This is a genomic window from Pseudoalteromonas sp. SG44-1, from assembly GCF_014164315.1.
Lineage (GTDB): Bacteria > Pseudomonadota > Gammaproteobacteria > Enterobacterales > Alteromonadaceae > Pseudoalteromonas > Pseudoalteromonas rhizosphaerae.
Map to the genome: position 1 here is coordinate 57,672 of NZ_JACJEW010000004.1, position 57,671 is coordinate 115,342.

General features: G+C 41.0%; 52 protein-coding genes (2 of these 52 cut by a window edge). 34 read left to right on the top strand and 18 right to left on the bottom strand.

Annotated features, from left to right (window positions below):
* Positions 1 to 424, bottom strand: partial view of a methyl-accepting chemotaxis protein gene (locus tag H5187_RS02880; RefSeq protein ID WP_182797525.1) — the 5' portion only. The gene continues 1,607 nt to the left of window position 1, outside the view; 424 of the gene's 2,031 nt are visible here — the first part of the coding sequence; its start codon is at positions 422 to 424; its stop codon lies beyond the left edge, outside the window.
* Between the two features lie 126 nt (positions 425 to 550).
* Here H5187_RS02880 and H5187_RS02885 point away from each other — a divergent pair, with 126 nt between their 5' ends.
* The gene (locus H5187_RS02885; protein WP_182760688.1) at positions 551 to 1,324 is read left to right on the top strand and encodes an NADP-binding protein; all 774 of its coding nucleotides are present in this window, start codon (positions 551 to 553) and stop codon (positions 1,322 to 1,324) included.
* On the opposite strand, the gene hutH is transcribed toward H5187_RS02885, so the two are convergent.
* The 3 genes from hutH to hutC form a co-directional block, all read right to left on the bottom strand.
* Entirely contained in the window at positions 1,321 to 2,853 is a 1,533-nt protein-coding gene (hutH, locus tag H5187_RS02890; RefSeq protein WP_145238455.1) for a histidine ammonia-lyase, read from the bottom strand. The genes H5187_RS02885 and hutH overlap by 4 nt on opposite strands.
* 2 nt (positions 2,854 to 2,855) lie before the next feature.
* Complete coding sequence (hutU, locus tag H5187_RS02895) at positions 2,856 to 4,529, bottom strand: urocanate hydratase (RefSeq protein WP_145238458.1); 1,674 nt, start codon at positions 4,527 to 4,529, stop codon at positions 2,856 to 2,858.
* 102 nt (positions 4,530 to 4,631) lie between these two features.
* Entirely contained in the window at positions 4,632 to 5,339 is a 708-nt protein-coding gene (gene hutC, locus H5187_RS02900) for a histidine utilization repressor (protein WP_149982615.1), read from the bottom strand.
* 108 nt (positions 5,340 to 5,447) lie between these two features.
* Here hutC and hutI point away from each other — a divergent pair, with 108 nt between their 5' ends.
* Both hutI and H5187_RS02910 read left to right on the top strand, forming a co-directional pair.
* Positions 5,448 to 6,695 (top strand): imidazolonepropionase, encoded by a 1,248-nt coding sequence (hutI, locus tag H5187_RS02905; protein ID WP_182717687.1) that lies wholly within the window; start codon positions 5,448 to 5,450, stop codon positions 6,693 to 6,695.
* Positions 6,696 to 6,825: 130 nt separating this feature from the next.
* Complete coding sequence (locus tag H5187_RS02910; RefSeq protein ID WP_179959215.1) at positions 6,826 to 8,481, top strand: GGDEF domain-containing phosphodiesterase; 1,656 nt, start codon at positions 6,826 to 6,828, stop codon at positions 8,479 to 8,481.
* 7 nt (positions 8,482 to 8,488) lie between these two features.
* On the opposite strand, the gene H5187_RS02915 is transcribed toward H5187_RS02910, so the two are convergent.
* Positions 8,489 to 9,535: a formimidoylglutamase gene (locus tag H5187_RS02915; RefSeq protein ID WP_182740287.1), complete on the bottom strand. Its 1,047-nt coding sequence runs from the start codon at positions 9,533 to 9,535 to the stop codon at positions 8,489 to 8,491.
* A gap of 3 nt (positions 9,536 to 9,538) precedes the next feature.
* Positions 9,539 to 10,036, bottom strand: coding sequence for a ribonuclease E activity regulator RraA (gene rraA / locus H5187_RS02920; protein ID WP_145238473.1), 498 nt, complete (start codon positions 10,034 to 10,036; stop codon positions 9,539 to 9,541).
* 218 nt (positions 10,037 to 10,254) lie between these two features.
* Between rraA and H5187_RS02925 the strand changes: the two genes are divergently transcribed.
* From H5187_RS02925 to H5187_RS02940, 4 genes are all read left to right on the top strand, one after another.
* On the top strand, positions 10,255 to 10,794 hold the full coding sequence (locus tag H5187_RS02925) for a phosphatase PAP2 family protein (protein ID WP_145238476.1): 540 nt from the start codon (positions 10,255 to 10,257) through the stop codon (positions 10,792 to 10,794).
* A complete protein-coding gene (locus tag H5187_RS02930; protein WP_149982619.1) occupies positions 10,791 to 11,819 on the top strand; it encodes an MJ1255/VC2487 family glycosyltransferase in 1,029 nt (342 codons plus the stop codon). Before H5187_RS02925 ends, H5187_RS02930 begins: the two co-directional genes overlap by 4 nt.
* A 116-nt stretch (positions 11,820 to 11,935) precedes the next feature.
* On the top strand, positions 11,936 to 13,816 hold the full coding sequence (locus H5187_RS02935) for a methyl-accepting chemotaxis protein (protein ID WP_182717689.1): 1,881 nt from the start codon (positions 11,936 to 11,938) through the stop codon (positions 13,814 to 13,816).
* A gap of 584 nt (positions 13,817 to 14,400) precedes the next feature.
* Complete coding sequence (locus H5187_RS02940; protein WP_149982621.1) at positions 14,401 to 14,661, top strand: hypothetical protein; 261 nt, start codon at positions 14,401 to 14,403, stop codon at positions 14,659 to 14,661.
* Between the two features lie 280 nt (positions 14,662 to 14,941).
* Here H5187_RS02940 and H5187_RS02945 read toward each other — a convergent pair whose 3' ends face one another.
* The 5 genes from H5187_RS02945 to priA all read right to left on the bottom strand — a co-directional run bounded on the left by H5187_RS02945 (position 14,942) and on the right by priA (position 20,062).
* A complete protein-coding gene (locus H5187_RS02945; RefSeq protein ID WP_182717690.1) occupies positions 14,942 to 15,316 on the bottom strand; it encodes a gamma-butyrobetaine hydroxylase-like domain-containing protein in 375 nt (124 codons plus the stop codon).
* A 68-nt stretch (positions 15,317 to 15,384) separates the two neighbouring features.
* Entirely contained in the window at positions 15,385 to 16,713 is a 1,329-nt protein-coding gene (gene hslU, locus H5187_RS02950) for an HslU--HslV peptidase ATPase subunit (RefSeq protein WP_182717691.1), read from the bottom strand.
* 11 nt (positions 16,714 to 16,724) lie between these two features.
* Entirely contained in the window at positions 16,725 to 17,243 is a 519-nt protein-coding gene (gene hslV, locus H5187_RS02955; protein ID WP_145238496.1) for an ATP-dependent protease subunit HslV, read from the bottom strand.
* A gap of 80 nt (positions 17,244 to 17,323) precedes the next feature.
* Positions 17,324 to 17,854 (bottom strand): SPOR domain-containing protein, encoded by a 531-nt coding sequence (locus H5187_RS02960; protein WP_182717692.1) that lies wholly within the window; start codon positions 17,852 to 17,854, stop codon positions 17,324 to 17,326.
* Positions 17,855 to 17,875: 21 nt separating this feature from the next.
* A complete protein-coding gene (priA, locus tag H5187_RS02965) occupies positions 17,876 to 20,062 on the bottom strand; it encodes a primosomal protein N' (protein ID WP_149982625.1) in 2,187 nt (728 codons plus the stop codon).
* Between the two features lie 233 nt (positions 20,063 to 20,295).
* Between priA and rpmE the strand changes: the two genes are divergently transcribed.
* Complete coding sequence (rpmE, locus tag H5187_RS02970; RefSeq protein ID WP_145238505.1) at positions 20,296 to 20,508, top strand: 50S ribosomal protein L31; 213 nt, start codon at positions 20,296 to 20,298, stop codon at positions 20,506 to 20,508.
* A gap of 564 nt (positions 20,509 to 21,072) precedes the next feature.
* A complete protein-coding gene (locus H5187_RS02975) occupies positions 21,073 to 22,314 on the top strand; it encodes a malic enzyme-like NAD(P)-binding protein (protein ID WP_182760696.1) in 1,242 nt (413 codons plus the stop codon).
* 109 nt (positions 22,315 to 22,423) lie between these two features.
* On the opposite strand, the gene metJ is transcribed toward H5187_RS02975, so the two are convergent.
* Positions 22,424 to 22,744, bottom strand: a complete 321-nt coding sequence (metJ, locus tag H5187_RS02980; protein ID WP_016709540.1) for a met regulon transcriptional regulator MetJ — start codon at positions 22,742 to 22,744, stop codon at positions 22,424 to 22,426.
* Between the two features lie 235 nt (positions 22,745 to 22,979).
* Here metJ and metB point away from each other — a divergent pair, with 235 nt between their 5' ends.
* Both metB and metL read left to right on the top strand, forming a co-directional pair.
* Positions 22,980 to 24,242: a cystathionine gamma-synthase gene (gene metB / locus H5187_RS02985; protein ID WP_182717694.1), complete on the top strand. Its 1,263-nt coding sequence runs from the start codon at positions 22,980 to 22,982 to the stop codon at positions 24,240 to 24,242.
* A gap of 6 nt (positions 24,243 to 24,248) precedes the next feature.
* On the top strand, positions 24,249 to 26,594 hold the full coding sequence (gene metL, locus H5187_RS02990; protein WP_182717695.1) for a bifunctional aspartate kinase/homoserine dehydrogenase II: 2,346 nt from the start codon (positions 24,249 to 24,251) through the stop codon (positions 26,592 to 26,594).
* A gap of 81 nt (positions 26,595 to 26,675) precedes the next feature.
* Here metL and H5187_RS02995 read toward each other — a convergent pair whose 3' ends face one another.
* Positions 26,676 to 29,171 (bottom strand): penicillin-binding protein 1A, encoded by a 2,496-nt coding sequence (locus H5187_RS02995; RefSeq protein WP_182797526.1) that lies wholly within the window; start codon positions 29,169 to 29,171, stop codon positions 26,676 to 26,678.
* A 132-nt stretch (positions 29,172 to 29,303) separates the two neighbouring features.
* On the opposite strand from H5187_RS02995, the gene H5187_RS03000 reads away from it, so the two are divergent.
* From H5187_RS03000 to H5187_RS03040, 9 genes are all read left to right on the top strand, one after another.
* On the top strand, positions 29,304 to 30,383 hold the full coding sequence (locus tag H5187_RS03000) for a pilus assembly protein PilM (protein WP_182797527.1): 1,080 nt from the start codon (positions 29,304 to 29,306) through the stop codon (positions 30,381 to 30,383).
* The gene (locus H5187_RS03005; RefSeq protein ID WP_149982630.1) at positions 30,371 to 30,934 is read left to right on the top strand and encodes a PilN domain-containing protein; all 564 of its coding nucleotides are present in this window, start codon (positions 30,371 to 30,373) and stop codon (positions 30,932 to 30,934) included. Before H5187_RS03000 ends, H5187_RS03005 begins: the two co-directional genes overlap by 13 nt.
* Positions 30,934 to 31,554, top strand: a complete 621-nt coding sequence (locus H5187_RS03010) for a type 4a pilus biogenesis protein PilO (RefSeq protein ID WP_149982631.1) — start codon at positions 30,934 to 30,936, stop codon at positions 31,552 to 31,554. Before H5187_RS03005 ends, H5187_RS03010 begins: the two co-directional genes overlap by 1 nt.
* Positions 31,551 to 32,087 carry a pilus assembly protein PilP gene (locus H5187_RS03015; protein ID WP_182717697.1) on the top strand — a complete coding sequence of 179 codons (537 nt, stop codon included), beginning with the start codon at positions 31,551 to 31,553 and terminating at the stop codon, positions 32,085 to 32,087. The genes H5187_RS03010 and H5187_RS03015 overlap by 4 nt, the downstream gene beginning before the upstream one ends.
* Complete coding sequence (locus H5187_RS03020) at positions 32,074 to 34,158, top strand: type IV pilus secretin PilQ (protein WP_182797528.1); 2,085 nt, start codon at positions 32,074 to 32,076, stop codon at positions 34,156 to 34,158. The genes H5187_RS03015 and H5187_RS03020 overlap by 14 nt, the downstream gene beginning before the upstream one ends.
* A 184-nt stretch (positions 34,159 to 34,342) precedes the next feature.
* On the top strand, positions 34,343 to 34,861 hold the full coding sequence (aroK, locus tag H5187_RS03025; protein WP_008466255.1) for a shikimate kinase AroK: 519 nt from the start codon (positions 34,343 to 34,345) through the stop codon (positions 34,859 to 34,861).
* Between the two features lie 25 nt (positions 34,862 to 34,886).
* Entirely contained in the window at positions 34,887 to 35,957 is a 1,071-nt protein-coding gene (aroB, locus tag H5187_RS03030; protein WP_182740294.1) for a 3-dehydroquinate synthase, read from the top strand.
* Positions 35,957 to 37,297 (top strand): AAA family ATPase, encoded by a 1,341-nt coding sequence (locus H5187_RS03035; RefSeq protein ID WP_182760700.1) that lies wholly within the window; start codon positions 35,957 to 35,959, stop codon positions 37,295 to 37,297. Before aroB ends, H5187_RS03035 begins: the two co-directional genes overlap by 1 nt.
* Positions 37,298 to 37,350: 53 nt before the next feature.
* Complete coding sequence (locus tag H5187_RS03040) at positions 37,351 to 38,202, top strand: Dam family site-specific DNA-(adenine-N6)-methyltransferase (protein WP_149982636.1); 852 nt, start codon at positions 37,351 to 37,353, stop codon at positions 38,200 to 38,202.
* On the opposite strand, the gene H5187_RS03045 is transcribed toward H5187_RS03040, so the two are convergent.
* On the bottom strand, positions 38,165 to 38,350 hold the full coding sequence (locus tag H5187_RS03045; RefSeq protein WP_182717699.1) for a DUF2970 domain-containing protein: 186 nt from the start codon (positions 38,348 to 38,350) through the stop codon (positions 38,165 to 38,167). The two genes, H5187_RS03040 and H5187_RS03045, sit on opposite strands and share 38 nt — an antisense overlap.
* A gap of 4 nt (positions 38,351 to 38,354) precedes the next feature.
* On the bottom strand, positions 38,355 to 38,648 hold the full coding sequence (locus H5187_RS03050; RefSeq protein ID WP_145238548.1) for a hypothetical protein: 294 nt from the start codon (positions 38,646 to 38,648) through the stop codon (positions 38,355 to 38,357).
* 284 nt (positions 38,649 to 38,932) lie between these two features.
* Between H5187_RS03050 and rpe the strand changes: the two genes are divergently transcribed.
* The 4 genes from rpe (at position 38,933) to H5187_RS03070 (ending at position 41,802) form a co-directional block, all read left to right on the top strand.
* Complete coding sequence (gene rpe / locus H5187_RS03055) at positions 38,933 to 39,616, top strand: ribulose-phosphate 3-epimerase (RefSeq protein ID WP_182717700.1); 684 nt, start codon at positions 38,933 to 38,935, stop codon at positions 39,614 to 39,616.
* The gene (locus H5187_RS03060; protein ID WP_182717701.1) at positions 39,616 to 40,281 is read left to right on the top strand and encodes an HAD-IA family hydrolase; all 666 of its coding nucleotides are present in this window, start codon (positions 39,616 to 39,618) and stop codon (positions 40,279 to 40,281) included. The genes rpe and H5187_RS03060 overlap by 1 nt, the downstream gene beginning before the upstream one ends.
* A 50-nt stretch (positions 40,282 to 40,331) precedes the next feature.
* Complete coding sequence (trpS, locus tag H5187_RS03065) at positions 40,332 to 41,336, top strand: tryptophan--tRNA ligase (RefSeq protein WP_145238557.1); 1,005 nt, start codon at positions 40,332 to 40,334, stop codon at positions 41,334 to 41,336.
* A gap of 157 nt (positions 41,337 to 41,493) precedes the next feature.
* Positions 41,494 to 41,802, top strand: a complete 309-nt coding sequence (locus tag H5187_RS03070) for a hypothetical protein (RefSeq protein ID WP_145238560.1) — start codon at positions 41,494 to 41,496, stop codon at positions 41,800 to 41,802.
* Positions 41,803 to 41,958: 156 nt separating this feature from the next.
* Here H5187_RS03070 and H5187_RS03075 read toward each other — a convergent pair whose 3' ends face one another.
* Both H5187_RS03075 and uvrA read right to left on the bottom strand, forming a co-directional pair.
* Positions 41,959 to 43,017 carry a hypothetical protein gene (locus H5187_RS03075; protein ID WP_182740298.1) on the bottom strand — a complete coding sequence of 353 codons (1,059 nt, stop codon included), beginning with the start codon at positions 43,015 to 43,017 and terminating at the stop codon, positions 41,959 to 41,961.
* 30 nt (positions 43,018 to 43,047) lie between these two features.
* Positions 43,048 to 45,873, bottom strand: coding sequence for an excinuclease ABC subunit UvrA (gene uvrA / locus H5187_RS03080; RefSeq protein WP_182767496.1), 2,826 nt, complete (start codon positions 45,871 to 45,873; stop codon positions 43,048 to 43,050).
* Positions 45,874 to 46,037: 164 nt separating this feature from the next.
* Here uvrA and H5187_RS03085 point away from each other — a divergent pair, with 164 nt between their 5' ends.
* From H5187_RS03085 to H5187_RS03110, 6 genes are all read left to right on the top strand, one after another.
* Complete coding sequence (locus H5187_RS03085; protein ID WP_145238569.1) at positions 46,038 to 47,405, top strand: MFS transporter; 1,368 nt, start codon at positions 46,038 to 46,040, stop codon at positions 47,403 to 47,405.
* A 20-nt stretch (positions 47,406 to 47,425) separates the two neighbouring features.
* A complete protein-coding gene (gene ssb / locus H5187_RS03090) occupies positions 47,426 to 48,154 on the top strand; it encodes a single-stranded DNA-binding protein (RefSeq protein ID WP_149982642.1) in 729 nt (242 codons plus the stop codon).
* 419 nt (positions 48,155 to 48,573) lie between these two features.
* Positions 48,574 to 49,269 carry a response regulator transcription factor gene (locus tag H5187_RS03095; protein ID WP_182797529.1) on the top strand — a complete coding sequence of 232 codons (696 nt, stop codon included), beginning with the start codon at positions 48,574 to 48,576 and terminating at the stop codon, positions 49,267 to 49,269.
* Positions 49,260 to 50,519, top strand: coding sequence for an ATP-binding protein (locus tag H5187_RS03100; RefSeq protein ID WP_182740300.1), 1,260 nt, complete (start codon positions 49,260 to 49,262; stop codon positions 50,517 to 50,519). The genes H5187_RS03095 and H5187_RS03100 overlap by 10 nt, the downstream gene beginning before the upstream one ends.
* A gap of 88 nt (positions 50,520 to 50,607) precedes the next feature.
* Positions 50,608 to 52,056, top strand: coding sequence for a S41 family peptidase (locus tag H5187_RS03105; protein ID WP_182797530.1), 1,449 nt, complete (start codon positions 50,608 to 50,610; stop codon positions 52,054 to 52,056).
* Between the two features lie 571 nt (positions 52,057 to 52,627).
* Positions 52,628 to 54,283: an EAL domain-containing protein gene (locus H5187_RS03110; protein WP_182760713.1), complete on the top strand. Its 1,656-nt coding sequence runs from the start codon at positions 52,628 to 52,630 to the stop codon at positions 54,281 to 54,283.
* 25 nt (positions 54,284 to 54,308) lie between these two features.
* On the opposite strand, the gene H5187_RS03115 is transcribed toward H5187_RS03110, so the two are convergent.
* Complete coding sequence (locus H5187_RS03115) at positions 54,309 to 55,220, bottom strand: 1-aminocyclopropane-1-carboxylate deaminase/D-cysteine desulfhydrase (RefSeq protein ID WP_182717708.1); 912 nt, start codon at positions 55,218 to 55,220, stop codon at positions 54,309 to 54,311.
* Between the two features lie 87 nt (positions 55,221 to 55,307).
* Here H5187_RS03115 and H5187_RS03120 point away from each other — a divergent pair, with 87 nt between their 5' ends.
* The 4 genes in view from H5187_RS03120 to H5187_RS03135 are tightly spaced (each overlapping or abutting the next) and all read left to right on the top strand, a layout consistent with a single transcriptional unit that may run on beyond the window.
* Entirely contained in the window at positions 55,308 to 56,249 is a 942-nt protein-coding gene (locus tag H5187_RS03120; protein WP_182740304.1) for an MSHA biogenesis protein MshI, read from the top strand.
* Positions 56,239 to 56,844 (top strand): PilN domain-containing protein, encoded by a 606-nt coding sequence (locus H5187_RS03125; RefSeq protein ID WP_182717710.1) that lies wholly within the window; start codon positions 56,239 to 56,241, stop codon positions 56,842 to 56,844. The genes H5187_RS03120 and H5187_RS03125 overlap by 11 nt, the downstream gene beginning before the upstream one ends.
* Complete coding sequence (gene gspM / locus H5187_RS03130) at positions 56,834 to 57,514, top strand: type II secretion system protein GspM (protein ID WP_182717711.1); 681 nt, start codon at positions 56,834 to 56,836, stop codon at positions 57,512 to 57,514. The genes H5187_RS03125 and gspM overlap by 11 nt, the downstream gene beginning before the upstream one ends.
* Positions 57,492 to 57,671, top strand: the 5' portion of a protein-coding gene (locus H5187_RS03135) for an agglutinin biogenesis protein MshK (protein WP_182717712.1). It continues 141 nt past the right edge of the window; only the first 180 of its 321 coding nucleotides appear in the window; the start codon lies at positions 57,492 to 57,494; its stop codon lies beyond the right edge, outside the window. The genes gspM and H5187_RS03135 overlap by 23 nt, the downstream gene beginning before the upstream one ends.

The window sequence follows — 57,671 nt, forward strand, 5'->3', positions numbered from 1 at the left end:
ACGGCTGGCCATTATAGTGGGTAGTACGTTCATGCTCTTTAAAATATTCACCGGTTTTGGCGGAGGCAAAAAATGCCGAGAGAATATTTTCATCATTGCTACTAATGCGTATAAAGTCTTGATTTACTTCGTCGTAGCCTAGCGCACCTTGGAGTGTTTGGTCGCGTTTATCCCATGCGTCAAACCAGTTAACGAGATGAGGATTATTCACAAAAGTTTCTACAACTTTGCCATATTGAGCAAAATAGCTCTGCATTGACAGCTGTTCACTTTGTAAGTAGCTGTATGCTTCGCGTTCAATACTTTGACGAGACAAGGCGGCTATATGGTTCACAAAGTAAGCCGAGGCAATAAGTAACAGCACACTGATAGTGCCACCAATTAATAACAGGATTTTTTTTCGTAATGATAGATTTCGTAACATAAGTGCACACATTCTTATTATTTAGTAGAGTAAGCACTCTTATCTAATCATATCTTTATCTTAATCGCTATTGTGTGCGATGAGAGAAGTGAACAAATTTCTATTTAATTGTAAGAGGAATGTTGCGTGGCGGGTACAAATAAAGACCAATTAATAGTATTGGGCGCAGGTTGGTTGGGTCAGCCATTGTGCTTACAACAGCTTGCAAAAGGCTGGGATGTTCAAGGCACTCATCGTAGCGCTGAGCATCAACATGCTTTTCAGCGCCAGTTAGTATTTGCAGATCAGCAATTAGTTCATCAACTAGATTTATATAATGCGTGGTGGGTGTGTGCTATACCACCACGTAGTCGCCACGCTGATAGCCATTATTTAGCCACGTTAAAATTAGCCATTGAACTGGCAGGCACCATGAATGCAAAAGGTTTTTTGTTGTGTTCATCAACGGCTGTTTATGATCAAGATAATCTAACCTATACAGAGCAAAGTGAGATTAAAGTAAGTACTGCACGCCAACAGCCATTAATTGATGCTGAGCAACTGGTATTAAATGCGGGTGGAAAAGTACTTAGACTCGGTGGTTTAATTGGGCCAGAGCGAGAGCCAGGGCGTTTTGTGGCAGGCAAAGAACTACAAAGTTCGAGCAACCAAACCGTTAATATGGTGCAGCAACAAGATGTTATTAATGCGATTGTTAGTGTGTTGGAGAATTGGCAAGTTGCAGCGCCAATTTACAATGTCGTCAATCCAGCTCATCCAAGCAAAGCAGATTACTATCAGCAAAAATGCCAGCAATACGGAACAACCCCTCCTACATTTACGAGTGACGAAAGCGCCGAACGCATCATTGATGGTTCGGCTATTGAATCACTTGGTTTTAACTATCAGTTTGCTATTTAAAACGACGGTAATACGCCTTTAGGTAATAAATTACACAACTCACCTTGCTGTAATAATAAATTAGCTGCTTCGATATCTGGGCCAAAATAACGGTCTTTATCGTAGTAGCTCACTTTTGTACGCAGTGTTGCTTTAGCTTGTTCAACTTTGGCTGATGCCTGCAATGGCTTTCTAAATTCTAACCCTTGTGCAGATGCCAACCATTCAATTGCCAGTACGCCTTGCGTGTTATCAGCCATTTCTTGCAGACGACGTGCTGCAAAAGTTGCCATAGAAACATGGTCTTCTTGGTTCGCTGAAGTTGGTAAGCTATCCACAGAAGCAGGGTGCGCCAATGATTTATTTTCAGACGCTAATGCTGCTGCGGTTACTTGTGCAATCATAAAGCCTGAATTAACGCCGCCGTTTTCAACTAAGAAAGGTGGCAACTTTGATAAGTTTGAATCAATGAGTAACGCAATACGACGCTCAGCTAGTGCACCAATTTCGGCAATCGCTAATGCTAAATTGTCGGCTGCCATAGCCACAGGCTCGGCGTGGAAGTTACCTCCCGAAATAATATCGCCTACATCAGCAAATACTAATGGGTTGTCGGTTACACCATTAGATTCACACAACAACACTTCGGCTGCTTGGCGAATTTGCGTTAAACACGCACCAAGTACTTGTGGCTGACAGCGTAGGCAATACGGGTCTTGTACTTTTTCACAATCCACATGAGCTTCGCTGATCTGTGAATGTTCACCGAGCATATCGCGAAACATTGCCGCGGTATCGATTTGACCAAGTTGGCCACGAATTTCATGAATACGTGCATCAAATGGCGAACGACTTCCCATTGCAGCTTCAATACTAATTGAGCCAATCGCGCAGCTTTGTGCATATAAATCCTCGGCCCGAAATAGCCCTTGAAGCGCAAATGCGGTAGAGGCTTGAGTGCCATTTAACAAAGCCAAGCCTTCTTTAGCGGCCAGTGTTAATGGCTCAAGACCGGCTATTTTAAGACCGTCAGCAGCGCTAATGAGTTTACCTTGATAGCGCATTTCGCCTTCGCCGAGCAGTGGTAAACACATATGTGAAAGTGGCGCTAAATCGCCAGATGCACCTACCGAGCCTTTTTTTGGCACGCATGGATAGACTTGTGCAGCAAGTAACTGCATAAAGAATTCGATCACTTTTAGGCGAATGCCAGAAAAGCCACGTGATAATGAATTAATTTTCAATACCATCATCAATCGTACTGTGCTGTCATCCATATAAGCACCGATGCCCGCAGCATGGGAAAGTACAATGGATCGCTGGAGTAACTCTAATTCATGTTCAGCAATTTTAGTATTGGCGAGTAAGCCAAAACCGGTATTAATGCCATATACCGTTCTGTGTTGATCAATCACGTCTTGCACGGTTTGTGCACTGGCTGCTATTTTTATCTCGCTATCTTTGGCGAGCGTTAACGTCACTGGTGATAAATTAATTTGACGCAGTGTTGCTAAATCGAGCTTTCCAGGTGTTAGGGTGAGTTTAAACATGATTATTCCTTATTTAACATTGGCAGGTCGAGGCCTTGCTCGGTCGCACAATTAATTGCAATATCGTAACCTGCATCCGCGTGGCGCATAACGCCCGTTGCAGGATCATTCCATAATACGCGGCCAACCCGCGCAGCTGCTTCGTCGGTGCCATCAGCAACAATGACTACGCCAGAATGTTGGCTAAAGCCCATACCTACACCACCACCATGATGAAGTGACACCCATGTTGCACCTCCTGCGGTATTCAGTAATGCATTAAGTAATGGCCAATCTGATACTGCATCTGAGCCGTCTTTCATTGCTTCGGTTTCACGGTTTGGACTCGCAACTGAGCCTGAGTCTAAATGGTCACGGCCGATCACAATCGGTGCTTTAAGCTCACCATTTTTGACCATCTCATTAAACGCCAGCGCTAAACGAGCGCGGTCTTTTAAGCCAACCCAGCAAATACGAGCAGGTAAGCCCTGGAATTGAATACGTTCACGAGCCATATCAAGCCAGTTATGTAAGTGTTTGTCGTCAGGAATAAGCTCTTTCACTTTTGCGTCGGTTTTATAAATATCTTCAGGATCGCCTGATAATGCCACCCAACGGAATGGACCAATTCCTTCGCAAAATAATGGACGAATATAAGCTGGCACAAAACCTGGGAAATCAAAGGCATTTGTTACGCCTTCGTCAAATGCCATTTGACGAATGTTATTGCCGTAGTCAGTTGTTGCAGCACCAGCTTGTTGTAGTGCTAACATTGCGTTGACTTGCACAGCCATAGATTGCTTAGCTGCTTTGACAACCGCTTGTGGATCTTGTTCACGCATTTTAGCCGCGTGTTGCATGCTCCAACCTTGCGGTAAATAGCCATTCAACGGGTCGTGAGCAGAGGTTTGATCGGTCACTACATCGGGAGTAATAGCTCGGTTAACAAGCTCACTAAATACATCAGCGGCATTACCAAGTAAGCCGACTGACAGCGCTTCGCCTTTGCCACACGCCTCGTTGATAAGCTCCAGTGCATGATCTAAATCGGTTGCTTTAACATCCACATAGCGGGTTTTGATCCGAAAATCGATACGCGTTTCATCGCATTCAACTACGAGTGCGCTAAATCCCGCCATGGTTGCCGCAAGTGGCTGCGCGCCGCCCATACCGCCTAAGCCACCGGTTAGCACCCACTTTCCAGCAGCGTCACCATTAAAATGTTGTTTTGCCATTGCTACAAAGGTTTCGTAGGTACCTTGTACTATGCCTTGTGATCCAATGTAGATCCATGATCCCGCAGTCATTTGCCCATACATCATCAAACCAAGTTTATCGAGCTCGTTAAAATGCTCCCAATTAGCCCAGTGAGGTACTAAGTTTGAGTTGGCAATTAATACTCGCGGTGCATTACTGTGAGTTTTAAATACCCCAACAGGTTTGCCTGATTGTACGAGTAGCGTTTCGTCGTCTTCGAGTCTGTCGAGAGTTTCGATGATTTTATCAAAGCAAGGCCAATCACGCGCTGCACGACCAATCCCACCGTACACAACTAAAGCATGTGGATGTTCGGCTACTTCAGGATCTAAATTATTCATTAACATGCGCTTAGCTGCTTCGGTGAGCCAGCTCTTAGCGCTGATTTTATCGCCGTGTGGGGCGCGGATAACGCGAGATTCATCAAGTCTGTTGTTCATAGATTACTCCTGTTGTATATACAAGCTTATTGGTTTCAAAAAATACGCTGTGAAGCGCATCATTTTGATTTTTATATTCTTTCTAATGTTATTTTTTACATATTACTTTTTAAAAGTTAAATGTCCGCCTAAGCGATACTTACTACCCGGTGATACTAAACGGGCAAAACTAACAATCCCAGATGATGACCAAGTACGCCTAATCACCTGTAAGCATGGCTCTTCATGGTATAAATTAAGCCATTGGCACATTTCGCTGTTAGGCATTATTGCTTCTACCGTATGGCGCGCTTCAGTTAATGGTGCGACGCTCGATAAATATTCGTGCGGAGTTAACGCAGTAAAATCTTGTTGAAGGTAGCTTGTTGCTAGGGCCGGGTTAACAAAGCGCTCCTCAACTTGCAGTGGCTGTTCGTTTTCGTTATGCACTAATACACTGCGATACACCACGCTATCTACTTCAACACCCAGTGCAATCGCAATTGGCGCAATGGCGCTGATAGATTCAAGCACTAATACTGTACAGCTGTAATTGCCGTTACGGGCTTTGACTTCATCTGCTATATTTTTAATTTCAAGCAATGATGATTGTGATTTAAAACTGGCAACAAACGTGCCTAAACCTTGGCTACGAGTAAGAATACCTGCTTCGGTTAATTCGCTTAACGCTCGGCGCGCAGTCATTCGACTAACACTAAATTGTTCGGCCAATTCATTTTCAGAAGCCACACGTTGGTTTTCAAGCCATGCGCCGCTGCGGATATTATCAACAATAAATTGCTTTATTTGTGCGAACTTAGGTGTCGTCATTAAATTATTATGGTCTTTTAAATTTACTATTAACTATAAGATGGCATATTTACCTTGTATATACAAGATGACTTGTTAGACTGAGAAAAAATAATTTTCGGAGTTAATATGACAACAATCACTGCAAATGATCCGGCTAATGACTGGGATTTATTGATCACCGATGCCAATATCGCAACTATGGATTGCAGTATTGCAGCACCTTATGGCGCCATCGAAAATGCAGCGCTGGCAATCCGTAAAGGTGTCATTGTGTGGTTGGGTAAACAGGCCGATTTACCTAAATTCGACGTATTAGCAACGCCGATGCTTTCAGCAAAAGGGCAGTGGCTAACACCTGGTTTAATTGATTGTCATACCCACTTAGTGTTTGCCGGCTCAAGAGCTGAAGAGTTTGAACAGCGTTTACAAGGTGTTAGTTACGAGCAAATAGCAGCGCAAGGTGGGGGGATCGCTAGTACGGTAGCAGCCACACGAGCTGCGGATCATGAGGCTTTATTTGTGCTCGCGAAGGATCGTCTCAATGCCCTCTATGCCGAGGGAGTGAGTACCGTTGAGATCAAATCTGGTTACGGACTTGATTGCGAAAATGAAGTTAAAATCCTCGAAGTGGCACGTTTGTTAGGTGAAAATCACCCAATTGATGTAAAAACGACATTTTTGGGGGCACATGCCCTACCTTTGGAATATAAAGGTCGCAGTGATGAGTATATCGATCTGGTTTGTAATGAGATGCTTGAGCAAGTGGTCACTGCAAATTTAGCCGATGCTGTCGATGTGTTTTGCGAAAATGTTGGTTTTAGTAATGAGCAAACTCGCCGAGTTTTTAATGCCGCAAAAAAACATAATTTGCCAGTGAAATGTCATGCTGAACAGCTTTCAAATCAGCAAGGAGCACAATTAGTCGCTGAATTTAATGGGTTATCTGCTGATCATATTGAACATTTAGATGAAGCTGGAGTAAAGGCCATGGCTGCAGCAGGCGCTGTGGCGGTATTATTACCCGGGGCATTTTATTTTTTACGCGAAACCAAACAGCCGCCAATTGAGCTATTAAAACAGTATCAAGTACCAATAGCGATTTCGACAGACTTTAATCCAGGTACATCACCCTTGTGTTCTTTGCAATTAATGATGAATATGGGGTGTACTTTATTTCGCTTAACTCCTGAAGAAACTCTCGCCGGAGTTACGCGTAATGCCGCCAAAGCATTGGGTTTAACTGATCGCGGAGTGTTAAAAGTCGGCATGCGTGCCGATATAGCTCATTGGCAAATATCCCACCCAGCACAATTAAGTTATCAATTTGGCGTGAATAAACTGTTAAATCTGTGGATTTTGGGTAGACTAAATTAGTCTGTTGTAATGTTGTACTCAAAAAATGATTTTAATCGCGCTATTAACAAATACGGGACTTGAATATTCTGCAGGGAGCGCTTTTTTAAACAATATATTGACGCCTACTTTTTTAGCCGGCGCTATTTTTATGGCGATGATCTGTGCCTTGTGCGTGGTTAAAAAGCCATTACTGCGCTTTAGCTATCTCAGCAATGGGGTACTTGGGCTGGCAGTATTAAGCGGCGGCTTTAACTTTTTGGAGTTACTATTTGCACTGAGTATTGGTTTGCATTTATGGCTGGCATTTTCGCAAAATAAATGGACTATGCTCACTTTGAGCTGTTGCTCAGCACTTGTATTTACGGTGTGCTTAGCGGCTCATTTACTACTTGAGTTACCTCTTTATTTAATTGTACTGGCGAGCATTGTACTGGCTATGTCTGGCTATTTTGATGATGAAGAGCTTGTTGCTGAGGCTGATGACGCAGCGCATATAAATCACTTTATGGAGCCTGCGCCGTTATTAAATCTTCCCGATATTAAGCAGTTACGACAAGGTTATTACGACTGGCGTAAAAACAATCAACAACGAGCTGCGTTGGTGGTTATCCGGTTGGAGGGGTTTGCTCAGGTTAATCAGCATATTGGCCGAGACTTTGGGGATTTACTATTAGCGCAGTCTGCAAACCGTATTAAGCAACTACTGCTTATTGAAGAAGTGATTAATTTAGCTGGGGAACAAAAATTAGCTCACCTTGGTGGCCTTAATTTTGCATTTATATGTAATTTAGCGCAGCAAAAACATCTACATGAGCAATTAATCAATCAAATACTAGGGGCCACCTTGAAGCCGTTTAATGTGGCTAATTGCACTATTAAAGTCAATGCACGGGCCAGTTTCGTTGATTGCGATGAACAAGAAAATAGCTTTGATAATTTAATTTCGTTTGCTTACCTCGCTTTAGATAGCCACCCAAAACAACAAGTGGTGGTGTACCATCAACAAATGAGAATAGAGCAACTAGAACAGCAAGCGCGTTTGCAAGAATTAGCAAATATCGATTTTTCTAGCGAACTTGAACTGTACTTCCAACCCATCATTTGCAATCACGATGAAAAAATTGAATTTTTAGAGTTGTTACTGCGTTGGCAACATCCCAGACAAGGGATTTTATCGGCTAATCGATTTATTGATGATATACGTGTTGCAGGGCTTGCTTATCCATTAGCCACATTTGTTATTGAACGCGCCGCAGAGCTTGCAATGGCACTGCGCATGGAAGGCATAACGATGCCTTTGAGTATCAATTTATTTGGCTCTGAAATGCTAAATGAAGAATTTATCGAATTCCTTGATCACATTTTTATCGAACATCAACTACAAACTGGCGATTTAATTGTCGAGTGTCCACTTAATCTGTTTATGAGTTTAGATGAGCAAGGTAAAGCAATGGTCGCACGCATCAATAGCATTGGTATTAAAGTCTGTGTGGATGGCCTTGGTGATAGCCCTATTTGGCTTGCTAAGTTACCAAATTTAGCCGTTGCATATGTGAAAATAGCGCCTTCATTAACAGCTGATTTCAGTCATCAAAGCCATGTTCGTAGTTTGATAAGTGGTATGGTTGATATGCATAACCAACAAAATGCGAAGGTAATTTGCGAAGGGGTAGAAACACTGGAGCAGCTTAATTTTGTAAAAAGTTTAAACGCCTATGCTGCGCAGGGTTATTACTACAGTCATCCACTGAGCAGTGTTGGCATGATCTCTTGGTTAAAACAATGGCAAATAGAGCATCCGTAATCGTTTTTTAGTTTGCTTTGGCTTGTAAATAAGCATTCACGAGAGCTGTGATTATTTGCCCTGCATCGCTCATTCCGGCCTGTATACCACTAGGATGTTGGTTGGGGGCTGCTTCACATAAATGCAAGTATTGGCTGTTTACTTGACTGGCAGCTAAATGCACAAAGTGCTCGGCATCGCTAACACTAAAACCACAATTGGTATACGCACTGACGGGCATTAATGAAATGCTATCAAGATCCACTTCAACCCCAAGTGGTGCATCAATTAGATTATATAGTGCCTGCTGGCATGCTTCAGTTAAGGTTTTTTCGCGCCTCACTTGCAGCGCTTGGTAGCTATCATAACTAAATTGGGCAGCAGCTAAAGCATCAATAATTGCTTGATTGTTTTTCAGCTCGTGCATGCCAATAACATGATAATTATTTAAGTGTTGCTCGTTATATGCATAGCGAAAACCATTACCACTATGGCGGCCTTCACAGTCACGGAAATCGGCATGAGGGTCAAAGTTGATCGCGTTTATTGGGCGCTGTTTATGCTTGCTTAATGCGCGAATAATACCAAGGCAGTTATTATGGCCACCGCCAATAACGATTGGCTCTAACCCCGCAGCAAAAATTAAGCTCAGCACTTGCTCAACACGTTGATCAAGCTGGGCGCATAACTGGCGTAATTGTGTTAGTTGCTGAGGATTTTGGTTTGATAAATCGCGCGCCGCAAGAGTCAAATCGCTGATCGCGACTTCGCCTAATAACAAAACTTTTTCGTTCGCTAAAAATTGGTTATCAGGTTGATTTAAAAAGCGCTTAAGAAATGCTTGCCAGCCATCTTCGGCACCACCATTGCCTAAGTTGGCGCGTGGCCCGATATCTTCGCAAATACCTAGTAATACATACTTAATACCAAATTGCGCGGCATCGCGCATGGCTTGTAAAGGATCAACACCAGTGTCAAGTAGGGCTATTGACTGCCATGCTTTTCTTTCATTAGCGCGACTGCTACACCAAGCTTTTACAGTCGCTTCATCATAGATATGTAGGTGGTTTGACACTCGTTATTCTTCTACGATTTCCAGTTCAAGTTCTTCACCAGATAATACAATACCGGTGCTATCTGCATAGATAAAGTCGTCATCAAAAAATGATACACCAGCGAAGTTAACGCCAATGCCGTCTTCACCAGCACCGGTGCTGTCTGCTGCAACAGGGATTGAAGCAATTGCTTGAATACCTAAATCAAGCTCTTCAAGTTCATCAACATGACGTACTGCACCGTATACCACAATGCCTTGCCAGTTATTTTCTACAGCTAGTTCAGCAAGCTCGATATCGATTAATGCGCGACGAGTTGAACCACCCCCATCAATTAATAATACACATTCTTCGCCGTCTTGAGAGAGTATGTCGCGGATCAGTTCATTATTTTCAAAACATTTGACGGTTTTAATACGGCCACTAAAATTGTGGCGACCACCAAAGTTAATAAACATAGGTTCGAGCACATCGACCACATCGGCAAAGTGATCGCATAAATCTGAAGTGCTGTAATCCATTTTTCTATCCTTTCTAAAGATACGTGAGCTGATGTTCAGTATACCTTTCTTAAATGCAATAACAACGACTTAATAACAGTAAATTGCGCTCTTTTTAAACAATTATTGCGCTAAAACAGGAAAAGCAATATTAGTGTCTTAAAAGCGTCACTCAATTGTTATTTTCACCGCCTAAGCTGAAATTGTGTACAGAGTTTGCACAATTAAAGGAGCAAGTAATGAGTGAGAACAACATGCTAAAAAAAGTTGTCCAACTGGACCAAAGTTTGTTTTTGATGCTATTTAATGGCAATGCCCCAAAATGGTTAAAAAATTCAGCTTTAGGTTTCTCAAAAACAGGCAATGGAGGGCTTTATGTATTAATCGCTGTTGGTTTTGGCTGGCTTAGCAGTGAAGCTGAATTACGGCTTATGGCGATGACTCTATTGCTGGGCTTTTTAATTGAGCGACCCATTTATTACGTGGCTAAAAATAGTTTTGCCAGAATTCGGCCATGTGATTGTTTAGTAAAAGGCGCATACATTACGCCCAGCGATAAATTTAGTTTACCGTCAGGGCACAGTGCTGGCGCATTTTTAGTTGCCGTTATCTTAGCGCAGTATTTCCCGCAATTCGCAGAGTTATGTTTTTTGTGGGCAACGGGGGTCGCAGCATCGCGGGTGTTACTTGGGGTACATTTTCCTGTTGATGTAGTGCTTGGTGCATTGATGGGGGGAAGCTGTGGTTTATTGGCAATCTTGATAGTGGCTACCTTATGAAAATACTTTATGGCATTCAAGGGACCGGTAATGGTCATATAACCCGAGCAAGGGTGATGGCGAATGCGTTTAAGCAAATGGGGATTGCTGTAGATTATGTGTTTTCAGGGCGAGCCCAGCAGAATTACTTTGATATGGACGAGTTTACTAATTATCGCAGCTTTCGGGGGTTATCTTTTACTACTCAAAATGGTCAAGTCAATAGTTACCAAACAGTGAAAAATAGCCGTATATGTAGATTACTAAAAGACATAAAGCAGTTAGATGTATCGGGTTATGATTTTGTGTTTAATGACTTTGAACCGATCACTGCATGGGCAGCAAAACGCCAAGCAGTGCCAGTAATAGGCATGAGTCATCAAGCTGCATTTTTATCACCCAAAGTACCAATGTTTGGCCATAGTTTACTGCGCCGCTCATTAATAAAATATTATGCTCCTGCTGATACCTATTTAGGCGTGCATTGGCAGCCATTCGCACAAAATATCATCCCTCCTTTTATTGCTCATCATCGACATGATAATCCGGTCAATGTTGACAATAAAGTATTGGTATATTTACCTTTTGAAGAACTGCGAAGTGTGATTGATTACTTACAAGATTTTCCTGAAAAAGAATTTTATTGTTACCACCCGCAAGCTCAGGATAGTTCATCCGCTAATATTCATCTACGAGCCCCTTCACGTGGTGGCTTTTTAAATGATTTAGCCAATGCCAGTGGCGTGATCGCAAATGCGGGTTTTGAGCTCTCTAGCGAAGCACTAAAATTAGGTAAAAAACTGTTATTGAAACCATTGTCAGGGCAGTTTGAACAAGACGCCAATGCACAAACATTATTAGCAATGAAAGCCGCGCACGTAATGAATTACTTAAACCCCAATGCGTTGGATGACTGGCTCAATAGTACATCACAAAAACAGATTAATTTTCCAAGTGATCCACAGCCATTAGTTGAGTGGTTAGCAGCTAAACAGTGGCATAACACACAGGAATTACATCAAAATTTGTGGGCTTCGGTAGGTTAAATTCAAAATCAACGGATTTTTTAAAGCACTGTAGTAAAAAACAATAATAATGTAAGCCAATTGTTAGTTATTTAACTATACTATCTTGCAGTGATTTATTTTATAGGCTGTTGTTAATGAGTTTACTCCAAAATTTGACTATTAAACGTCGTTTACAAGTCAATGCATTAGTTGTTGGTCTCGCTATGGTCGTTATGTTGTGCGTCATTATCTATGAGGCACGCATTATGCTGAAACTAAATGAAACGATTCAGTATGCTGAAGAGCTTGATATACACGAACTGTCAATGCGTAAGTACGAAAAAGACTTTTTGTTTTATAAGCAAGAAGGCAGCTTAGAGTTATTCGATCAAGAATATGAGCAGCTACAGGTTAAAATAAAAATGTTGGCTCAGTTATCAGCCGAGCTTGATATTGCCACTGCGCAAGTCGAGCAATTTGTAGCACTTGCTAAGCAGTATAATGACGACTTTCAAAAAGTTGTAAAATTACAAAAGAAAATTGGTTTGCACCCTAAAGATGCGCTTTATGGCGAACTACGAGATGCTGTACATCAAATGGAAACGCTGTTAAATAAGCAAGATAACTATCATTTACTCACTTTGATGTTGCAGCTTAGACGCTCTGAAAAAGATTTTATGCTGCGTTTTGACCTAAAATATTTAACTCGTTTTGAAGACGGCGTATCGCAGCTAGAACGTCAAATTCGCAACGAAAACTTGGCTTCAAGTGACCAGTCTGAGCTGTTACGTTTACTTGCAATTTATAAAAGTAAGTTTAAGTCGTTAGTTGATGCGCAAGTTGCATTAGGTCTGGATTTAGGTTCAGGTGCACTTGGTAAAATGAGAGACAGCGTTAAACAAAGTGATGATTTAGTCACTTTAATTACGACTGCAACGAAACAACAAGTTGAGTCTACTGCTGCACAAGCACAAATGATTGCTATCGCAATTTTTATTGTTGCCAGCTTACTGGTGATGATTTTGGTGTACTTTACAAGTCGCTCGATTATCGTGCCGATTGAACGGGTGTATCACACCATCAATGAAATTCGTCGCAACAATGATTTACGACTTGTTATAGAACACAGTGGTAAAGACGAAGTTACTACCATGACGATCGATTTTAATAGTCTCATAAATGATTTTAAAGAACTGATCTACGAAGTGAATACAGCTTTAACAACTTTAAATATCGCTACCGATCATTTATCGGAGACTACTGCTGCAACCAGCTCGGGCATGCAAGAGCAGTTGCATGAAGCTGATATGGTTGCAACCGCCGCAACTGAAATGCAAGCTACCATTCAAGACATTTCTCATAATACCGAGGCTGCAGCCAAAAAAGCAGAATCAACCAATCAAAGTGCTCAACAGGGACGCAAGGAAGTTGAAGCAACGGTTAAGCAGATCAATCAATTATCTGATTCACTGGGTAATGCCACTACCGTAGTATCACAGCTTGAAAAAGACGGTGAAACCATTGGCTCAGTATTGGATGTTATTCGTGGTATTGCTGAACAAACTAATTTACTAGCACTCAATGCCGCAATCGAAGCTGCGCGCGCCGGAGAGCAAGGCCGTGGCTTTGCTGTTGTTGCTGATGAAGTGCGTTCACTTGCACAGCGTACTCAAGAGTCAACCAAAGAGATTGAGAGCATTATCTCGATTTTACAAGGGCGTACTCAAGAAGTCGTAAGCATAATGCAACGATGCCGAACACAAGGCGGCGAAAGCGCAGCACAAGCAACAAAAGCGGGTGAACTACTGAACTCTATTACCGAAGATGTGCAAACTATTATGGAAATGAGCACGCATATTGCCACCGCAATTGACGAGCAAAGCCAAGTTGCTTCTGAGGTGAATAAAAACGTCGTGCGTATTCGTGATATCGCCGAAGATGCCTCAGCTCATTCATCAAAAAATGCACAAACTAGCGAAGAGGTATCAGAGCAAGCAAGAGTGCTTTACGCCGCGATAGATAAGTTTAAGGTTTAAAAACAGAAGCTAGGTTCTAGGATTTAGGTTCTAGGAATTAGCTGAGCTTTAAGCGCTAAGCCATAAGTTTTAAGCAGCCCTGAGTTGTTTGAAAGTTATGGCTTTTTTGTTTGGATAATTAAATAAGCGCCGCGCCTCTGAGCCTCTTTGTAAATATTTCAATTAAAGATCTTTTGCACAAAGAGAAGGGAGTGAAAAGCTTCGGGTTTTGAGCAACGAGCTGCGGGTATACGCCTAGCTCCATTGTAGGTCGTCATTTATGGCGAAAATCAATTAACTATTGGAATTGACTGCTAAAGCACGACCTACGCCAACCTCAGCCTTTAGGCCCTACCTCTAAAACGCAGCGTCTCTTGACCTCTTTGTGAATAATTCACTAAATTTTTTTGCACACAGAGAAGGGAATGAGCAGTAAATGAAGGAAACTTAGCGCTTAGTATTGGCATGCTTAAATAACTGATAATCTAACATGAATATTACTAAGCGATTGAATCAAAATAGCAACTCCGCTATGGTTAAACCATCAATAACAATAAATTAAAAACGAGTTATTCTACAGGCTCGTTAGGATTACGAGAGTATCAATGAAACTTTTAAGCTGGATTTTACTGATATTATTTATATTATCTTATGGTGGTTCTGCATTATTTTGTTCAGGTTTTGTTGATATTATTGAGCCAAATTTTGGTGAATGCTTTAACAGTGGTGTTTCATATTTTGATTATTTTCCAAAAGGTCAGTCTCCTCTTGAAATGTTAGGTGTAAAACTAATTGCGGCATGCTTAGTAATATCATTTGTTATTGGTTTTATTTATCATAAGTTTAAAGTCAGAAAGCAACCCTAACATATATGAGCCTTAACTCAGTCAATAGGCAATAGTATTACCTTTGACGGTTTAAATTCGGTAACGGCCAAACTTAAAATCAATAAACAAATTTGTTTACATCGTCTGTCGATGCAGCTGCAAGTAGCTTACGGTAATCATACTATTTTAGGACTTATTAAAAACCTAGTTACCTAGCACCTTCTCGTTACGCTTCGCTACACTCAACCAGAATGACATAGTTAACTTTAACGCCGAGCTGCGCTAACTTTCACCTTGAACCTTTTAACTCGCAAACTCGCTAAGGTACAAACTTGATCGGTACACTGTCTTTATTGGCTTGATGTTCTGCGAGGCGTTGTTGGTAGGTTTGCCATAAATCGTCATGTTGGGCTTGTAGATGGCTGAAATATGCCCAGCTAAATAAACCGCTGTTGTGGCCATCGTCAAAGTCTAAACGCAGTGCGTAGTGGCCGACTGGCTCGATGCTTTTGATGCTAACCTGCGATTTACCGAGTACCAATTTCATTTGTTCGTTACCATGGCCTTGTACTTCGGCAGACGGTGAATGAACACGTAAAAACTCACTACTAAAAGTACAGTGGGTGTCATCGTCAAAATAGACATCAAGGGTTTTGCTAACGGTATGATGATGTACCTTGATCACTTGCTTCATTGTTATGCCTGTGTATTGAGCCTAGAACCAAGAACTTAGAGCCTGGGCCCTAAGTTCTAGTTTTAAAATTAAAGAATAAAGCGACTTAGGTCTTCATCTTCCACCAGTGCACCTAAATGCTTCTCAACATAGGCGGCATCAATGACTAAACTGGTGCCAGCTTGCTCTGATGCATCATAGGAAATTTCTTCCATCAGTTTTTCCATTACCGTATGTAGGCGACGTGCACCAATGTTTTCGGTTTTTTCATTAACTTGCCATGCCGCTTTGGCAATGCGCTCGATGGCGTCATCGCTAAACTCTACACTTACTTGCTCTGTTTTAAGTAGTGCATGTTGTTGCTCGGTCAGTGAGGCATGTGGTTCGGTTAAAATACGTTTAAAGTCGTCAGCGGTTAATGCTTCAAGCTCTACACGAATAGGTAAGCGACCTTGTAGCTCTGGGATCATGTCAGATGGTTTTGCCATTTGGAATGCGCCAGAGGCAATAAACAACATATGGTCAGTTTTCACCATGCCATGCTTAGTGCTCACGGTTGAGCCCTCAATCAGTGGCAGTAAGTCACGCTGTACGCCTTCACGGCTTACATCTGGACCTGATGATTCTCCGCGCTTACAGATTTTGTCTATCTCGTCGATAAACACAATACCGTTTTGTTCGGCTGCGAAGATTGCTTGCTCTTTTAGCTCTTCAGGGTTTACTAATTTAGAGGCTTCTTCTTCAACCAATAATTTAAACGCTTCTTTAATTTTAAGTTTGCGTTTAGTGCGCTTGTCACCCGCCATATTTTGGAACATGCCCTGCAGCTGGTTGGTCATTTCTTCCATACCAGGTGGTGCCATGATCTCAACATTTGGTTGTGCTTGGGCTAAATCAATATCAATTTCTTTATCGTCTAATTGACCTTCGCGTAATTTTTTACGGAAGATCTGACGCGTTGAAGAGCCTTCATCGCGTTGGCTTTCACCAGACGAATCTTTAGCTGGAGTCAGTAGTGCATCTAAAATACGTTCTTCGGCAGCTTCTTCTGCGCGATGTTTGAATTTTTTAGTTTGTTGTTCACGGGTCATTTTGATTGATACATCAACCAAGTCGCGAATGATGGTTTCAACTTCTTTACCAACATAGCCCACTTCAGTGAACTTAGTCGCTTCGACTTTAATGAAAGGCGCGTTGGCAAGTTTTGCTAAACGACGGGCAATTTCAGTTTTACCAACACCGGTTGGACCGATCATTAGGATATTCTTCGGCGTTACTTCAGCGCGAAGATCTTCATCTAATTGCATGCGGCGCCAGCGATTACGAAGGGCAATAGCCACTGCTTTTTTTGCTTTTGCTTGACCAATTATATGCAGGTCAAGTTCATGAACGATTTCTCTGGGAGTCATATCAGACATAGCAGTTCCTATTACAATTCTTCGATGGTTTGAAAGTTATTTGTGAATACACAAATGTTGCCGGCAATTGTCAGGCTTTTTTCAACAATTTCGCGGGCGCTTAAATCGGTGTTTTCAAGTAGGGCAGTTGCAGCTGATTGGGCAAAGTTACCACCACTACCAATGGCAATTAAATCATTTTCAGGCTGCACAACATCACCGTTACCAGTAATTATCAGTGAGGCTGTGGAGTCGGCAACAGCAAGCAATGCTTCGAGTTTGCGCAAGGCGCGATCGCTACGCCAATCCTTAGCCATTTCAACTGCGGCTTTGGTTAGATTGCCTTGGTGCATTTCAAGCTTGCTTTCAAAACGTTCGAACAGGGTGAAGGCATCAGCAGTGCCGCCAGCAAAACCGGCGATCACTTTGCCATTATAAAGGCGTCGAACTTTGCGGGCGTTGCCCTTCATTACGGTGTTACCAAGTGAAACTTGGCCATCGCCACCAATGACGACTTTATCGCCGCGACGTACACTTACAATAGTGGTCATGTTATTCCTCATCATCGAGTCACAGGGGCGACTCGTTAAAAGCGATTGATGATGAGTTAATATGGGTTAATGGGCTAAAATCAAGTCCAATTCCAAATTCCGCAACCAGTTATTTTGTTACGCTTTAGTTTGTTTTTATCACTTTCGGCTAAACGTTTGGTTTTATAAGGACCTAAACGCACTTTATACCAGACACCGTTAGTGCCGGTTGTTTCACGAATTTCGGCGATTAATCCGGCAAATGCGATTTTAGCTTTTAAGGTTTCTGCTTGGCCATGGGTTCTGAACGAACCGCATTGCATTACATAAGGGCCTTTTTGTTCAAGCTCTCTTACTTCAACTTGAATTTCATGCTCTTTGATTTCTTTTATGAATTCAGGAGGGCGTGGTTTAGGCAACTCTTGTTGCACTTTTGCAGGTGTTGGGTTTGCTTGTTGTTCAACCAGCTTTGGATCTGCATTGGTTTTGACATACCATAAACCAAAACTAAAACCGCCAACAAGTAGTACGGTAACCAGTACTAATAATACGGGGAATGGTTTTTTCGGTGGCGCTGTTTTTTTGCTATTACGGTTGCCCGGTTTTTTATTAATAAAATCGTGTTGTGCCATGGTGGTATTGGGCTTCTAACCTTAAATCATATCTATTGGATCTACATCTAAGCTCCATCGCACCTTTTGCGCTAATTTACTGGTACTTAAGTAGTCTACCATTTGCGCGAGATATTGGTGTAATAGAGGGCGTTCGAGCGCTTGAATATGCAATTGAAAGCGATATTTCCCCGCAATTCGCTCGAGCGGTGCAGGGATCGGACCTAGCAATTGTATACCAGTTAGACCTTGGACTGGAACTAAATCTGTTAAAAAATCGACCACTTGCTTTATGTTGTGACCTTCAGCGCGGACAATCGCCATATTAGTTATTGGTGGTAGCTGTGCGTCATCGCGCTCTTGCAGTGCAAAACGGGCGAAATCTTGATAACCATTATTGACTAAATCTTGTAATAAAGGATGTTCGGGAAAGTGAGTTTGCAATAATACATGACCTGGTTCGCCACTGCGCCCAGCACGGCCAGCCACCTGAGTAACCAATTGTGCTAAATGCTCTGTGGCGCGAAAGTCGCACGAGTACAAGCCGCCGTCGACATCAAGGATCAATACTAAGCTCACATCAGCAAAGTGATGACCTTTGGCAAGCATTTGGGTGCCAACTAAAATCCTTGCACCGCCTTGGTTTATATCGTCTAGGGCTTTTTCTAAACTGCCTTTACGACGCGTTGAGTCGCGATCAATCCGGCTAATCGGGGTATCAGGAAACTCGGTTGTTAAAAACTCTTCTATTTGTTCGGTGCCTTTGCCGTTAGGAAATATTTGTGTACTACCACAGTCTGGACACTGATGCGGCACGCGTTCTTGCTCACCGCAGTGATGGCAAATCATCTGGCCGATGGCTTTGTGAAAAGTCGCACTAGTGCTGCAACGTGTGCACTCACTTAACCAACCACATTCATGGCAAATCAGGGTAGGCGAAAAACCGCGACGGTTTAGAAATACCATCACTTGTTTGCCTCGTTTTAAATGCTGACGCATAGTGGCAAGACTGGCATGGGCTATACCAGCTTGATCCGGCTGGCCTTTCATATCAATCAGCTGAAATTTATTGTCGGTACTGGTTTGCGCACGTTGCGTTAGGCTCAGCAGTTGGTATTTATTATGAATTGCCTTATGCAAGGTTTCGAGCGCCGGGGTTGCTGAGCCTAAAATCAGCGGTATTTTATGTTGAAAAGCGCGGTATGCGGCTAAATCACGGGCATGGTAACGTAAGGTATCTTGTTGTTTAAATGAACCGTCATGTTCTTCATCAACAATGATCATACCAAGCTTTAAAAATGGTAAAAAGATACTCGAACGTGTACCAATCACAATTGCGCAACTGGCTTTTTCACAAAAGCGCCAAGTTTGTAAGCGTTCGTTATCGGTCAGTGCTGAATGCCACAGCATAATCGGCGTATCAGGAAAGCGACGACGAAATCGATTAACCGTTTGTGGCGTAAGGCCAATTTCAGGCACTAGTACGAGTGCTTGTTCACCGCGTTTTAAAACCTCTTCAAGGCATTGTAAGTAAACCTCGGTTTTACCACTGCCAGTAACACCTTCTAGTAAAAAGCTATTGAAACCGACCGCTTGATTAATGGTGGTACAGGCTACTGCTTGCTCTTTATTTAGAGTCGGCTTAGTGCCTACGGTGGGAAGTTGTTGTTGCCATTGGTTGTCGTGTTCAATCGTTTGGCTGATCAGCTCTTTGTTAAGTAAGCTGTCGATAGTTTTTTTACTAAACCCCAGCGCTTTTAATTCTGTAAGTGATGATTTACCCGAATCTGCCAGTTGTTTGAGTAAGCTTAGTTGGCTCTTTGCTTTTAAAGACGGTAATTTAGCGCCTTTTTCAGTAAGTGCCACCATACTAATACTGCTTTTATCTGGGCACAGTCCTTGACGCAGCGCGCCAGGCAGGGCGATATGAATTGTTTCACCTAGTGGGTAGCAATAATAGCGCGCAGTAAAACGCAATAATTCGATATGTCGCTCTGATAAAACGGCTTCATCATCAATCACTTCAAGCACTGCTTTAAGTTTATTAACCGGCACATCGGTGTTGGTTTTTAGCGCCAGTACGACCGCAACTTTGCGCTGATTACCAAATGGCACCCATACCCGCGCACCGACTTTAGGCATCACTGATAAACCATCGAGTTGCTCTGGAATGCGATAATCAAAGGTGCGATGCAACGGTACTTTTATAGCAACTTCAACAAAACTCATAACAACCCAAACAAGAACGAATAAGGGAGTTAATGTACTAAAATTATGGCTGAAAACCTACCTGCAAATACCTTCTTTAAAACTTTTGTTCATTTTATTAGCAAAAACGACATTTAAAGCTTGTAGCAAGTGGGGTTGTTGCTTAGAATACGCGTCCTAAATAATTTGTTTTAACGACGTATGGTGCCAGACTCCGGGTTTGGAGAGCGATGCGGCCTTAACTAGAGGTTTCTATGAAAGAAGGTATTCACCCTAAGTACGAAGTAATTTCAGCATCATGTTCATGTGGAAATAAATTCGAAACTCGTTCTACTCTGTGTAAAGACATTCACTTAGACGTATGTTCTGCGTGTCACCCGTTTTACACTGGTAAGCAAAAAGTTTTAGACACAGGTGGCCGTGTTGATCGCTTTAACAAGCGTTTCGGTTCACTTAGCAGCAAGTAATTCTTGTTGTTTTGTCGGAAAAAGCACCTTAGGGTGCTTTTTTTTATGCCTGCTATTTATTAAAAACACCGCCTTTTAGTCTTTATTTCTTGCTCTAGTGCTCCAGCTTTACGCATTCATTATGTTGTGACTATTTCCCACTTTTATATCCAGTATAGCGAGTAAATAACAGACAAATAGTGATTTGTTGACTATATTGTCATTCTCGTTAAAGCGATAAATTAAACGTTTTTGTCGGTAAAGTTAGGTCTTTTGCGGTTAAATGTTGTTAACGTCTTACTTTGATGGTTTTTAGTCATAGGCCATTATTTTTGCTTTAAAGCGTTGCATAATGAGCATTTCAAGATGGGTTTTTTGATGCTTTGTGGCGTTTTTATAGCCGAAAATTGAAGCTTTTTTGCAAAAAATGCTGACAAAACGCATAAAATGAACGGATATAGCATATAACAGGATAGACCTGATATTGCTTGAATTTAATTATAATATAGGTATCGTTCCCTATAAGATATAAGAACTGCTTACTCTCACTTTCAACTTAACTTACTTGCAGGATAAAATCGCGTTATGTCAGACTTTCGTGAACAAGCTTTACATTACCATTCGCACCCCGTTCCAGGAAAAATTAGCGTTGAGCTTACAAAGCCAGCTGAAACCGTACAGGATCTTGCACTCGCATACAGCCCCGGTGTTGCAGAACCGGTACGTGAAATAGCTGCTGATCCCGCTAATGCCTACAAATACACTGGTAAAGGCAATATGGTTGCGGTTATTACTAACGGCACCGCTATTTTAGGTTTAGGTAACTTAGGTCCATTGGCTTCAAAACCGGTTATGGAAGGTAAAGCGTTATTATTTAAACGCTTTGCGGGTCTAGATTCGATAGATATTGAGGTGAAACACAATACCACCGAAGATTTCATCAATACAGTTGCTAACATCGCTGATACGTTTGGCGGTATTAACTTAGAAGACATTAAAGCGCCAGAGTGTTTTGAAATAGAAAAAGCATTGATCGAGCGTTGTAGTATTCCAGTGTTCCACGACGATCAACACGGTACCGCGATTGTAACGGCTGCTGGTATGATCAACGCACTTGAAGTACAAGGCAAAGAAATCGAAGATGCGATTATCGTTTGTTTAGGAGCCGGTGCCGCAGCGGTTGCGTGTATGGAGCTACTGATCAAGTGTGGCGCATTGCGTGAACATATTTACATGTTAGATCGTAAAGGCGTTATTCATACTCGTCGTGATGATTTAAACGAGTACAAACAGTTATTCGCTAACAATACAGATAAGCGCACACTGCAAGATGTTATTGCTGATGCCGATGTATTTGTTGGTGTATCTGGCCCGAATTTACTTTCTCCTGACGATCTTAAGCTAATGGCTGATCGACCTGTAGTATTTGCCTGTTCAAACCCAGATCCAGAAATCTCTCCAGTGCTTGCTCATGGTGCTCGCGATGATTTAATCATGGCAACGGGTCGTTCAGATTATCCAAACCAAGTTAACAACGTGCTGTGTTTCCCATTTATTTTCCGTGGTGCGCTAGATGTGCGTGCAAGCAAAATTAATGATGAAATGAAAATTGCTGCGGTTGACGCTATTCGTAGCATTGCTAAAGAACCAGTACCAGCGGAAGTATTAAAAGCGGCGGGTGTTGAGAAACTTGAATTTGGTGCGCAGTATATTATTCCAAAACCGATGGATCCGCGTTTATTACCGCGCATTGCCAAAGCAGTAGCGCAAGCGGCAATTGATTCTGGTGTTGCACAAATTGATATGCCGGAAAACTACATGGAGTAGCTGCTTAGCTGCAATTGGTAATGGCACAATAATAAAAACCTCAGTAACTTACGTTACTGAGGTTTTTTTGTAGCCAATTCCTGAAGCAGGAATATATACAAATGATAACTTAATCTTCGTTGAGTACAGGTACTTCGAGACCCATCTCAAGCATGATTTTTTTCACTTCTTCAGGCACTTTCTCTGGATTATCTTTACGTAAATCTTCATCGTTTGGCAGTGGTTGGCCAGTAAATGCGTGTAAAAATGCTTCACAAAGTAATTCGCTATTTGTTGCATGGCGAAGATTATTAATTTGACGACGAGTACGCTCATCAGTCAAAACTTTTAATACATTTAGCGGGATCGAAACGGTGATCTTTTTAACTTGTTCTGATTTTTTCCCGTGTTCTGCGTATGGGTGAATATATTCACCATTCCATTTAGCCATAGGATGTATCGTTGCCTCAGGTTGTTAATTGTTTGCGCGACCTTTTGCAGCGCAAAGATGGCGAAATTCTATCGTGTTAAAAAAGATAGTCAAATACTTGTTTTTTAGCCATCTAGCAGCTTAAATGTTTTTACTTCTAATCTTGCGGCTAAAACCGCATAAATGCTTTGACTTATTAAATTTGATCCTCTAACCTTTTAGACGTCTAAACATCCATTTAATTTTAGGTGACGGTATGAGTCAAAAGAATAAAGCAACCATTGCAGTACGCAATGGTATTGATGCAGATAAACATCACGGCGCGGTTGTGCCTCCCATTCATTTATCGACCACCTACTCATTTGCTGATTTTGATAAAAAGCGCCAATATGATTATGGCCGTAGCGGCAACCCAAACCGTGATTTACTCGCTGAAACGCTCGCTAAGCTTGAAGGTGGCGCTAAGGGGATTATCACTGCAACGGGCATGGCTGCGGTGCATTTAGCTACTCAGCTGCTAAACAGTGACGATACCTTAGTGATCCCACATGATTGCTATGGCGGTAGTTACCGCTTATTCACCTCACTTGAAAAGCGTGGCTTATTAAAGTTAGTGGTTTTAGATTTAACTAAATCTGAAAATCATCAAAAAATTCTTGAGATAAAACCAAAGCTAATTTGGATTGAAACACCGAGTAATCCTATCTTACGGTTAACCGATATTAAAGCGATCACCACGATTGCTAAGCAGTGCGGTGCGTTGGTTGGTGCCGATAACACATTTTTATCACCTGCTTTGCAAAACCCAATTGAGTTTGGTGTTGATATTGTGGTGCATTCGACCACTAAATATATTAACGGTCACTCAGATGTTGTTGGTGGTGCGGTGATCGCCGCTACCCAAGAGTTGGGTGATGAGCTTGCTTGGTGGGCTAATAACATTGGCATTACCGGTGCCCCGTTTGATAGCTACTTAACGTTACGTGGTTTACGTACTTTGAATGTTCGTTTACGTCAGCATCAAGAAAATGCCTTTATTATTGCCCAATATCTAGAAAACTCCCCTTATGTAAGCCAAGTATATTACCCTGGATTAGTATCTCATCCACAGCATGAACTCGCTAAACAGCAGCAACGTGGTTTTGGTGGCATGGTAAGCTTTGATATCAAAGGTGATATTAATGATGCTGCAGAATTTTTGACCAGCTTAGAAGAATTTAGCTTAGCTGAGTCATTAGGTGGGGTTGAGAGTTTGATTTGTCACCCTGCAACTATGACCCACGCAGGTATGGAGGCAACTGCTCGTCTTGCTGCGGGAGTAGGTGATACCCTGATCCGTATTTCGGTGGGCATTGAAGATGTAAAAGATTTAATCGCTGACTTAGATCGTGTATTCAATAAAGTGAAACCAGGTCAAGCTCAGCACGGCGTAAAAGTAATTGCTTCCTCTGTTCAACAACAAGATGATGAGCAATCAAACTCATTTAAACTGACTCCTGCACATACGGCTTTGTGGTAATAAAAAATGGTAAATATAGTTCATAAATTTGGTGGTTCTAGCCTTAGTTCTGCAGAGCGTTATCAGGCCGTAGCAAATATTATTCTAGCCCATACGGAAGCCGGTGATTGTGTGGTGGTATCCGCAGCCGGTAAAACTACCAATACGTTAGTTACGCTATGGCAGAGTTACCAGCAAGGTGATCAACAGGCAGTGAGTGATATATTATTGCAGCTTGATAATCATCAACGTACTTTGATCGAGCAGTTATTGAGTCCAGCAGCGCGACATACGGCATTAAACGTATTAGAACAGGAGCTAGCCTTAATTGCACAGCAAACTCAACAGCAAAGCTTACAGGAAGCCGCATTGCTTGCTCACGGTGAAGTTTGGTCGGCACGATTATTGGCTAGCTATTTAAAACAGTTAAATGTTGCAGCTCAAGATGTTGATGCTCGTCAATTGTTTACCCTTAATGATGGGCAATTATTACATCAAAAAAATCAACAAGCCTGTGCCGAGTTAATTTCAGCCAATTGCATTAATATTGTTACTGGTTTTATAGCCGCTGATTGCCAAGCAAATACCGTTACTTTGGGGCGCAATGGCAGTGATTACAGCGCGACTTTGTTAAGCAGTTATTGTCATGCTAGTCAGGTATCAATTTGGACTGATACCCAAGGGGTGTTTAGTACCGACCCTCGTAAAGTAAAAAAAGCGATTAAGTATTCTAAAGTATGTCGTGGCCAAGCAAACTTACTGGCGCGTTTGGGCAACCCAGTGTTACATGCTAAAACTCTCTCGCCATTAAAAAATACTGATATCAAGTTAGTCGTTCGCAGTAGTTACGACAGCGAAGCTAGCGCGACAGAAATTGTCAAAGAAGGTTACAGCAAAGCTAAGCGTTTTATCACTACCTTAGAAAATATTGATTTACTGCGCATTGATCAGTTGCGTGGCGGTGAAATTGGCGAATTAAGTCAGCTTATTCAACACAGCTTGCATCATTTTATTAAAAACGGCGATACCTACTTACTAGTGCCGGCAGCAGCGACTCATCAGGTGGTGAGTCATTTGCAAGGGCGCGCTAATATTATTGAGTCGAACTTACATGGTTGCGCTGTTGTGGCGCCACGAAATGATGTAGCGCAATTATTTGAACAAGCAACGCAAGTGCTTAGTGAGCAAAGTTTAGTGCCGCGCTTTAGCCATCAAGACGCAGACTACATATTACTACTAACGGATCAATCTATTGATAGTGATGTGTTGACCTTATTGCATGATAAGTTGATTAACAAAGGCCAAGAGCTTGCCATTATTGTTGCTGGCCTTGGTAATGTTGGTGAAGTATTTATTGAGCAACTAAGTCAGCAGCTTAATCGTTTGCAGCAACACTTCAGCGTTAAGCTGGTTGGTTTATTACGCTCGCGCTCTATGTTGTTCAGCCCAAGTGGTATCGTGCTTGAGCAATGGCAGTCACAGTGGCAAAACGAAGCAATAGATTACCAAGAAGCTGATTTACTGACACGTATCAGCGAACTCGATTACGAACACAAAGTGCTGATTGATATTACTGCTAGTGAAGCGTTTAGTAAGCTTTACCCGGCGTTTGTAAATTTAGATTGTCACCTGATCAGTGCTAATAAATATGCGGGCACTGCAAATAATGACTGGTATCAAAATTTACGCCGTAATTTAGCTGAACGTAACTTATTATGGCGTTATAACACCAGTGTTGGTGCGGGTTTACCAATTAATTTTGCGTTAGCTGATTTACAAAACAGTGGCGACAGTATTACCCATATTGAAGGCGTGTTCTCAGGCACTTTATCGTGGTTGTGTAGCAGTTATGATGGCAGTGTGGCGTTTTCCGATTTAGTGTTGCAAGCGCAAAAAATGGGTTACACCGAGCCTGATCCACGGGAAGATTTATCTGGGCGTGATATGCAGCGTAAGCTATTAATTTTAGGGCGTGAATTAGGGCTCACCTTAGAGCTTGATGAGATTGGCTTAACACCGTTGATGCCAGAGCAACTAGCGCAAGGTGATTGGCAGTCTTTTTTAGCTAATAAGCAGTTGCTTGATGACTTTATTGCTGAAAAAGCGCAGTTAGCTGGCAAAGAAAACAAAGTACTGCGTTATACCGGTGCGTTAACAATTGCTGATGGCAAAGTAACCGCTAAAGTCGGTTTGGCTTATGCAACACAGGGTGATGCCTTAGCTAACTTAACTCCAGGTGATAATATCTTTGTTATCAACAGTCAGTGGTATAGCGATAATGCGTTGGTGATCCAAGGTCCTGGTGCAGGCAAAGAAGTTACCGCAGCAGGCGTGCATTCTGATTTATATTGGTTAATACAAAACTTAAAATGAGCTCTGAGTTTGTAAAATAAAAAAAGCGCCGATTGGCGCTTTTTTTATGTAGCAGCGATTTTATATCGCGATAGAGTAATATTAAAACAGCTCTTCTTCTGTTTTAGTTTCTTCTTCAAAAACGTTTTCTACATGCTGCATCACATACTTAGTGGGCGAGGTGCCTTTTTCAAAGTATTCAAAGCGACTAGTGTAATCGTTCTTTTGACTCAAGAGTCCCGTTGCTAAATCGATTCGTACCGACACTAATCCTTCAGGTGGCTCGATTGGTGCTTCTGGCTTATCTTTGAGTGCTACTCGCATAAAGTCAATCCATGCTGGTTGAGCTGTTTTAGCACCAGATTCTGCACCAGAGATCTGGGTATTATCCATGTTGTTATTATACGTCGAGCGACCAAGCGGGTTACCTGGATTATCAAATCCAACCCAGACCGAGGTCATAACATTACGGTTAAAGCCGCTAAACCAAGTATCGACAGAGTCATTAGTAGTACCCGTTTTACCGGAAAGATCGCGACGATCTAATACCTGAGCACGCCAGCCGGTGCCACTCCAACCCGTTTTATGAGCCCAACTACCGCCTCCCCAAATTGCGCTATTCATCGCATCGGCTATCAAAAACGCGTTTTGTTTAGATATGATGCGCGGCGCACAATGATTTGCAGCTTGGCTGGTATTTAACTCAGAAGTAGACTCAAATTGAGTCGTTGTTAGCGGAGGAGTAACGGGATCACACGCTAATAGTGGTTCTGTTTTAAATAACACATTACCTGCAGAGTCTTGAATCTCATTAATGAAATAAGGGGTGATCAAATGACCGCCATTGGCAAATGTGCTCATGCCACGGGCAAGTTCTAAAGGAGTAATTGACGCACTACCTAAAGCTAGCGATTCACTGCGATTGATATCATTATTTTGAAAGCCAAATTTTAATAGGTGATCAGCTGTGCGCTGCAAGCCTACCCCGCGTAGTAAGCGCACCGAAATAACGTTTTTCGATTGTGCTAAAGCACGACGAATACGGATTGGGCCGTTATATATCGCAGGGCTGTTTTTTGGTCGCCATGCGACCCCTAGGCTCTTGTCCCATTGATTGATTGGTGCATCATTTAAAATAGACGCTAAGGTATAACCATTATTCAGCGCCGCTGAATAAATAAACGGCTTAATGTTAGAACCTACCTGACGTTTTGCTTGCACGGCTCGGTTATATTGGCTTTGTTCAAAGCTATAGCCACCAACAATCGCTTTAATGCGACCATCATTCGGATCCAGCGATACTAATGCACTTGACGCTTCAGGCAATTGGCTGAGTAGATAACTACCATCGTCATTTTTACGTAGCCAAATTTGCTCCCCTGGATTGAGTATGTCGGTAGCGGTTTTTGGAGGAAAACCTTGACGGTAACGCGTAATGTATTTGCGTGCCCATTTGAGATTATCCCAGTCTAGAGTGGCTTGCTCACCACTTTTTAATAACACTGTTGCCGTTTGATCTGCTACAGACAAAACTGCTGCTGTTAATAACGGGGCAATTTCTTTTACCGGTTTTAGCTTTGCTAAAATTTCACTAGAACTTAGGGCAGGTTGCGTTTCAAAATCCCACAGTTGCTGCTCTGGGCCACGATAGCCATGGCGCATATCGTATGCATGAAGATTATCAACGAGTGCTTTTTGCGCTGCGGCTTGTACGTCAGATTCAACACTGGTGTAAACTTTAAAGCCGGTATTATAGGCTTTTTCGTAGCCATAACGAGCGACCATTTCTGCACGCACCATTTCAGATATATAAGGCGCATATAAGTCTATTTCGGCACCATGAAATTTTGCCGTAATTGGTTCTTGAGAGCTTTGGTTGTAGTCTGCTTGAGAGATATAACCTTCATCGAGCATACGTCTGAGTACCACATTACGGCGTGCCTTGGCGCGAACTGGGTTTCTGATCGGATTTAAAGCTGACGGCGCTTTTGGTAAGCCTGCAATCATTGCCATTTGCGCTAAAGTTAACTCGTTTAGTTGCTTTCCATAATAGACTTGTGCAGCGGCTCCGATACCAAAAGCACGATTACCTAACTCTATTTTATTTAGGTATAAAGCGAGTATTTCATCCTTGGTAAGTAAGTTCTCAATGTGTAACGCAATGAAGATCTCTTTTACTTTACGGATATAGGCCTTTTCACGTGTTAAGAAGAAGTTACGAGCTAACTGCATTGTTATAGTACTTGCGCCTTGTTTTTTCTCACCAGTTGAAATTAATACGAGCGCTGAACGTAAAATACCTATAGGATCTATACCTATATGGTCATAAAAGCGGTTATCTTCAGTAGCTAAAATAGCATTTATGAGTGGTTGTGGGATCTCTTCTATAGTCACTGGAATGCGACGTTTTTCACCGAACTGGTTGATTAACAAACCATCTTTCGAAAAGACTTGCATAGGAGTTTGTAATTGCACGTCTTTTAAAACTTGCACACTGGGGATATCAGATTTAACGTAATAATAAAGGCTTACTAAGGTAATGAGCCCTAAAAACGCGCAGATGATAAAAAATTGTAAAGTTCGTTTCAATAAAATCACTTATATTTTCCCTAAATGGACTCCCAATTAGAATCGGAGACTGCTAGTATATATTGATTAAAAAATGAATAGTATTTTTTCATATAAAAATTATAACTTGTTTATTCTTAAAACAAAGGCCAAGTTGCGAACATGCTAAGTCAACTATTGAGTAAGTCTTCATCGATGATGGTAGGGATAGATATCGGTTCACATGCTATAAAAGCGGTGTTGCTGAATGAAACGGACAGTGGCTACAGGCTCGAAGCGTTAGCAATTGAGCCAATGCCAAAAGGTACAATGGCTGAGCGCAATATTCAAGATATTGAGGCAATTGGTAATATCATTACTAAGCTAAAGCGTAAGTTACCTAAGTCAATTCGTTCGGCAGCAGTGGCTGTATCGGGACAAACCGTCATTACGAAAGTAATTTTTATGGATGTTACGCTTAGCGATGCAGAGCTTGAGTCGCAAATAGAAATCGAGGCGGACAGCCTTATTCCCTATCCTTTAGATGAAGTTAGCCTAGATTTTGAAAAGCTCAGTACCAACGAAGCCGATCCTTCCAAAATGAATGTGTTGCTTTCAGCTGCGCGTACCGAAAGTGTTGAAGCCCGTGTTGGTGCCTTAGAATCAGCTGGTTTAATAGCAAAAGTAGTTGATGTAGAAAGCTATGCGCTGAGTCGCGCAATGGATGTGTATTATCAGCAATTACCAAGCGATGCATTTAATAAGTGTGTAGCAGTGGTCGATATTGGTGCGGTACTTATGTTGGTAAGTGTGGTACTTGGCGGTGAAACGATTTACACCCGAGACCAAGTATTTGGTGGTGATCAATACACTAACAGCATAGTAGCTTATTATAATAAAAGTTTTGATGAAGCTGAAATAGGCAAAACTACAGGCGATCTTCCGCCTAACTACACGTTTGAAGTATTGGCACCATTTCAAACCTCATTATTACAGCAAGTGCGCCGCGCAGTGCAGATGTTTTTAACTACCAGTGGCAAAGATCAAATCGATTACATTGTGCTTACTGGTGGCACAGCGATGATTGATGGCCTTGAACGATTGCTAATTGAAGAACTAGGTATTCATACCATAGTGGCTGAGCCTTTTGAAAATATGGATATTTCCCACCATGTCGATCGCAATGTGTTACAGCGTCATCGTACTCAATTTGCAATAGCGACAGGTTTGGCATTAAGGAGTTTTTCATCATGCCACATATAAATCTACTGCCGTGGCGCGAACAGCAGCGAAAACAATCGCAGAATAAATTTGTCACTATTTTATTTTTCGTGGTGCTTGGCAGTTTTATCAGTATGTATTTATTGAGTAGCTATTACGGTGGTTTACGAGACGGTCAAAATATTAAAAATAATTACCTTTCAACTGAAATAGGGCAATTAGATCGGCGTATTAGTGAAATTCGTGAGTTAGATAAAAAGAAAGAAAACTTACAGCAACGTATGCGCTTAATTGAAGAGCTGCAAAGTAGTCGTAATTTAGGCACACAAATTATGGATGAAGTTGCCAAAATTGTACCAACGGGTGTTTATCTAACTAAGTTAGAGCGCCGTGGTAGTGCAATTCATGTGGTTGGGCGTAGCGAATCAAATAATTATTTGTCAAACATGTTGCGCCAAGTACAAAACTCCTATCTGCTCGAAAAGCCGACAATGCAAGGCATTATTGCAGGGGAGAAATCGTCTCGTTTATTGAGTGATTTTAATATGGAATTTTATGTAAAACCCTTTGATAAGATTGGAGAGGTTAAATAATGAACCTTGATATCAAAGCGTTAACAGAGATTGAATGGAACGAAATTGAGCTTGAAAATATCGGCGATTGGCCAATAGTTGTCAAGGTTATTTGCTGTACTTTTGTAGCTGCCTTGGTGCTGTTTTTTAGTTACAGCTTATTGGTTTCAGATGAAATAGATAGCTACCACAATGCAGTTAGTAAAGAAGTTGAGTTACGCAGTACCTATCGAGTGAAATATGCTGTGGCCAGTAATCTAGAAATTTACCGTCAACAAATGGTTGAAATGGAAGAAAAGTTTTCTTTACTACTAAAGCGCTTACCGACTTCAAACGAAACACCAGGCTTACTTGATGATTTATCTTATGTGGGCACGACCAGTGGCTTAACCTTTCTTAAAATTGGCTGGTTACCAGAAGTGGAAAAAGAATTTTATACTGAGTTACCGATTAAAATTGAAGTAATAGGTAGCTACCATGAGTTTGGTGATTTTGTTGGTAAAGTGGCGCAACTTCCTCGTATAGTAAGTTTGCATGACTTTTCAATTAATAGTTCAGACTCAGGCAAACTGACATTTAGCGTGGTTGCCAAAACTTACCGCTATGAAGGCGGCGTGAAGAAAGTAGGGGCTAAAAAATGAAAAAACTAGCCTTTGTTTTACTCAGCGGTATTTTGGTGAGCGCATGTAACGATGATACTTCTGAGCAAAAAGAATTTATTGATCAGGTAAAAGCCAGCACTACACCTAAGGTAGAGGCTATTCCAAAACTGACCCAATTTGAGCACTTTGAATACAATGCACAGCAACTACGTAGTCCTTTTGTTGCGCCGCAACCAGAAATTATTCAAAATAACATGATCCAAGTTAAAAACTGCTTACACCCTGATCCTGATCGTACGCGTGAAGTATTAGAGAAATATCCGTTGGATAACCTAGCAATGAAAGGCACGCTGGGTTCTGGTGGCCAAACATGGGCATTAATTAAAGCTGCAGATGATACTTTACACCGAGTTACTATCGGTAATCATATTGGTTTGTATCATGGTGTTGTACAAGATGTTAAAAGTGATTATATAGAATTGTTAGAATTAATACCCGACGGGTCTGGTTGTTGGAAAGAGCGCCTGACGAAGCTGGAAATGTTAGAGGCGGGATCCAATGGCACTAGTTAAAAATAAAAAAGGTAAAATTAAAATGCATAAGGGAGTATCTTGGAGTAATCGCATTCAGCAGGCTTTGTTTGTTGTTATTGCCCTTTTTATCACGCAATCAGCAATGGCTACGCCGCTATTGTATGATGTTCGTTATAGCCCGCTAATAGCTGGAGAAACACAGTTACAGCTGGTATTTGATGAAGAGCTGACTGAAGAGCCAAAAGTTCAGGTATTTAATAACCCGGCCCGTATTGAAATGCGCTTTAATGCAGCTAGTGTTGAACAAGGTTTAAGTGAAGTACAAATCAACCAAGCAGGTATTGAAAAAGTTAATAGTGTAGCTGTTGATGGTAACTTGATTGTCACTGTTCATTTAGAGCGTTTAAAAATTTACCAAACAACGGTGAACAATAACCTTGTTTCATTACACGTTTCCGATAATCCTATCACGTCACAACAAGATGCTAATACCGCTAAAGAAGTGACGGGCAATTACATTAACTCAATCCAGTCTATTGATTTTCGTCGCGGTGAAAAAGGTGAAGCGCGAGTCTTAGTCTTTTTACAAGATACTCAAGCTGCGATTGATGTGCATGAAAGTGGCGGTAAAATTATTGCTGAGTTTCATCATACCGATATTTTAGATGACTTATTATATGAGCTAGATGTGCTAGATTTTGGCACTGTAGTGAGCTCAATTGAGACATTTAAAGAAAATAATATGAGTAGGGTAGTGATATCCCCTAATGCCGCGTTTAAATTCACTTATCAACAAATTGAAAATATTCTTACACTTACAGTTGAAAAAGATGAATCGCAACGTTCATATTTAGAAGGTGGTAAAGAATACCAAGGTCGCCCAATGACCCTAAACTTTCAAGACATCTCTGTGCGTGCCGTATTGCAAATTATTGCCGGCTATAATGATTTCAACCTAGTAACCAGTGACTCAGTCAGTGGCAACATAACTCTGCGTTTAGATGGTGTGCCTTGGGATCAAGCTCTTGACGTGGTATTACGCGTTAAAGGTTTAGATAAGCGTATGGATGGCTCTATATTAATGGTGGCACCATCTGAAGAGCTTGCCGCCCGCGAAGCGAAAGATCTAAAAGCCAAACAACAAGTTGAAGACTTAGAGCCGCTTTATAGTGAATATATTCGTTTGAATTATGCTAAAGCGGAAGAGTTTGCTGATTTACTGAAAACCGACACTAACAGCATTATTAGTGCTCGCGGCAGTGTATCCGTTGATAAACGTACCAATACCTTGTTAATTAAAGACACCGTTAAAAGCATTGCAAGTGTTCGCCGTATGGTCGAAACTTTGGATATAGCGGTTAGACAAGTTATTATTGAGGCACGTATGGTTACTGTACGTGATAACGTAAAAGAAGACTTAGGAGTACGTTGGGGGTTTAGTGATCAACAAGGCACTGATGGTATTTCAGGTACCTTAGAAGGTGCTAATACGATTTCTAACGGCACCATTCCAAGTATTTCTGATCGCCTTAATGTAAACTTGCCTATCACAGGTGCCGCTGGCAGTATTGGTATGCACGTTGCTAAATTAGCAAATGGCACGTTACTTGATTTAGAGCTAACCGCGCTTGAAGAAGAAAACCGTGGTGAAATTATCGCAAGTCCGCGCATTACGACTGCCAACCAGAAAAAAGCACGTATTGAACAAGGTACCGAAATACCGTATGTTGAATCTGCTTCAAGTGGTGCTACAACTGTTAGCTTTAAAAAGGCAGTATTGAGTCTTGAGGTAACACCACACATCACCCCAGATAATAAAGTTATCTTGGATTTAATCATTACCCAAGATACCCGAGGTGATACGGTACAAACTGGAACTGGTCCTGCAGTTGCAATTGATACCCAAGAAATTCAAACCCAAGTACTGGTTGAGAATGGTCAAACCGTGGTACTTGGTGGTATATTCCAGCAGCAAATCATTAACTCAGTTAAAAAAGTACCATTATTAGGTGATATTCCTTACCTAGGAGTGCTGTTTAGAAGCACTAGTGAGTTTAATGAAAAGAAAGAATTGCTGATTTTCGTTACTCCGAAAATCCAAATAGAGTAATTTACACTGATTTATTCTTACACAATGGGCAATTATTGACTTTAATTGCTCGTTAATTGGCTTTTTGTTCTAATTGACTTGAAATACCCAATCAATTACTGAGATAATCCCCTCCTTAATTTTGGGGCCAGGTCGTTAGGCGGGGTTTTATTTCAAATTTTAGAGTTCGTTTGTACTAAAAGATATGGCTGAAAAACGTAATATATTTCTAGTTGGCCCTATGGGGGCTGGCAAAAGCACAATTGGTCGTCACATTGCAGATCAATTGCACCTTGAATTTGTCGATTCTGATCAAGAAATCGAACGCCGTACCGGTGCAGATATTGCCTGGGTGTTCGATCTTGAAGGTGAAGAAGGCTTTCGACTTCGTGAAGAATCTGTCATTGGCGATCTAACAGAAATGCAAGGTATTGTACTTGCAACTGGTGGTGGTTCTGTGATGAGTAAAGAAGTACGAAACAAGCTTTCGGCTCGTGGTATTGTTGTATACCTAGAGACACCTATCGAAAAGCAAGTTGCACGCACGCAGCGCGACAAGCGTCGCCCATTACTGCAAACAGAAGAAGCACCTCGTGATGTATTAGAGCGCTTAGCTGAAGAACGCGAACCGTTGTATAAAGAAGTAGCTGATTTTGTTGTACGCACTGATGAGCAAAGCGCTAAAGTTGTCGCTAATCAAATCATCGAGAAATTAGATTTTTAAATACCAATAAGAAAGGATACTAGCGATGCTTGAATTAACAGTTAATTTAGACGAGCGAAGTTATCCTATTTATATTGGTCAATCTGCTCTTCAACAGACTGACAGGCTGCATCATCATATTGGTGATTGTCGACCTATCATTATCACTAATGACACCATTGCACCTTTGTACTTAAGCGATGCAATGGAGTTATTAGCTGATTTAAATCCGCTAAGTTTTATTATTCCTGATGGTGAGCAATATAAATCACTGGAATGGTTTGAGAAAATCTCGGCATTTTTGCTTGAAAACAATTGCGGCAGAGATACTTGCTTAATCGCCCTTGGTGGTGGTGTGGTCGGTGATCTGACTGGTTTTGTTGCGGCCTGCTATCAACGCGGGGTACCGTTTATTCAAGTACCCACTACCTTATTATCGCAAGTTGATTCATCAGTTGGCGGTAAAACGGCGGTTAACCATCCTTTGGGTAAAAACATGATTGGGGCTTTTTATCAGCCGCAAGCCGTGTTTATTGATACTCAATCATTGCATACACTTCCTGCTCGTGAATTTGCAGCCGGTATGGCTGAAGTTATTAAATATGGCTTAATTTACGATACAGAATTATTTACTTTTCTAGAAAACAACACCGCGCAATTACAGGCTTTGGATGAAGAAACCATTCAGCATGTGATTTTTCGTTGTTGTGAAATTAAAGCACTGATTGTCGCTCAGGATGAAAAAGAAGCAGGACTACGAGCGTTACTTAATTTAGGCCATACCTTTGCGCATGCTATCGAAGCGCAAATGGGATACGGCCAATGGCTACATGGTGAAGCTGTTGCCACTGGCATGGTATTAGCTGCACAGCTAGCTCATACTCGTGGTGATTTAAGTGCACAAGAAGTTGCAAGGATCGTTACCTTAATAGCACAATATAATTTGCCTAGTGAGATCCCTGATGTGATGACTGCTGAACATTTCCTTCATCATATGCGTAAAGATAAAAAGAATAAAAAAGGCACGATCCGTTTTATTCTTCCTACTGCGTTTGGTCAATGCGCGTTGGTTGATGATGTATCAGATCAACAGGTCCGAAATTTAATAGGGCGCTAATGCAATCGCAAATCTTACCTAGCCGTGCGGCTTTGGTTGATCGGATTGCCCTACAGTTTGAATATGGGCAAAATTTAATTGTCTTACTGGGTCCTTCTGGACTTGGTAAAAGTTATCTTCTCGAAACCTTCATTACTGATAAATACAGTGATTTTAATAAGTCATTTGTGCAGCTTAGTGCGCGTATGAGTGATATGCAATTGATGAGTGAGTTACTGGAACAAAGCTTCCGCTCGCCGTTAATTGATCAAAACCTAAGCCTGTCAGAAAATTTTTACCAACTAGCTAAACAGCAAAACTGTGGTCCATGTTTATGGGTGTTAGATGGTGGACGGCATTTATCTGAAGAAATGGTCGAAGAGTTAACAACGCTTGCCAAGCATAGTCCTACTACTTTATATGTCTTACTGGCATCGCAATCAGTGGGGCAATTTAAAAGCGCTGTTGAAATTCATCTCGAAGCACTTTCTATAGCAGAAAGTAAACAGTTGATGAAGTGCTATTTTAATGATTTACCTTATGATGAAGACCCGGTATTTCAAACCTTTTTGCGCGAAGCACACGGTAATCCGAGTTTATTGTTAGCGTGGCAACCAACACAGCATACAGCTAAGGTTGTAGTCACTGATAAAGTATCTTGGCGAGTACATTTAATAACGCTGCTAGTGATTATTATGTTACTCATCATTGGCTTTTTATATAAATCTGATATGACCCGTTGGTGGCAGGATTTTTATCAGCCACAACCTGAAACTCCAGTGGCGACGGCAATCGCAGTCGATACTTTAAAGCAAGCTGTAACAGAACCTGCGGTGACAATAGATTCCTCACAAGTAGAAGCTGCAGATGCTCAATCAGCTGCTCAACAAGATCAACCAGAGCAAGACAATCCGCTTATTGATAATCCTACTCAGGAAAATAATGTTGCGGCAATACTAGATAGTTTAGCGCCAGTTGCAGAGCCTGTTGATATCACGACTAGCTTAGCTGAAGAACCCACTGTGGTAGAGCCTGTTCCTCAAGTGCAGCAAATTATGCCAGCAGATAATGCTTGGTATCTACAACAGCCGGATAGTAAGGTCGTGATCCAGTTACTAGCGGTAACTCAGCAAACAATCGCAGAGCAGTTTGTTGCTAAACAGTCGCTGCAAGTACTTGGTAAAGTCTATCAAACACGCCGCAACGATAAAATGTGGTGGGTGGTAACCTATGGCAGCTTTGATAACTTAAATGCGGCTCGCGAAGTGCTAGCAAGCCTACCTGAAGCGGTGCGTAAAAATCAGCCGTTTTATAAAAAAATCAGTAAAATAAAACAAGAAATCGCGTTACTAGATCAGTAAATTTACACTGTTTAGTGTAAAATCGCGGCACACCAGTTTGAAGTAAAGAGCCGATGCAGAAAAAGACCAGAGCCTTCCTTAAATGGGCTGGCGGAAAATACAGCTTAGTTGAAGATATTAGCGCGCGCTTAAATGAAGCGAGCAAACACGCTGATACCTTAGTTGAACCGTTTGTAGGTGCTGGCTCGGTATTTTTAAACACAGATTTTAAAGATTATATTCTTAATGATATTAATGCTGATCTCATTAACTTGTATAACGAATTAAAAAATTCTCCAGATGAATTCATCAGCGATGCTAAAAAGCTGTTTGTTGATTTAAACAACCAGCCTGACGCATATTATGATTATCGCGTACAGTTTAATCAAAGTAATGACATCTACGAGCGAGCGATTTTATTTTTATATATGAATCGCCACGGCTACAACGGTTTATGCCGCTATAACCTGAAAGGAATTTTTAATGTTCCGTTCGGTAAGTATAAACGTCCGTATTTTCCTGAAAAAGAAATGTACTTTTTTGCCGAAAAAGCGCAACAAGCCACGTTTACTTGTTTAGGTTATGACGATGTATTTAAATTAGTACCCGATAACGCAGTGATCTATTGCGATCCACCTTATGTGCCTTTGAGTAAAACGGCGTCGTTTACCTCTTATGCTAAGGGTGGCTTTAATTTAGATGATCAGGCGAATCTAGCTAATTTAGCTGAGCAAGCGGCATTTGAAAACAAAACACCGGTATTGATCTCCAATCATGACACTGTATGGACACGTAAAATATATAGCCAAGCAACGTTAGCTGAAATTCAAGTTAAGCGGACGATTAGCCCAAAAGGTGGTTCGCGCAATAAAGTCAATGAGTTGATGGCTATGTACTTAGCACCCAAGTCACCACGCCATAGATAGCGGTTACAAAAGATATAAATAAAATAATAGCGATGATAATAATACTGGTAGGCGAGTGTTGTTTAAAGTCAGCGTGACGCTTGTGTTCAGATTGCACGCCAAAAAATGCCGCAACAACACTTTGTATAGCGCTGATCAGTTGCCGCATTTTATTAAAACCTAGGGCTAAGTGAACGCGCTTTTTGTGGTTCGTCTGAGCTGGTTAATAATTCAAGTAAATCTAAATAATGAAATTGTGCACTGCGACTATCACCAGTGATCCATGACATCCAACTTGATTCTTGTTCGACCTTCATACATTGCACTGCATTATTAATTTTTAAATGGCCTGAGCTACATTCGCAATCGTTAGCTGCGATAAGTGTATTATCACTTTTTGAAAAGTAGCTTAGTGTACCGATAGTTATAGCAGCCGCAGTTAAGATCCCGATTTTAAAAGCACGCATTTTACTAAGTCCATAATAGTGTTACTCACTAGAGCATACATAAAAAATGCTCAAATAACAAACTTAATTTATCCTTAACAAATATAAAAAATTAATAAAATTAAAAGGTTAAGGTAAAAATAATGTTTATATTTGGCTGTTTAAAATATAACCGTTGCAAAACTTCAAATAGAGTTAAAGCTTTAATTAACTGGGATTCTTGGGGAATAGCTTGATTTAGGTTACATTATGGCAATTAATGGCCTTGCTATTTTGCGCATTTTTAATATCACTAAGGATTGTTTATGTTAGAAACACTACAAAAGTACCTTATCGCCCCGTCTATTTTATCTGCTGATTTTGCCCGTTTGGGCGAAGATGTTGAGCGTGTTTTAGCTTCTGGTGCAGATGTAGTTCATTTTGATGTGATGGATAATCACTATGTGCCAAACTTAACAATTGGGCCTATGGTGTGCAAAGCGCTGCGTGATTATGGTATTACTGCGCCTATTGATGTGCATTTAATGGTTAAACCGGTCGATAGTTTAATACCGCAATTTGCTGATGCTGGTGCTTCAATCATTACTTTTCATCCTGAAGCGAGTGAACATATTGATCGCACTTTGCAGCTGATCAAAGATCATGGTTGCCAAGCTGGTTTAGTCTTTAACCCTGCGACGAGTTTAAGCTATTTAGAACATGTGATTGATAAGCTTGATGTGATTTTATTAATGTCGGTTAATCCAGGTTTTGGCGGTCAAAGTTTTATTCCTCATACTTTGGAAAAACTACGCCAAGCACGGAAAATAATTGATGATTCAGGTCGTGCTATTCGTTTAGAAGTAGATGGTGGTATTAAAGTCGATAATATTGCGGCGGCGGCTCAAGCCGGTGCTGACATGTTTGTTGCCGGCTCTGCTATTTTTAATCAGCCAGATTACCAACAAGTAATTGAGCAAATGCGTGCCCAGTTAGAGGGTGTAAAATAATGAAGTATGAAGCCGCTTTATTTGATCTTGATGGTACTTTAGTTGATAGTGTTTATGATTTATATATAGCGATGAATCTGACTTTATCTGATTTAGCTTTTCCAATTGTAAGTCAGGGGTTGGTACAAAGCTGGGTTGGTAACGGCATTGAAATGCTGGTTAAGCGAGGCCTCAGTGGCGACATGAAAGTCAGTGAACACCTAGATCCAGCATTAGCAGATAAAGCAATTGCGCTTTTTTATGATCATTATGAGCAACAAGTAGGTGAATACAGTGTGCTTTATCAACACGTAGAAACAGGCCTTGCGGCGTTACGTGGTATACCAAAAGCGTTGATCACTAACAAAGCCCGCTGCTTTACTGAAAAGCTACTTGATAAGCTCGCTTTAAGAAGTCATTTTGAGGTGATAGTGTGTGGTGATGACATGGCCAAAAAGCCTTCACCAGAGCCTCTTTTATTTGCTTGTCAGCAATTAAATGTACCAGTGAGTCAAGCAATTATGATTGGTGACTCAAAAAGTGATATCTTAGCGGCGCAAGCGGCACATATAGACGTACTTGCCGTTAATTATGGTTATAACCAAGGTGAAAATCTTGCTGATTTGAATCCACAGTACCTCTGTGAGAATTTCTTAGATATAATACCTGTTCTTACCCAGCGTTAAGCGATTTTTTAATTTTAGCATTTTTTATTTTTGTAATATAAAGGAACATCATGAGTAAACCAGTAGTGTTAAGTGGCATGCAGCCAACCGGTGGAATGACAATAGGCAACTATGTTGGCGCTATTAACCAGTGGGTAAAGCTACAGGAAGAGTATGATAGTCACTTTATGTTAGCTGATTTGCACGCGATTACGTTACGCCAAGATCCAGAGCTTTTAAAAACCCGTGTATTAGATGGTATAGCTTTGTATGTTGCATGTGGTATTGATCCAGATAAAGCTGCTTTATTTGTGCAGTCGCAAGTGCCTGAACATGCACAGCTAGGTTGGGTACTAAACTGTTATGCGCAAATGGGGGAGCTTAACCGCATGACCCAGTTTAAAGATAAGTCAGCAAAGAACACCAGCAACGTAAACGTTGGTTTGTTTGCTTATCCGGTATTACAAGCAGCTGATATTTTACTTTATCAAGCGGCGCAAGTACCAGTAGGTGATGATCAAAAGCAGCACCTTGAACTAACACGCGATATCGCAACGCGCTTTAATAACTTATATGGTGAAGTTTTCACGATCCCAGAACCTTACATTCCAGAGTTTGGTGCGCGCGTAATGAGCCTGCAAGATCCACTGAAAAAAATGTCTAAATCAGATGAAAACCCAAATGGTTTTATCATGATGTTAGACGAACCAAAAAAGATCGAGAAAAAGCTTAAAAAAGCAGTAACCGATTCAGACGAGCAAGCGCGTATTTATTTTGATCGCACTGAAAAACCAGGCGTATCAAACTTACTAACACTTATGTCTGTTGCAACTAAGCGCTCAATTGAAGAGTTAGTGCCTGAATACGAAGATAAAATGTATGGCCATCTGAAAAAAGACACCGCTGACGCAGTAGTGAGCATGATCGAGCCAATCCAAGCGCGCTTTAAAGAGATACGTGAAGATCAAGCATTGCTCAACAACATCATGAAAACCGGTGCTGAAAAAGCCAGCGCACGTGCAGAGATAACCTTAAAGTCTGTTTACAACGCGTTAGGATTTATTCCACGTCCGTAACGCTTGCTAATAACTAATCATATAAAGCCAGATGGTTCCAACTACAACGGAATATCTGGCTTTTTTGTTGCTGTTATATACAAATTTAGGCTCGAAGCAGCAGCTTTAATCTTATTTAAATTCAAGTGTTAAGTGCAATCGTTATGAGATTAAGTTCATGGAATACTTCAAAATTACGTTAAAGTTCGAAAATGGACGTATATCTTCTTCTGATTTAAAGACGCTCAAGTCTTATTTAGGACAAGGTCTACATGAAATAAAGCAGCGCATTGCGCTGCAAGATGATCTCTTGGTGTGTATTTTACGCAGTAGCGAGTTTTTTAAAGGTGTTGCTGAGGCAAGAGAATTGTTGGCAGGTTTGGAGTCGGATTACCGACTATTTAGTAACGGCGAAATAGTGGATTTGTCCTTTCTCGATGAATTGATAACTCGTATTGCAGGGATTGAACTTAAAAGCATCAGATAACAAGCTATTTAGCTCGCGGGATATAAACATGCTTATTATATAAAGCTCAGCTTCCACCTATTAACTCAAAGTAATTGCCAAATTAAAAAACAGGTTTGACTTTAATTAACTGACTTTAGTATTTTCCGTAGCCCGTAGCCCGTAGCCCGTAGCCCGCTATGGCGCTTTAATGCCCGGCGATTGGCATGCTTTTACCGTAAAGCTGTAACCGTAAGGTTTGCTGTTATCTGGTGCAATTTCAACAATTTCGTAGTCGTTAATCTCAATCGATTTACTGTCGTCAGATTTTTTGCAACGGGAGTATTGGTCTGCTTCGTAGGTGTAAGCAAACATAGCAATTAACCGTTTGCTGCGTTCAAAGTAACCTTTGGTGTTAAAGAATAATCGTACGGATTGAGTGGTTTCATCTTCTTCCGTCGGAGTTACTGGCAGTGTGGAAGGTGTTTGGGTAATATTTTCACTTGGTAGTTGCCCATGTATTTTTTGGCTGAGCTCTTCTACAACTTCAACTTCTTGTTGCTTTGTTAGTGCTCGACTTGAGAGCTGCTTGCTGCTGACGAAGTTGCTTACTATGTCATCAAAAACGGCACCGGTATCTTTGTCATCAACAAAAGACATTAGATTGATTATTACAATCGTTGATAAAAAAAACCGTATAGAAGCTGTAAGTAAAGGTGAATAGCTTTGGCTAATAAACTTTACCCGCTGTGAACCAAACGGTTTGATGATTAAGAGCATAAAAATATAGAACGGCAATATCAATTGTAATAATAGTAATGTCGATAGAGAGATGCCCAACGCCCAGGGTGGTAAATAAAGTAGCGTGGCAAAATTGTGGGTGTAATTAAAATGTGTTGCTGAAACATGAGTTACATTATTCACAATACCACTGGCATTGGCCAGTACAAAGTTGGCGATACTGGCATAGAAAATAAGTATAAGTGCTTTGCCAGCAAGTGAATGCCAGAGCTTATTGAACTTTGGCCAAAACTCAATAGTAAGCGCTACGATAGTGATACTGGCGCATAGCCAACCACTTTGAAAGATGATTAGGCAGATTAACGCCAATAAGTAGAGCTTTTGCGCGGTGTTAAGATTAAACCAAATAGCTTTACCTTGCTCATAAAAGCGCAGTTTATGAGGTTGCAAATTTTGCTGTTGTTGCCTCAGCTGTTTGTTTGCACGCCATCTGGCAATTTTTATGTATCTTAACACCGGCCAACCTTAGTACATAAAGCGAAAACCCTATTTTGATAATAGGGGTTTTAAATAGTGGCCAGTATGTGAACGCTCACATTCGGCTACTTCATCCGGCGTGCCTGCAATGAGGATCTCACCGCCGCCAGCACCACCTTCGGGACCTAGATCAATGATCCAATCGGCTGTTTTTATTACATCAAGATTATGCTCAATAACCACAATCGTATTACCGTGGTCACGCAGGCGATGCAGTACTACTAATAATTGTTCAATATCAGCAAAGTGCAAGCCTGTGGTTGGTTCATCTAAAATGTATAAGGTTTTACCTGTGTCACGTTTAGATAACTCGCGGGCGAGTTTAACCCGTTGAGCTTCACCACCAGAGAGCGTTGTCGCGGCTTGGCCTAAGCGAATATAAGACAGGCCCACATCCATTAAGGTTTTTAGTTTACGCGCAATGGCGGGTATTTTATCAAAATAGTCGTGTGCGTCTTCCACCGTCATTTCTAATACTTGATGGATGTTTTTGCCTTTATACTGCACTTCTAACGTTTCACGGTTATAACGTTGCCCTTTACAGACATCACATGGCACATATACATCAGGTAAAAAGTGCATTTCGACTTTGATCACGCCATCGCCTTGGCAAGCTTCACAGCGGCCACCTTTTACATTAAAGCTAAAGCGACCGACTTTGTAACCACGAGAGCGAGATTCCTGCGTGCCTACAAACAGTTCACGAATGCCAGTAAAAATACCGGTATATGTGGCTGGGTTTGAGCGTGGGGTACGGCCAATCGGGCTTTGGTCAATATCGATGACTTTATCAAAATGCTCAAGGCCGCTAATTGATTTGTACGGTGCGGCTTCGGCGGTGGTCGCTCCGTTTAGTTCGGTATGAGCAAGTTTGAATAAGGTATCGTTGATAAGCGTTGACTTACCAGAGCCTGATACGCCAGTAATACAGGTCATTAAACCAAAAGGTATTTTTAAATCGACATTTTTTAAGTTATTACCGCTAGCGCCAAACAGCTCTAACCACTTATCGTTGATTTTATGACGCTCTTTGGGAACTTCAATTTTGCGTCGGCCAGATAAAAATTGCCCTGTTACTGACTCTTCGCTAGCTAAAATGTCATCACGAGTACCTTGGGCAATGATATAACCGCCATGCACGCCAGCTCCAGGGCCTATATCAATAATATGATCGGCGGCACGTATGGCATCTTCGTCGTGCTCTACCACAATCACGGTATTACCTAAGTCGCGTAGATGGATCAGCGTTTGTAGTAAACGGTCATTATCACGTTGATGCAAACCAATCGATGGTTCATCAAGTACATACATTACGCCTACTAAGCCTGCGCCAATTTGGCTGGCTAAGCGAATACGTTGAGCCTCACCGCCAGATAAAGTATCAGCACTGCGCTCTAAAGAGAGATAATTTAGCCCTACGTTGATCAAAAACGATAAACGGTCGCGAATTTCTTTTAAGATTTTCTCAGCTATCTGGCCTTTTTGGCCCGTTAAGCTTAGTTGCTCAAAAAAGCTCATGGCTTCACCAATACTCATACTGGTGATAGCGGGTAAGTTAGTCTGACCGATAAATACACTGCGCGCTTCTTGGCGTAGGCGCGACCCTTTACAACTTGGGCAAGCTTGGCTGGTTTGATATTTAGACAGCTCTTCGCGCACGGAATTTGATTCTGTCTCACGATAGCGGCGGTTCATGTTATTTAACACGCCTTCAAACTCATGGTTACGAGTGATCAGGTCGCCACGGTCGTTGCGGTAGTTAAAAGCAATTTTTGTATCGCCAGAACCTTCTAAAATGATTTTTTTAGCATCTTTAGATAGTTCCTGAAATGGCATTTCTAAATCAAATTTATAGTGCTCAGCAACGGCTTGTAGCATCTGGAAATAGTAAAAACTGCGTTTATCCCAGCCTTTTATGGCACCGCCAGATAAACTAAGCTCTGGGTTTTGAATCACTCGATTTGGGTCGAAATACTGACGAACTCCTAAACCATCACAACTTTGGCATGCGCCTGCCGGATTATTAAATGAGAATAACCGAGGTTCAAGTTCGGTCATGGCGTAGCCACACGTTGGGCAAGCGAAGTTGGCGGAGAGCAGCAGCTCTTCGGCGTTTGCGTCATCCATCGATGCAATAGTTGCTACACCGGCTGACAGCTCTAACGCGGTTTCAAACGATTCGGCTAAACGCTGTTGTAAGCCATCTTTCACTTTAAAACGATCGACCACGACTTCAATAGTGTGTTTTTTATGTAGTTCTAAAGTCGGTGGATCAGAAAGGTCGCATACTTCCCCGTCAATACGGGCGCGAATATAACCTTGGCTGGCTAGTTGCTCTAACAACTTAACGTGCTCACCTTTGCGCTCTTTCACAACAGGGGCTAGCAACATCAGCTTGCTGCCCTCTGGGAACGCCAGCACAGTGTCGACCATTTGGCTAACAGTTTGTGCAGCGAGTGGCAAATCGTGAGTAGGGCAACGCGGTTCACCGACACGGGCAAACATTAAGCGCAGGTAATCATATATTTCGGTAATGGTGCCAACGGTGGAGCGGGGATTATGTGACGTTGATTTTTGTTCAATTGAAATTGCCGGCGACAACCCTTCAATATGATCAACATCCGGTTTTTCCATTAAAGATAAAAATTGTCTGGCATAGGCCGATAAAGATTCTACATACCGACGCTGCCCTTCTGCATATAAGGTATCAAATGCTAAAGACGATTTACCCGAACCAGATAGACCGGTGATAACAATTAATTTATCACGGGGAATGGTTAGGCTGATGTCTTTTAAATTGTGCGTGCGGGCGCCTCGGACTTCAATGTTTTCCATGCTATCTCGTTTCATTACCAAATTGATTTACTGAGTATCTCATAATACGTGCGAAGATTAATCCTTGATCAATGAAAAATCATCGCATTGGGACGATTATTTCTCTGTAAGCTTGTGGTAGAATCCCTGCTCAAATTTTAATAGACAGCAAGAACACGCGAATCATGACAGCTTCTTCACTCAATTCACGAGAAAAACGCGCCGCAGTTTCCTTAGCGAGTGTGTTTGCATTTCGTATGCTTGGCCTATTTATGTTGATGCCAGTATTGGCTATTTATGGGCAAGAATTATCAGGATTTTCACCTATATGGATTGGTTTTGCGATTGGCGCCTATGGTTTAACACAAGCTGTGTTACAAATTCCCATGGGCTGGTTATCGGATAAAATTGGCCGTAAAAAAGTCATTGTTGGCGGTTTAACTGTTTTTGCCATCGGTTCGGTGATTGCTGCCACGGCTGATTCAATGCAAATGGTCACGTTAGGGCGAGCATTACAAGGGATGGGCGCAATTGCCAGCTCGTTATTAGCTTTTGCTTCTGATTTGAGCCGCGATGAGCAACGACCAAAAGTGATGGCCGTGATTGGTATGAGCATAGGCATGAGCTTTGCTATTGCTATGTTACTTGGTCCAATGGTTGCCGCAGCGTGGGGTCTTGCTGGAGTGTTCTGGTTAACTGCTATTTTGGCTGTTGCGGGTATTTTTATTGTGTTGTTTTTGGTCCCCAAAGCGGTTAGCAAAGCCCCCAAAGGCGATACCTTAGCAAGCGTTAGCGATATTAAAAAACTCATTAAGCACCCGCAATTAGCACGTTTAGATTTAGGGGTGATGCTATTACATTTGACCTTGACGACGATTTTTGTCGCCTTACCAGGGCAGTTAATTGCCAAAGGTTTAGCAGCACAAGCGCATTGGCAAGTATATATTCCCGTTTTATTACTGGCATTTTTATTAATGGCGCCAGTGATGATCATTGCGATCCGCAAAGAAAAAGAGAAACAGGCATTTGTTGGCTCTATCGCAGTGCTCGCTCTAAGTATGTTGGCAATGGCAATTGGTGTTGACTCAATCATCGGCATGGCGATGTGTATGCTGGCGTATTTTGTTGCCTTTAACTTTTTAGAAGCGACGATGCCGGCATTAGTATCGCGCTTAGCACCTGCTAGCCAAAAAGGCTCGGCGATGGGAGTGTTTTCGTCAGGACAATTTTTTGGTGCATTTTTAGGTGGTATTTTAGGCGGTTACGTTGCGCAATCAACAACACCGCAAGCAGTGTTTGCCGCAGCCGCAGTTGTTGGGGTAATATGGCTTATCCTTGCGTGGAATATGCAAGTCCCGCCACGCAGTAAAATGATAAGCTTAATGACAGAATTAAGTAACGAGCAGCAAGCGCAAACCCTTGCTTCTCGTTTAGTTGCTTTACCAGGCGTAATTGAAGCAACAGTAGTCTGTGATGAAAATCGCAGTTATTTAAAGATTGATGATAAAGAATTTGACCTAGACCAAGCCCGCAAAGTGGCTGGTTTAATATAACGTTTATAGGAGAAAGGTCCATGGCACGCGGTGTGAACAAAGTAATCTTGGTTGGTAATTTAGGTCAAGATCCAGAAGTACGTTATATGCCTAACGGCAATGGTGTAGCGAATATTACTCTAGCTACGTCAGATAGCTATAAAGACAAAAACACCGGTCAAATGGTTGATAAAACAGAATGGCACCGTGTTGTGTTTTTTGGCAAGTTAGCTGAAATTGTTGGTGAATATTGCCGTAAAGGTTCACAAATTTACGTTGAAGGCAAACTTCAAACCCGTAAATGGACTGACCAACAAGGCCAAGAGAAATTCACCACTGAAATCGTAGTGGATGGTTTCACTGGTCAAATGCAAATGTTAGGTGCCCGTGGTGGCGACCAACAAAGTGGCGGTTACCAAGGTGGCCAACAGCAAAGCCACGGTGGTCAATCTCAAGGTGGTTACGGCCAACAACAGAGCGCACCGCAGCAAAGCGCACCACAACAAGGTGGTGGGTATGCTCAGCAGCAAAGTGCAGCACAGCAAAGCGGCGGGTATGCACCAGCGCCACAACAAGCGCCAGCAGCTCGTCAGCAACCAGCTGCAGCACCACAGCAAAGTAATCAATACCAAGGTGGCGGCGGCTATGCTCCACAAGGTGGTGGACAAGCGCAAGGTGGTTTTGCACCTAAGCCACAAAGTGCTCCGCAAGGCGGCGCATCAAATCCAATGGAACCACCTATCGATTTTGATGACGATATCCCGTTCTAACCAAAGACAAAAGTAAAAATGTTTAAAAAATCCTTTGAAGCCACTGTTTAGTGGCTTTTTCAATTTCATAAGTATTTATAATTTTATTAGTACTTATGAAATAATGTGGTAATTATTAATGAAAGCCTCTTTAAATATTAAGTTTAAAGGTTTTTTTTGTTATTACGCAAACAAGAATAAGCAGGGGGATTAAACATTTTTTAAATCTCCAGCTTAACCTGAAAATCATTTAATTTAATAATATAACTGATAGTTTAATAATAGTTTGCAGACTAAATTGTGCTTTTAGAATATTAAATCAAAATTTGCCTCATGATGAATCTCAAGGCAATATTAAAGAAAGCGTAAAATTGTGTCTAAAACAAAAGATGAATACCATCGTAGGCATTAAGTAAAGGAATACATTTATTTCTAAGTCATTGACTATTATTGAAGACAATCCAGAACTTGCAGCATTGCTTAAGAGTTTTTTTGAAAAGCATGGCTTTTTGGTTAACACGATATATAGCGGTTCTAGTGGCTTAGAGTATGTGCTGTTACATCAACCTGATTTTGTCCTATTAGATTTGATGCTTCCCGAAGTGGATGGCTTTGAGGTGTGTCGTGCTTTACAGAATAAGTATTTTGGTAAAGTGATTATCTTAACGGCTAGTAATGACGACATCGATGAGATCACCTTACTGGAAATGGGGGCTGATGACTTTATTCAAAAGCCGGTTAATCCTCGAATTATATTGGCTAGATTTCGCAAGTTGCTCAGATTAGCTCAAGGAGTTGAGAGTAAAAGAAAATTGGATCATATACTCAATGTTGGGCCGTTTAAATTTAATTTGCTCACCAGAGTTGTAAGCCAATCCGATATCAAACTTGAGATGTCGGATAGTGAATTTGATCTCTTCTATTTTTTAGCTTCACATGTAGATTCTATAATTAGTCGCGATGATATTTCTCGGCAATTATATGGCAGGGAATTTGATGGATTAGATCGCACAATTGACAATAAAATAATGAAAATACGCAAAGTCATTGGGGATAATATACCTTATCGCCACCTCATTACAGTTAGGGGGAAGGGGTACATTATTGTCAATAGCAAGGAAACCGAATGTTGTTAATACGCTTTGGGGTAAAGAGCTTAATTTTCATTTTGATATTTTTAACGATTAATCCCCTTTTAACTTCACTTGCTACGGATTATTTTTCTACTGAATTGAAGCAAGATGTGGAATTAGACTATAGAGCCTACATTTATGCTTTAGATGCAGCTCGCCCAGCACTGAGCAATGAACAATGGCTTGCTTTGCTAAAGCGAATCTCGGAGCAAAGCAACCTAACTGTTAAAACTATTAGTACCCCAGCTTCAGAACAGACGCAAACTATACTTGTAGAAAATGTTCATGATGGGAATTTGCAAGCTGTTACAGCAAAAATACAGGGGAATGAGTTAATTCAATTTTCAGCATTTAGAGTGAAAGATAATGTCGAGACCATTCTGTTTTTTATTCAATATGGGCTGCCTTTGGGTTTAATATTATTTCTTTTTTTATTGCATACACTTTGGCTGCAATACAGACTTTTTAGATTAGAGCTTGCAAGCAAACTAATTGCAAAGGGCCAATTATCGGGGCGTGCTGATACTGGACTTTTCGCTATTGGACGTGTAAATGAAACTTTCAACCACATGGCAGAGAAGTTGGAGCGCTTGTTTGCTCAGCAAAGGCATATGATAAGAGCAATTTCTCACGAACTAAAAACCCCTATTTTTCGATTGCAACTGAAGCTTGAGCTGTTAGATAAGTCCTCAAATAATGAAAAGCTTATTTACGAGTTATTTGAGGAATGTGACGAACTGGATACTTTAGTCCATGAAATATTAGAATATAGTAAAGTAGAGCAGTTTTCTTCATCTTTGAATTTTACTGAAATTAATTTGAGCAATTCACTTCAAAACTATGCGAAGTCTATAGAAAAGTACTGTAACCATCCTATTATTTTGGATGTCCAACAATCTATATTTGCGCGAGTAGATAACGCTGGTATCAAAAGAGTTATACATAATTTAGTTGTTAACGCGGATAAGTACGCTGTAGAGCAGATTCATGTGTCACTACTTAGGCAAGGTAGACGTTTGCTGTTGACAGTTGAGGATGATGGAATAGGAATTGCCAAGGGCAAACGAGAGTTAGTTTTTCAACCCTTTTATACCGTTGATGAAAGTAGGACAGGTAAGCGCCATGGTGTGGGTCTAGGGCTTGCAATCGTAAAAGAAATTTTGTCTAGCCATGATGCGAATGTAAAAATAAGTAAAAGCCAGTTTGGTGGCGCTTGTTTGACTATTGATTTGTCTAGTTGTTTTGTCGAATAGGCATTACGAAACTCTGACATTAAAGTGACAAACCGAGAGTGCTTTGAATATTAGAATAACTTCTTATTTCAATTTATAGGAAGTTGTAATGATCAAATGTATTGCTAAATTAGTCGTCACCATATTTTGTATCAGCTTACTTGGATGTAACTCTGATAGTGATCAAAGTGACATTATCAAAGAGCAGCGAAATGAGCTTTGGTATTCGGATATTTATGGTGAAATAAAACAGATCAGCGGTGATTCCGTTGTTACTTGGCAGGTAACAGGAGCTTTCTGTTATCCAATAATTACTTTAGACCCCTTGCCACTTTTTGATTCTTTTAGCCAAAAGTATAAAGACCAACTTATTTATGAACGACCGTATGATAGTGGTCCTGCTTCATATAGATCTATACAAAACATTGAAGATGTTTGCACTGACGGCATACTAGATACAATCGCCGGTAACAGCTATGAATTTGATGCCGAAGTTATTTTTCAGTTGTTTTGGCTAGATATGCAAAATCACTACGCCTTTTTTAAGGAGCGTAACATTGATTGGGAGCATATCTATGAAGTGTTCGCTCCTAAGTTACATGGAAATGACGAAGAGCAGTTAATTAATATAATTAGTGAAATATTAGAAATTTTGAGTGATGGTCATACTCGCTTGTATTATAACTTAGACGAAGAGCCAATAAGCTTTGAAGCTAAGTTAACACTTGCAAAACGACTGGAACAAGAAGCGCATGATTTAGAGTTGAAAGGCGAAGCTGCTGAGAATTATATTATCGAGCAAACTGTACTTGTTAGAGAAAATATTACGCAGTACCTAAATAAAGCAACTCAGCCAGCGTTTATTGCACGTAATACACTGAACTCATTTAGCCCAAACTGGGGGATCATTGATGTTGAAGGTATTCAAGTTGGATATCTGTCACTGCCTCACTTTGTAAATTTTATTGAAACCGATAACCTAGAGCGCCAAGATATCAGCTATGCGAACGAAGCATTTAATAACTTGCTCGATGAGGTTTTTATTGCATTGGATGGTACGCAAAAATTGATAATTGATATTCGTGATAATGAAGGCGGCTATGATATTCAAGCCTTGGAATTAATCAAAAGGTTTATATCTGGTAATACCTTAGTTTGGGATATTAGTACTTTTTATGCTGGTAGCCTTCATGAACTAGTTACTGTTTATGCGGAACCTGATAGCAGACCATACTATCAAAATGATATCTACTTACTAACGTCAAATGGTACTTTCAGTGCAGGCGAGAGTTTTGCGCTTGCTATGTCAACGCTTCCTAAGGTTACTTTGGTTGGAGAACCCACTGCAGGGGCCACATCAGATACCTTCCCTCGTATGTTACCTAATGGTTGGGCCTATGAACTTAGTAATGAATACTATAAAAATGGTGAGGGGCTAAATGCTGAAGTGCTCGGTGTGCCTGTTGATATTGAGGTTGACCCTTATGATAAATTCGCAAGAGGCGAGAAAAAGGACCTTACGATAGAGAAAATAATTACGCTGCTAACTGAAGACTAAACATAATATGGCACTCGTCTTTATTTGAGGTCTGTCTGTATAGTGGCTTTTATGTTAGATAATCACTTGTATTTATTTAGTAAATCTCGTTTTAAGAGTTTCCGGTTGATGATGAGCCCGTAGCTTATACGTTTAATATAGGGGAGTTAAACGAATATCAATAAAATTGATGGCTTCTGAGTGATTATAATAAACCTTTCGAAGTCATTACCATATTTGCTGTCTTAGATAACTGTTGACTAAATAGATAAAAATTACAAACAAGTGAAACATCATAAGTGTTTTGTTATTTTTAGGAAGCAATTGTGATGCGCTAAAAATTATAAATATTTATTCCGACTTAGGTAGCTAAAAATGCGATGGTTTTATTCATTATAATGTTCGTTAACATTTAAACATCGCTCTCAGCCTTGTGTTTATAAGGATCTTGAACAACACTTTAGCTATTGATACAAATAGCGTAATAGCCATGGTGACTCAATTTAAAAATGCTCAAGTGCGGATGTTCAGTCTTTATGTAATTGCTTTTATGCTTTTACTAACAGTATTTAATCTTTTTTTAGGGGAGATATTGCATCAAAAAGTACACATCACTGGGAGCCAATTAGCTAAACAGATCTACAACTTAAAATTGCAACCAATTGCAGATAAAGAGATCATTGCCGCACTTGCTGAAAGTCATGGTTTTATGCTTGAATCAGGCAGTGATTCGTTTCATTATTCTGCTTTTATGGCCCAAAAGAGTGATATCTTTAAATATAAAACGGTTAGTTTAAAGCTTTATCATTTGCCTTTTTGGGTTGTTGAAAGCCCACTATTTATTTTATTAAACCTAGTGATGATTGGCGCTGCTATTTGGAGTTATCGCTGGTGGCGACTGCTATTTAAACAGCGCGATGGTGTAGATTCAATTGCATTATTAACTGGTGGTAAAGTATCAAGCAGCCAACAAGCGCCTAAAGATGTGGTTAAATTAGCACTAAATGATATTGCTATTAATAGTACAAAAGTACTGACAGCCAAGCGAAAATTAAGTTCCGCTGACGATGTTGCAATTACCGCAATGTACGGTATCCAAAATAATCATAACCACCTTTTTGCTTTACTTTATTGGACACAGCCATTTCCAGATAACGTTGATTTAGAAAGCCACTTTAAACTTATTGTGAGCAAAGGCTTTAAAGAGTTATCTCGGGTATCAGTTAAGTTGTTATCTTCAGGTGGGCTGGCAATTACCTTGGAGAATATACCTCAACCTGATATCGATGCTTACACTAAGCGCTTGCATCAAATTATTTATCAGGCTTCTTTGCTTTATCGCGGTGACTTATCTCGCAAAGAAATTAAAATAGGCGTATGTAATTACCGCGATGGTGCCGATCAAACTGTGGTTTATCAGCTAACTAAATCAGCACTCGCATTAGCAAAACAAAGCCCATGGCAGCATACTCATCGGGTACCGTTTAACCATACGCGTTCAACGGTGCTGGCAAATAGCGATGAGAACTTAGCTGATTACATTGGCAAAAAGAAATTTATGTTGTTTTTTCAGCCGTTATTTGAGTTCGCCAGTGGTGATATTTTACAGCATGAAGCTTTGATCCGGGTTCGTCATAAGTCTTTAGGGATGCTTTCTGCTAAGCAATTTATTCCTCAACTAAAAAATGATTCAGCGATTGTTTTATTGGATAAAACAGTATTGGATCAAGTTGTTAAGTTATTAGAAAGTGAAACAAGTGCGTTAACCGTGAGTATTAACTTACACGCATTTAATTGGTTTTCTGATGACTATTGGCGCTGGTTTGGACAGAGAATGAAAAATGTAAAAGGTGCTGATAAACTACAGTTTGAGATATCGGAGGTGGATTTTTATCAACATCAACAGCGATTGAATTTTGCTTTTAGTACAATTAAATCAGTGGGGAGCTCAGTATCAATTGATAATGTTTCATCGCACGATAAAATCGCTTTATTAGCGCCTTACAAAGGGATCAAAGGACTCAAGCTTAGCTATGATTTAATCCACGACATTGATAAAAATGTAACGCAGCAAAAAGTGGTGCGCCAAATTGTAGCCAGTGCAGAGCGAGTGAACTTACCCGTATACGGTGTTGGCGTGGAAACCCAGCAAGAACTCAATATGCTTAAAAAGCAGGGCGTGCTTGGCGCACAAGGGTTTTACTTTACCGAACCTTTGCAAGAGTTTACTAATGTCACGGTAAATTGATTTTTAGCTCATTAAGTGCATGAACTCAAGTTATTAAGCCACGATAACGCAGCCCGTTTAATCCTTGCAGGCCACCGGTATGAATGGCAATGATGTTACTGCCTTTAGGAAAATAATCCTGAGCGATTAACTGCCATAAAGCGTGCATCATTTTTCCTGAGTAAATCGGCTCGAGCGGGAGTTGATGTTGGCTTTGCATCTGCAGGCAAAATTGCCAAAGTTCAGGGCTAAACTTGCCATAGCCACCGCCATGAAACTGGGTGAGTAATTGCCAGTTTTGCTGTTGTGCTGCTACCGGGCTGAGCGATTTTATTTCATCGATTAAATACTCAGCTTGCTTTAATACCGCGACTCCTAAAACCTGTGTGCTGTTATCGCAGCCTTCAATTAACCCTGCCAGTGTGCCTCCGCTCCCCGTTGGACAGATAACATAGTCGGCGACGGGTAATGACTGCGCAAGCTCTTTACAACCAAGTAGAGCGGCTGTGTTTGTACCGCCTTCTGGCAATAGGTAGGCATTAGGAAAGCGAGTTTGTAATTGCGCTAAATAATCAGCATTGTGTCGCTCACGATACTCTAAGCGGGTAACTGGGTGCAGTTGCATACCGCATTGTTTGGCGAATTGTAAGGTCGGGTTTTGCTGATCAAGTTCAGGGCCGCGAATAATGCCATGGGTTGTTAAGTTAAAATGCTTTCCTGCGGCAGCACAGGCATGGATATGATTTGAAAAAGCGCCACCAAACGTTACTAACTCCTGTTTATTTTGTGCTTGCATCTCAATTAAGTTGTACTTGAGTTTTCGCCATTTATTACCGCTAATGAGCGGGTGTAGCAGATCATCACGTTTAATGCATAATGAAATATTTCTTTTTTTTAACTTGGTACTATCTATTTGTTGTATCGGGCTATTTTCATCAATAGTGAAAGAGTTATGCATTCAAGTTCCTTTTTTCTTATGTGAAAACTTGCGGGCTAGTAAAAATATACGATACTTAAAAAATCAATAGCCAACATAAGTAGCTATATGAAAAAGAAGATTTTTTCATTATTTCCTTGGTTGCAACAAGGGTTAGATTCGAATTGTGTAATAGGGATAGCTACATATGCAAAAACAGTGAATGCTGTAAGCTTAAAACGCTTGCAGGGGCACTGGCAAATCGATAAAACCCACAGTGTTGTAGTGACAGAACCTCGGGATTATACAAAAGCAATTGTAACTTGTACAAATGAAGTTAGTAAGCTGCGTTGTGCGATTAATTTAGTGATACCTCACCACTATTATCAAATTGTGCAAATGGAAAAACCTAACCTGACAGATGACGAAATTGTGCAGTCGTTACCATGGACTACGAAAGACCTTGTCAACGTTGCGCCAGAGAATATCATCGCAGACTTTATTGATTATCCCATCTCATTACCAATGCAAGCGAATAAAATGAATGTGTTTATTACTGATAAAACACAGATTCAGCCGTTCATTAATAGCTTTGCAGATACCAACGCAATTTTACGCTCAATGACGTCAGAAGAAATGGTATTACTCACTTTATTTGGTAAAGATAAAGATGCGCATATGTTGGTGGTGCAGCATGTTGAACATGAGCCGAGAATATTGATTATTTGTGACGGTAAGCTTGTATTGGCAAGGCGGCTAAATGGCTTTGTAGGCATTACAGAAAAAGATCAAAATAGTGCGTTCATTGACGCTTTAGGTTTAGAGGTACAACGGTCGATGGATTTTTTTGAAAGTCAGCTTAAGCAGCCCCCTATACGCAGTATTCAGCTGCAATGCGACGATTTATCTTCTTTAACACTCAGAGCTGAGCTTGCAGAGCTATTACAAGTTAAGGTTGTTGATTTTCAACCTAACCTTGCCTTATCAGAGGGTTTAGATAGTCAGTACTTCTATGCCCTAGCTGCAGCTATATCTATGGCTGAAAGTAAAGAGCCGCGCAATGAAGAATAGAATTAATTTTTACCAAAAATCACTACGTCCTCGTCGTGACTTAATGCCATTGCAAAGTTTATTAGCTCTGTGGGGCATAGCGTTATTTGTTATTGCCATAAGTTGGGGTGGGTTTGCGTTATCAGTTCACTTTAACCAAATAGAGGCGCAACAAACTGAATTAACATTAAATGAAATGAGCACCCAGTTACAAGCTGTGAAAGCTAAATTAGATGAGAAACAAAATAAAGATCAGTTTGTTAAGCAGTTAAAAAAGATGGAACAAGAAATTGCCCACAAACAACAAGTGTTTGGTTACTTGGAGGCTGCACAAACTTTATCGAGTATGGACTATAGCCAAGTGATGCTTGATTTAGCGCGTTACCATGTGGCAAGTATTTGGTTAACCCAAGTAACGTTTTCTGAGCAAACAGTGACTTTAAAAGGGCAAGCAAGTCAATCGGCTCAGTTACCTATTTGGTTGAGTAGTTTAAAACAATCAAGATACTTTGCAGGTAAAGAGTTTTCGGTTTTAGAGTTTGAAGATAAAAACGGCTTAAGTGAATTTAATGTAGCTACAGAGGTTGCAGCTAAGGAGGACAGCCATGAAAACTGAAAAATCCTCTCGTAGTTGGCCTATTTGGGTGAAGTATCAAGCGCGTTTTGCTGCACTGCAAATAAGAGAAAAATTGGCTATTTTATTTGCTGGGTTATTTATTATTTTATATTTAGGCTATCTATTTATTGTCGAGCCGACGCAAATTCAAGCAAATAAACAGCACCAAGCTAACACTCAAGCACAACAAAAAATAACTCAAAATAGAACACAATTAGCGATGTTAGAGCAAGCTCTAAGTAATGATTACACAAAAGAATTACGCTCTCAAATAGAACGGGCAAAGAGTGAATTGACTATTGCTGATGAAAAATTGAGCCAATTTAGCAAAGGCTTTGTCAGCGCTGAACGGGTTCCTAATATGTTGCAGCAGCTATTAAAAGAAAGTACCGAGGTTAAGGTTGTTAGTTTTAAAGTGTTAGAGCCTAAAGCTGTCGATGTTACTAAGGTTGGTGCAAACGAAGCTAAAACACTGTTTTTTGAACATCAAATGGTGCTCACATTACAGGGACAGTATTTTAACTTGCAACAATATTTAGCATCGCTAAAACAAAGTAAAGAAAAACTCTTAATCCAGCGTTTTGACTATCAAGTAGAGGATTACCCTCGGGCGCAATTAATCATACATATAGCAACGGTGAGCGCGAATGAAAAATTTATTGCTCTTTAGTGTGCTTGGGTTATTTGTTTGCTCAGCAGACGTGGTTGCGCAGCAGTTGGCCGATCCAACTAAGCCACAAAATTTGCTCGCTACTAGCGTAGTTAAAAATCAGCAAAGTAGCCTCAAGCTGCAATCAATAATTAAAAGGTCAGGCCGCTATAAAGCG

Coding starts and splice junctions, on each gene's coding strand:
- hutH (WP_145238455.1), bottom strand. CDS start 2,853: ATGTTTAAACTCACCCTAACACCTGGAAAGCTCGATTTAGCAACACTG.
- hutU (WP_145238458.1), bottom strand. CDS start 4,529: ATGAACAACAGACTTGATGAATCTCGCGTTATCCGCGCCCCACACGGC.
- hutC (WP_149982615.1), bottom strand. CDS start 5,339: ATGACGACACCTAAGTTCGCACAAATAAAGCAATTTATTGTTGATAAT.
- hutI (WP_182717687.1), top strand. CDS start 5,448: ATGACAACAATCACTGCAAATGATCCGGCTAATGACTGGGATTTATTG.
- H5187_RS02910 (WP_179959215.1), top strand. CDS start 6,826: ATGGCGATGATCTGTGCCTTGTGCGTGGTTAAAAAGCCATTACTGCGC.
- rraA (WP_145238473.1), bottom strand. CDS start 10,036: ATGGATTACAGCACTTCAGATTTATGCGATCACTTTGCCGATGTGGTC.
- H5187_RS02925 (WP_145238476.1), top strand. CDS start 10,255: ATGAGTGAGAACAACATGCTAAAAAAAGTTGTCCAACTGGACCAAAGT.
- H5187_RS02930 (WP_149982619.1), top strand. CDS start 10,791: ATGAAAATACTTTATGGCATTCAAGGGACCGGTAATGGTCATATAACC.
- H5187_RS02935 (WP_182717689.1), top strand. CDS start 11,936: ATGAGTTTACTCCAAAATTTGACTATTAAACGTCGTTTACAAGTCAAT.
- H5187_RS02940 (WP_149982621.1), top strand. CDS start 14,401: ATGAAACTTTTAAGCTGGATTTTACTGATATTATTTATATTATCTTAT.
- H5187_RS02945 (WP_182717690.1), bottom strand. CDS start 15,316: ATGAAGCAAGTGATCAAGGTACATCATCATACCGTTAGCAAAACCCTT.
- hslU (WP_182717691.1), bottom strand. CDS start 16,713: ATGTCTGATATGACTCCCAGAGAAATCGTTCATGAACTTGACCTGCAT.
- hslV (WP_145238496.1), bottom strand. CDS start 17,243: ATGACCACTATTGTAAGTGTACGTCGCGGCGATAAAGTCGTCATTGGT.
- H5187_RS02960 (WP_182717692.1), bottom strand. CDS start 17,854: ATGGCACAACACGATTTTATTAATAAAAAACCGGGCAACCGTAATAGC.
- priA (WP_149982625.1), bottom strand. CDS start 20,062: ATGAGTTTTGTTGAAGTTGCTATAAAAGTACCGTTGCATCGCACCTTT.
- rpmE (WP_145238505.1), top strand. CDS start 20,296: ATGAAAGAAGGTATTCACCCTAAGTACGAAGTAATTTCAGCATCATGT.
- H5187_RS02975 (WP_182760696.1), top strand. CDS start 21,073: ATGTCAGACTTTCGTGAACAAGCTTTACATTACCATTCGCACCCCGTT.
- metJ (WP_016709540.1), bottom strand. CDS start 22,744: ATGGCTAAATGGAATGGTGAATATATTCACCCATACGCAGAACACGGG.
- metB (WP_182717694.1), top strand. CDS start 22,980: ATGAGTCAAAAGAATAAAGCAACCATTGCAGTACGCAATGGTATTGAT.
- metL (WP_182717695.1), top strand. CDS start 24,249: ATGGTAAATATAGTTCATAAATTTGGTGGTTCTAGCCTTAGTTCTGCA.
- H5187_RS03000 (WP_182797527.1), top strand. CDS start 29,304: ATGCTAAGTCAACTATTGAGTAAGTCTTCATCGATGATGGTAGGGATA.
- H5187_RS03005 (WP_149982630.1), top strand. CDS start 30,371: ATGCCACATATAAATCTACTGCCGTGGCGCGAACAGCAGCGAAAACAA.
- H5187_RS03010 (WP_149982631.1), top strand. CDS start 30,934: ATGAACCTTGATATCAAAGCGTTAACAGAGATTGAATGGAACGAAATT.
- H5187_RS03015 (WP_182717697.1), top strand. CDS start 31,551: ATGAAAAAACTAGCCTTTGTTTTACTCAGCGGTATTTTGGTGAGCGCA.
- H5187_RS03020 (WP_182797528.1), top strand. CDS start 32,074: ATGGCACTAGTTAAAAATAAAAAAGGTAAAATTAAAATGCATAAGGGA.
- aroK (WP_008466255.1), top strand. CDS start 34,343: ATGGCTGAAAAACGTAATATATTTCTAGTTGGCCCTATGGGGGCTGGC.
- aroB (WP_182740294.1), top strand. CDS start 34,887: ATGCTTGAATTAACAGTTAATTTAGACGAGCGAAGTTATCCTATTTAT.
- H5187_RS03035 (WP_182760700.1), top strand. CDS start 35,957: ATGCAATCGCAAATCTTACCTAGCCGTGCGGCTTTGGTTGATCGGATT.
- H5187_RS03040 (WP_149982636.1), top strand. CDS start 37,351: ATGCAGAAAAAGACCAGAGCCTTCCTTAAATGGGCTGGCGGAAAATAC.
- H5187_RS03045 (WP_182717699.1), bottom strand. CDS start 38,350: ATGCGGCAACTGATCAGCGCTATACAAAGTGTTGTTGCGGCATTTTTT.
- H5187_RS03050 (WP_145238548.1), bottom strand. CDS start 38,648: ATGCGTGCTTTTAAAATCGGGATCTTAACTGCGGCTGCTATAACTATC.
- rpe (WP_182717700.1), top strand. CDS start 38,933: ATGTTAGAAACACTACAAAAGTACCTTATCGCCCCGTCTATTTTATCT.
- H5187_RS03060 (WP_182717701.1), top strand. CDS start 39,616: ATGAAGTATGAAGCCGCTTTATTTGATCTTGATGGTACTTTAGTTGAT.
- trpS (WP_145238557.1), top strand. CDS start 40,332: ATGAGTAAACCAGTAGTGTTAAGTGGCATGCAGCCAACCGGTGGAATG.
- H5187_RS03070 (WP_145238560.1), top strand. CDS start 41,494: ATGGAATACTTCAAAATTACGTTAAAGTTCGAAAATGGACGTATATCT.
- uvrA (WP_182767496.1), bottom strand. CDS start 45,873: ATGGAAAACATTGAAGTCCGAGGCGCCCGCACGCACAATTTAAAAGAC.
- H5187_RS03085 (WP_145238569.1), top strand. CDS start 46,038: ATGACAGCTTCTTCACTCAATTCACGAGAAAAACGCGCCGCAGTTTCC.
- ssb (WP_149982642.1), top strand. CDS start 47,426: ATGGCACGCGGTGTGAACAAAGTAATCTTGGTTGGTAATTTAGGTCAA.
- H5187_RS03100 (WP_182740300.1), top strand. CDS start 49,260: ATGTTGTTAATACGCTTTGGGGTAAAGAGCTTAATTTTCATTTTGATA.
- H5187_RS03105 (WP_182797530.1), top strand. CDS start 50,608: ATGATCAAATGTATTGCTAAATTAGTCGTCACCATATTTTGTATCAGC.
- H5187_RS03115 (WP_182717708.1), bottom strand. CDS start 55,220: ATGCATAACTCTTTCACTATTGATGAAAATAGCCCGATACAACAAATA.
- H5187_RS03120 (WP_182740304.1), top strand. CDS start 55,308: ATGAAAAAGAAGATTTTTTCATTATTTCCTTGGTTGCAACAAGGGTTA.
- H5187_RS03125 (WP_182717710.1), top strand. CDS start 56,239: ATGAAGAATAGAATTAATTTTTACCAAAAATCACTACGTCCTCGTCGT.
- gspM (WP_182717711.1), top strand. CDS start 56,834: ATGAAAACTGAAAAATCCTCTCGTAGTTGGCCTATTTGGGTGAAGTAT.